The sequence below is a fragment of the Brucella sp. NBRC 12950 genome, from assembly GCF_030268145.1.
Lineage (GTDB): Bacteria > Pseudomonadota > Alphaproteobacteria > Rhizobiales > Rhizobiaceae > Brucella.
The window spans coordinates 1-47603 of the sequence record NZ_BSQC01000025.1; the positions used below are offsets into that span (position 1 = coordinate 1).

The window sequence follows — 47603 nt, forward strand, 5'->3', positions numbered from 1 at the left end:
ATAACGTTCACATCCTGTTTGGCGGTGATCGTCGTGTCTTTGCCCGATTGAACAGTGGTGCCAATCACATTGTCGGAACCATTATTGGTCGCTTTTGCCGTGTCGAGCGTTACACTTTGCCCGCTGAGATCGACATCATTGCCTGCCTTGACCTCTGCACCGCGCAGGGTCAGATCATTACCCGCTGCAAGGCTCGCATTGCCGCCGGCATCAACACCACTGCCGGATTTGACGAAAGTCTCATTGCCGATCTGCATCTCGGCTGCACTAATCGTCAGATTTTGCGAGGCCGACAGCGATACGTTGTTACCGGCCGTAAAGCTGCCACCCGTTGCAAGGATATTGGTCGCATTGAGCTTTAAGTCGGTTTTAGCCTGGATAATGCCAGAATTGCTGACATCACCGACATTCATATCAACCGTGTCGCCTGAGATGATTGCGCCTGCAACCGTCAGGTTCGCCTTATCGACATTGGCGATGTAAACTGTTGGAACCAGCACTGTGACACCGTTGACAGTCTTCTTCTCATACCAGACCATCGTCTCGGTCAGATTGGCAATGAGTTCGGGCGAGAGCTTCTCACCAATCGTCAGGCCATTGGCATTGGCAAAGTCGACACCCCGATCAAGCAGCGTCTTCATCTGCTCGATGGCATCACTTCCTGGTATAAATGAACCTTTGCCAAGCCCCTGATTGACGAGTTGGCGCAGTTGCTGATCGATCAGCTGATTCTCAAAATAGGCGTCTCCCAGAAACGGGATTTCCCGATCAGGCTTATAACCGATGCGGTTGATAAAATAGCCCGAGCCATAGAACTTGCCGACATCGAGGAATTCAGCGCGGGTCTCATAAAGGAATAGCTGTCCTGGAATAGTGCCGCCAAAGCCGCCCGAATTTGGCTTTGGTGCAGAATTACCAAGAGCTGCAATCAGATCAGCACCGACAAGCGGCGTCCCATTGGCCGACAAACCATTAAGCGCTGCATTTGGCGTATAAAGTGCGCCACCTGCAGTCATTCCATTTAATATTGTGGTCGGATCATCCGTCGCAGGCGCCGTTGAAAGCTGTGCGCCGCCAGCAATCGATCCCTCAGCGGATGTGTTGTTGACAGTGGCAAAGCCACTGACGTCCATATTGCCAAGCGCTTTGATCTTTCCGAACGCGCCGCCGACAATGCTTTGGCCGGTAACACGAGAATTGCCTTTGTCGAGATCGTTGACACCATCTCGATTGCCATTGGCGTCATAGGCTTCGCAGCCGCCTGTTGCTTCACATGTCGAGGTGACGGTGCGGTAAAGTGCTATGCCTTCATTGTTGAGCACTGATCCGGTTAGTTTTGCATCACCGCCCGCTTCAATGGAGCTGTAAGCATTGTTGAGAATTGTCGCATCGATATTGAGATTGCGGCCGGTCTGGATGAGTGCCTGGGGCGAAAGATTGCTGTCGAACTGTTGCTCCACAATCGACTGACGCATCTGCGTGCCTTCATCCCAGGTGAAGGTCCAGGCAAAGGGATCGTTGCGATTGACGATGATGACCGATTTACTCTGCAGATCAGGCGTTAGCAGAATATTGCCCTGACCATCCCCCATGTAATGGGAAAGAAGCCAGCTGCGCATTTCGCCAACGCTGTGCAGGCTATCTCCCCAGATCCAGGGTGTGTTCTCTTCGTAAGATTGCAGGCTTCGCGTCCGATAGGATGTACCGTCGGCAAAGGTAATCACGCCATAAAGCTGCGCCATCCAGGCAAGCTCGGCATAGTCTTCCCCAGGATAAAGATTAAGCGGTGCATTGGTTGCTGGATTGACAAAAATATGGCCAAGCGGCTTACCCCGGGTCTCAGGATTAAGCTCAAACTTTGCAATAGCATCGTTACTCACGACAACCGTTGACCAGGTCGGAACCGTGCTGCGCTTGTTCGTCAGATTGGCTGTGGTGATCGTTGCATCACGCTCGGCCTTGATCAGGCCGGAGATGTTGGTAATCGACTGATTGCGTCCGCCACTGGAATTTGCGGCAATGATCAAGTCTTGCCCAACCAGGATTGCACCCTGATCGTTGAGAAGATCACCGGCCACATAAAGATGGCCATCCTTGCCGGCATAAACGAGGCCGGTCGAGGTGTTGGTGAAGTTGCCTGCGATATTGAAGGTCAGATTGTTGTTGGCTGCAAGCTGACCTGGATTGGTGAGGGATGCAAGTGTCAGCGTCAGATCATTGGCCGCAAGAATGGCGGTTGCAGTGGTCGTCGTGATTGTCTGAGCGGTAATTGCAATATTGCCTGAACCGCCATCGGCGGTCACGGCACGGATCTTTGCATTTGAAGCATCGGCAATACCACTGAGGTTCAGCGTCAAACCGCCAAATGTCAGTGTGGAATTGGCAAGATTGGCCGATGCTGCATTGACGATCAATGTTCCAGCCGTCGCAAGCTTCGATCGATCATTGCTGAGATCAAGGCTCTGAAGGGTGAGTGCAATGTCACCTTTTACAACGGTATTCTTGTCGAGGCTGATTGCGCCAGAGGTCGAGTTCAGATCAGCAGACCCGAAACTCTGCAGACTGTTATAGGCAATATCCTGTTGCGCCTTTGCCTTCAGGTCTCCGCCGCTCAACAACTGATCAGCAGTGATGGAACCGCTTAACGCATTGAGCAGCAAGTTGCCTGTTCCAGGCACTCCCGTTTTAAGGATGAGCGAACCACCGGACTGTTGGGTTGCAGCAAAGTCGACACCGGAAACAAGAGTTCCAAGATTGATTGAAGCTGCATTAAGCGAAGCGTTGTTGCCCGCCAGAGACTGTCCCGAAAGCGTGAGTGTGCCACCCGCCTTGAGATCAAGATCACCATGTGCAAGCACATTGGCAGATAGATTACCCGTTGCGGAGGCTAGCACTGCACCAGACGACAGAAGTCGCTGTGCTGTGAGATTGCCTGCGGTTGCAGTCAGATTAAGTGCATGGGCATCGTTGGAAAGAATAATATTGCCGTTTGCGAGTGCTTCGAGATCAACACCGGCAACCGCTGTGCCAAGATCAATCGACGCCCCCTTGATGGTGATGTCCGAGCCTGAAACCAACTGACCGCTGATTGCAGTCGCGCCGGAGATGTTGGTTTCACCATGGCTTGTGACATTGCCGGATTTGAATGTTGCCGCATTAGCGAGGACATTGCCAGCCGACAAAATTGTTCCAACATCAATCAATCCGGCTGCAGCAGAAAGGGTAATATTGCCGGAATTGTTGAGGATAATCGCGCCGTTTAGTGCTGACTGACTGGCCGCAAAATCAACGCCCGAAAGAACTCCTCCTGCCCTGATGTTTGCGCCAGCAATATCGACATCGCCGGCACCAAGAATCTGACCTGAGACATTCGTATCGCCAGCGATCTTAGTGAGGTCATGGCTGGTGACGTTCCTTGCGGTAAGTGCGGCACCTGTAATATTGAGGTTTCCGGCAGAAAGCAGCGAAGAAACATCGATAGCGCCGGTCGCTTCAATGCGCATATCGCCCGAAGTTTTAAGTTTTACCGCGCCGTTGGCTGCATTGGTTGCAGCAAAATCAACGCCCGCGACGACATTCCCAGCTTTGACAGAACGGGCAGACGCGATGAGCGTGCCGCCTGAAAGAATATCACCAGTGGCAATGTCGGCCCCGGCGATCAATGTCATATTGTTGAAACTGACAAGGGAGGAAGCGCTGATCGAACCCGATGTTGCTGTTAGGCTCAGCGTACCGCTGCCTGCCTTGGCGATACCGCTCAGCGCTATACCACCAGATGCTGCAGTCAGACTTGCTGTACCGTCTGCAATAACCTGGCCAGCCGTAATGGCTTGCCCGGCTTGCAAGTTAGCGTTCTTTCCAGCAGCGACATTGCCAGTGGTAATGGCACCCGATGAAGTAAGCTCAACGTTTCCAAGTGAAGCAACATCGCCTGCAACAGAAAGCAGGCCATCGCCATTGCCCAGAATAATATCTTCGTCAGCTGACACTGCCTCAAGCGTGATGCCTTTGGCGGCTTTGACAACCACCTTCTTCTTCGAGGTAATCTTCCTGGCTTCTACCTGCCTGCTTTTTGATTGCACGGAAACGCCGTCACGGCCAGACGCATTGCCAAGCGATATTTTGCCATCTGCTGAAAGTGTCAGTTCACCTGCATTGGCCGCCATATCATTGCGCATGCGCACGCCAGCGCCCTTGTCGGTCACAACGATTTTGATGCGATCCGCCTGCATGGCACCAAGGGCGGAACCGTCAATGGCAAACTCGCCCGCATCGTCCGCACCACTTAAAGCAGTTGCCTCACCTGTCGCGTAGTCAAACTTCTGGCGACCTGCCGTGAGCCTTAGGTTTTTGCCATTGATCGGACCATCAATCTGAATACGGCGCGATACGATATCGAACAGGTCGACAGCGCCGTCTCCAGAAGCAAAATTGCCGCCTTTTGAACCGAAGGTGACATCACCGCCCTGAACGGTGAACCCTGATAGCTTTCCACTACCGTCGATTTCTGGTGTGCCCGTGGTCAGCGTGGCACGCGGGGTATTGATGAAGCCGCAGCCGTCGCAGGTAATTCCATTGGGATTGGCGATAATAACATCGGCTCTGCCGCCAAACACTTCTGTTGGACCAAGCAGGGAACTGCGGCTTCCGCTCGTGACCTCATTAAGGATAACGCTTGCAGGACCGCTGTTTTTTAAATTGGGGTTACCGGGCGTCACGCCACCCAGTTTCGACGTGCCCAGTTCCGAGTTCAGATTGTTGAGGATCAGGCCCGGCGTTCCAACATTGAAATCGCCGTATTTATTGTGCGACAGCCCCTGACCATTGGGTGTCACAATATCGATGAGCGGTACGCCGTTGGGTGCTGCCCCAACCCCCGGCTGATTGCTGATCGGTGCATTGAGGTCAGGCGCTACCTGCGCCTGAACCAGTATTGGCTGCAGAACAAGAAGACCACTGAGAAGTGTGGCGACAGACTGACGCGCAATTCGGACCGAAAGACGCATAATGCGCGCGCGAGCCGAGGTATTTGCGTCATCTAAAACCGATGTACGGATAGAATTGTTTTTCATCAGTCTGTTCCTCAAAATCTCTGGTGAAGTGGATCTCAGAATTCCAATGCACCAATTATTTTGGCGTCAGCCACTTCTTGGTATTCGTGGTGAAGTCAGTTGCCAGCAATTCAGCGAGTTGTTCCTGGCTTTTGGTCATTGCGGCATTAATGGCCATGGCGACCACGATACCCAATCCGTCACCCTTCACGCCGCGGTTCTGGCCCGTGATGCGTGGGTTTTGCGCGATCAGACGTCCGGTCTTGATATCTTCAAGACGAACGGTGCCCCTGATCCAGCTGTCACTGCTCAAGATCACGCGACCCTGTTCGGATGCAAGATCAGCTTGCTGAAGCGTGATCACAAGTCGCGCTGGGGTTGCTCCACCCTGGTGCCCCCTAAGGTCGCGAGAAGCAACTTTCTGGAGTGCTGAAACAACGATAGCCACCTGCTGCTCAGGTGTCTTTCGATTGATCATGGGAAGGCCAGTTCCAACGTCTGGGGTTGCTTCGACACGAACTTCAGCAACGCGTGCGCCACGCAGTGCTTCGGCCAGACGCGGATCTGTCGTCTGGCAAGCCGCCATCACCAGGCAAAAAACCGTGATTGCCAGTGTCTTGAGAGCAATAACCGGATGAGATGCAGATAGTTTCATCGACTATTTGCCTTTGACCAATGCGCTTGCACGATCAAATGCTGCGCCCAGACCCTTTAGAGAGACCGTGAATGGAATATTTTGATTATCGATGGAAACGGCCGCAAGCTTTAGAGTTGTTCCCTTTCGTGTCGCATCGAGGGTAGCTTTATCAAAGCTGATCGGAACGATACATCCAGCAGGAAGACAGGTTTTAAAAGGAAATGGCTTGCCGACCTGTCCGTCATCCAACTGAACGGTTAGGCCACGCGAAAATTCCAAGCCAAAGGGCAAAGTCAGGTTGCCTTGATAGGCATTGTCCTGCGCAACCGGGCTCAAACGAATATCGAGTATCCGCTGACCATTTTGTTGCTGTGCCTGGGTTTGCGAGATGACACATTGCGTGTTGCCTTTGGCGGCTCCACAGGAAACCGTCCAATCCTCAAAGGTTTCCGTCAATGATGACGCTCCGCCGGGCAGTGTGGAAGGTTTGTCACCGTTGCCATCCTGGGCGAAAGCATTTTGCGCCATGCCGCCAAGAAGGATCGATAGTGCCAACAATCCCAACGCAGAGGTTTTAAGCGCGTTTGATTTTTTTGACGAAGACGTGTCGTAATACGCAGTCATTTTAGCTTCCACTCTCAAAATTGCAGCGATGTGCTGACGAAAAACAAATCTTTGGAACTGGTATTGGCAGTACTCTTGATAATGCGCGAATAGCCGATATCTGCACCGATATTGCCGCCTGCCAGACGGGTGCCGACAGTCCAGCCTGAGACATCTCCGCCCTCGATGCCAAAGCGGTCCTGTGCGAAGACGTGGCCGTAATCAATCGCCGCATAAGGTCGCAATTCACCGAACCGTTTGCTCAGCAATTCGTTGTTTTTCCACGGCATCGTGCGCCAGGTGATCTCGTTGCGGGTAAACAGACCACTATTGCCAAACAGGATGCTGTCGCGGGTACCACGAACATTGGAATAGCCGCCCAATGAAATCTGTTCCGCGCCATAAAGATTATCCGGGGAATACTGCCCATTGATCATCGTTGAGAATTGCAGGTTCTGGCTTGCAAGCTGAAACGGCTTGGTGACGTTGATCGTACCGGTAAATTTGGAAAACTCCGGTTCTGCGTCACCCGCTCCCGGATCCCCTCGGCCGGTTGCCCCAAAAATGCCAAGACCCTGATTATAGCTCAAGTCAAAGACCCATAATCCACCCAACATGCGGCGCGAATGAGAAAGGCCTAAATTTGCGACCGAGTATTGCCGACTTCCAACTTCGATCAGATTGCCCATCAGGAAGTTGTTGGTTTCCTTATAGGCAAGGCCCGCATTGAGCGTCGTGATTGAATTTTGATCGCGCAAAATGACACGATCGACGCTCAAACCCAGCTGACCGGAATCGCCCGATGAGGCAATATCGCTGAAATTGCCCGGAACCAGGCTACGATATTTGTAGTAGGACCCGTTAAGCGTGAAGCTCCAATAGCCATAAGGTACACTGATCGAGCCGGAAATACTGTTGCTCTGCCCAACGCCATCATTGGGCCATGGGTAATCAGGTCCAGTGTGTTCATAGGTGAGCGACAAAAGGTCATTCAGATTGACCAGATTATCCATGCGGAATGTAACCGAAGAGCGCGAATAACCCGTCGATTTCTGGCCAAGATTGTTATTTGCAATCGAGAAATGCCACGGGAGACCGGGCTTGTTTTCGACATTGAGAATGGATGCGCCGGGTTCTTTTCCCGGTAACATCGTTGTCTTCGCATTGTTTGAGGCCAGACGATTGATCTGATCAAGACCCTGTTCAACATCGCGTATATTGACAGGCTTGTCCTTTAACCCGGGAAAGGCTGTGCCAAGTAATCCGGGATAGGCTGCGGGCTGACCATTGAGGTAAATGTCTGAAAGTGAACCTTCAGCCGCGACAAGCCGCAATTCCTTGGTCTTCGCAATATCCTGTTCGGGCACATAAACGCGTGACGTAATATAGCCTGCATCCATGTAAAGGCTGGTGATCTCTTTCAACAGAACATTAATGTCTGAAAGTCCGATGCACCTATTTTGATAAGCAGCCAATTTGGGCGCAAGGGTCTCTGCGGAAAGCAGTGTAACGCCTTCGACCTTCACAGTGTTGATCGAAAAGCACGGACCTTTAGCGGTTTGCTTTAAAGGTGCGGATTGCTCGGACCCTTGCGGGGGCACCGCACGCGGGGTCGCCTGTTCCAGCGAACGCAATCGCTGTTCCAAATCCTGCTCAGCCTGGCGGCGCATGAAGTCATCGGCAGGCGAGCCGACGTCATTTGGCACTTGCGTCATGCCAGGCCATGTGGAGGCAAAAAACACCGTGCAAAGCGAGATCCAAAGCCTGCCCAGGCGAATAGACTGTTTCATAATTTATCCGTCAGGCTTTATTTGGCTTTTGCAATTCGCTCAGAGCACTGGTGAGCCCTTTCAACGAAAACTTCAGATTGATATTTTGTCCATTCATCAATCGCAGGTGTGCTTCCCCCGCACTTCCCTTCTGCAAGGCTCCAAGCATTTTTTTATCAAGCTTTTGCTGCGCCCAGCAGCCAGCCTGATTGCAGTTGCGATAAGGAATGGTCACGACGTTCTTGCCGTCAACGGCCAGACCAAGACCGATGGGCAACACCACATTGAGTGGAACAAGAGCCGTCAGCAGCAACTCATTGTGAGACGATTTCTTTCCAGCTTCAGGCGCTGTCTGTGCAATTGCCAGCGTGAGAACATTGACGTTCTCCTCGCCCTGTTTAACCTGGGCGATCTGCGCGACCTCGCATTGTGAAACCGTCTTGCTGTCCGCAGCTTTGAGCTGCGCACAACGATAGTACCAGTCATCGAAGCGCTTTGATTGAACAATTGAGGGATCCTGCTTGGCTGCAGGCTTTTCTTGCGCCTGCGCAAAGCTGATGGTTAGTAACAATGATGCTAAAACGAGGCCCAGCGGCGTCATTTTTTCCAGAAAGTTCATCCCACACCCCCGCTCAAAAATCCCCCATCCCCGAGGAACCAATGTCCAAACCAGAGCTTTATCTCCACGGACAGACTTAATTTTTGAGCATTCCAGTAACGATCAAAGGTACATTCTGAATATTAGCAAGTACTGTTACAAAATCCTGCTTATTCAAAAATCATTCACATTTCAGAACTCACGCATTTCGATTGAGGTATCAGAAATCAGATGTCAACAATCACGCTTTATATTTAAGGCAAACCTAGACGTTAGTAGCATGCAACTCGCTCCAAATTCATCGTTTCAGCCGGAGCCAATTCATATACACCCTTAATGACTGCTCGATCATCTCCAATTTTTGCCCCGACTTTTCTTCGACACTAAAAAGTACGGGCTTAAAATCTCCACGGATACATCAATAAGAATCTCCTACGCGCGAGAGGAGGCAAGATCAATCCAATGAGGGAAATGTCACCGTTACATATCCGTGAAACGTGTCATTCTGGCGCATCGTGACAGGCGTTGAAAGTGAATTAATCCAAAGCTCAACCCAACTGGGTAATCGTGGCCGGAAATTAGCACCCGGACAAACCGCGCAATTGATGCGGTGGCCATTCGGCACCCTTTAGCGTCCTGCTACTGCGATCATCAAACGATTTTTCCAGAATACAAAATTGAACGCATCGGGACAAACAATGTTACTGGGATATTAATGGGCGAACTTCTTGAGGCACGGTCGCATCTGTTCAATAGTTGAGGCAAAACTCCATTGATTCAGATGCTGACGACATTCTATCAGCTGACCGCAGCTGTTTCTTGCAGTTCAGCAATGGGTAAGTTGAAACTCTGTGCGATTGCGAGATTGAAAGCAGATCAACCAAGAATGCAATGTGCCTCGTCCGTTGACGGTCTCGGTCTAATTCGCGTGCCTTCAATGAGGCATATTTTTGCGGACATCCATCGAAGCCAATGCATTGTAGGAACACATCGGCTTCGTTAGGATTTTCACGCTTGCCACATTTGTCACAGCGTTTCCGATAGTTACAACCATTTTTCAGATTGTGAAATTAGCTGCGAAATCAAACAACATTTCTAATCAAGCTCAGCAAGAGGTTACTGTTTGATTGCATTAAAGGGTCTCCGCTGCAGCGCCGAGTACAGCACGGACCGACGCCAATGCGATATCCTCATCGATACCCACCCCAAAGATCTTATGTCCGTTCTGCGTTCGACATTCAATGTATGCGACCGCTTGTGCATTTGCGCCCTGCCTCAAGGCATGTTCATGATAATCGACAATTTCCAAATCAATACCGCACCCGGACTGAAGTGCCGAGACTGTACTGGATATTAAGCCATTCCCTTTCCCAGTGATTGACAGCTCCTTACCTAAGTGGCGAACTCGTCCGGCAAAGGTTCGAGCTGCCCCAGTTCTTATTGGCCGGGGTTCTTTGTAGCTTAAGAGTTCAAAAGCCGGATTGTCGTTCAAATGATAAATTTCACAAAACAGCGTCCAGATCATTTCTGCGGTTATTTCTTTCCCGCTATCATCAGCGTGCGCCTGAACCCGTCGACTGAAGTCGATTTGGAGTGAGCGAGGCAATTTCAGCCCGTGGTCTTGCTCAAGTATCCATGCCACGCCTCCCTTACCGGATTGACTGTTGACACGGATTACGGCTTCGTAACTTTCACCTATATCCATTGGGTCAATGGGAAGGTAAGGCATTTCCCAAATACCATCATTGCGAGTTTCATGGGCCGCGAAACCTTTGCGGATTGCATCCTGATGCGATCCGGAAAAGGCAGTATGAACGAGTTCACCGGCATAGGGGTGTCGCGGATGAACTGGCAAGTCATTGCAGTGTTCAACTGTTCGAACGATCGAGCGCATCTCAGGAAAATAGAGCTTCGGATCGATACCTTGCGTATAAAGATTAAGAGCCAAAGTGACGAGATCGACATTGCCGGTCCGTTCGCCGTTCCCAAACAAGCAGCCCTCGACCCGGTCTGCGCCAGCAAGCAGTGCTTGCTCTGTCGCTGCAACCGCAGTGCCCCGATCATTATGCGGATGCACGCTGATTATAACGCTGTCTCGGCATGAGATATTTCTGCAGAACCACTCGATCTGGTCTGCATAGACATTCGGCATAGAAACCTCAACCGTCGCAGGAAGATTGAGGATTGCCTTGTTTTGTGGCGTTGGCTTTATCACATCCAACACACGCTCGCATATTTCCAAAGCAAAATCAGGTTCCGTAAAACAAAAAGTTTCCGGCGAATATTCAAAAGTCCACCGTGTCTCTGGCTGTTTGCAGCTTTCAGTCACCATGGCGGCAACACCACTCACGGCCAAATCGATGATCTGCTGCTTGTCCATCCCAAAGACGACACGACGGAAGAGTGGAGCTGTAGCGTTATAAAGATGAACGACGGCCTGCTTTGCCCCCTGTAGAGCTTCGAAAGTGCGTGCGATCAGGTCCGCTCTTGACTGGGTCAGAACCTGAATCGTCACGTCTTCCGGAACCAGATCACACTCGATCAGTTGCCTGACAAAATTGAACTCCGTTTGCGAGGCAGATGGAAAGGCAACTTCGATTTCCTTGAAACCGATTTCTAAGAGCATCCGATAGAAGCGCATTTTCTTCTCGCCATTCATGGGGTCGGCGAGCGCCTGATTTCCATCGCGCAAATCTGTCGAAACCCAGCGCGGCGCTTGCGTCAATCGCCGGCTGGGCCATTGGCGATCAACCAGATTAATCGGAGATAAAAACGGACGGTATTTTTGATCTGGGGTCTGCATCATCACGGTAATTTCTTTCAATATTTGGGTATTGCGGCGTCAACTTCGATAGTTCGATGGCAGGTACGACCGTTGCGTTGCCAAGGACAGCAACGGTCGCTTCTAAGTCGAGGTCGAAACACGGCTTCGACAGCACGCAGCAACTCTGATGTAAAAGAATGTTTTCCGAGCTTGAAATTTCTCGTCAGCATGAAAAAAGGCACGGTAGACTCTTCCGAATATGGTTTCATTGACAGCTAATACATGAAAGAAGGTTGGCATTCTCGCTTGTAAAGGCCTGTTAATAGCTCTAAAGGGTCAATCTATGTCGCTCTCTTATCCGCCGCCCGTTAGGCTTGCCGTCACTGCCATTGCTCAAGATGACACGGCATTTTCGAGAACATCCCATCGCCACGAAGACGCCCAGCTCATCTATGCCCGGTCCGGTATTGTCACGGTTTCCACCAAAACAGGTCATTGGGTTGTCCCGCCAAATCGCGCGGTCTGGGTGCCCGCGATGATCGAGCACGCGACACGAAGCCATGGGCCCGTCGAATTTCGGACGCTCTTTATCCGACCGGAAGCTATCGAAACGCTTCCTTCAATTTGTGGCGTCGTGGAAGTTTCGCCCTTACTGCGTGAGTTGATATTACGAATGATTGAGTTGCAAGTTAAGGCTCTTAATGCCACACCCTTCGCACAACGTGTCTGCGAGTTGTTATTGGAGGAATTAACTTTTCTTCCAACCGAGCCGCTCAATCTGCCAATGCCAACGTCTCAACGTCTAAGCAAGTTGTGCTTTGCTTTAGAAGCAGAACCAAACACTACGTTGTCTATAGAGGAAGCAGCTGCGCAATCCGGAATGAGCAGAAGAAGTTTCATGCGACATTTCGAACGAGAAACGGGCATGACCTATGGCCGTTGGCGGCAACAGCTTCGGATGCTGAAAGCCTTGCCACAGTTGGCTGCGCGGGAGCCAATTGTCAGTATTGCGCTGGATTGTGGATACCAAAGTGCGAGCGCTTTTTCAGCAACGTTCAAGCGGAGCCTAGGGCGCCTTCCCTCGGATTATTTTAATAGCCAAACGCGCTGATAAGCAAACTTTTAGCATGAAGTGAGCAACGCCATTGTACGAGAAACTGACGAAAATTGTAAAAATGTTTGCTTGCTGCGTTCTAGTTGCCACGCCTGTCGTCGCCCAATCCATGACAGACATCCCTGTGGCCTGGAGTGATGTCGACCAGACCAGAGAGCTTGAGGCGCTTCTTCAAGAAGCTTTAGAGACCCACGATGGTGCCGCGCTCTCTACTGCAAGAGCGAAGATTACGGCGGTTGATCAAATTGGCATGGATCGTATTTTGCGCATAATAGATGAAAACGAAACTGAAGAGCTAAATAGTCTAAGCCTCAAAATGAGTTCATGCCACTATGCAGGAATGTTGATCAGGCTCATGATCCTTGATTTATATGAAACTAGCCGGCCGACCGGACCGGAGAACTATTCGATCTCAGAAACGAATGCCGCGCATTTTGCAGAACATATGAACCGTTGCGAACGTCTTTCGGCGCGCTTGCTCTCACCGCGTTTGATCGGAAACACACACTGAGCAGGGAACGTCGGCCAGATTAAGCTCGAAACCGGACTGCGATTTTCAGTTGCACCGGGAAACAGACGCCAAACAACGCTCAATTCCGCGAGCTCTTAGTGAATTATGGTGCCTGTTGCTAATTTCAGTGCACGCGCGCGCCCGCAAAATCCTCCATTGAATTTAGCATCTGGAGAACAGATCGCCCTGGGGCGAATAGTGATTAAATCGTCCTCAAAATTCATGCGGGCCCTCTCCCGCGCAAACCACTTCATCTTAGATGCACGACTGCTTTCATCGCTTACGAAAGATCGGCCGCCAGGTGAGTTTCAACTCGCTTTAGCAATATGGAGCTTGTGCGAACTTCATTTGAACGATCATATAACGGTTTAGAATCATCAGGATACCGGAAAGCGCAAGCCACGCGACAGCGTGAGATGACAATAAGGGAATGTAGGCACATGAAGATTTACGGACAAATGGTTTCAGCCGCATTGGTTGCCACCGCACTTAGTAGCTTTGCTGTTAACATGGCAATGTCCAAGACTTTGGTCTATTGTTCCGAAGCCTCTCCCGAAATGTTCGATGCAGCACAGACGACATCCGGCGCAGTTTATGACGCCTCGGCCCGCAATGTTTCGAATGGCTTGATCAAGATAAAGCGTGGTTCAACCGAGTTGGAGCCTGGGCTTGCGGAGAGCTGGGAAGTATCCGCTGATGGCAGGCAATACACATTTCATCTGCGGAAGGGTGTGAAGTTTCACACCACCAGCTTTTTCACACCTAGCCGAGATTTCAATGCAGACGATGTCATCTTTACCTTTGAGCGCCAAGGCAACAAGGACAATCCATATTACAACCAGGGCACCTGGCCACAGTTTGGCGCCTATTCCTTTCCTACGCTGATCGACAAAATTGAAAAGATCGACGACTCCACCGTCAAATTCATTCTGTCGCGGCCAGAGGCCACCTTCATCCCGACATTGTCCTTAACATTCGCGGTCATTCAATCGAAAGAATATGCCGACAAACTTGTTGCGGAAAATCGTATTGAAGAATTCAGCCAGCAACCGGTGGGAACCGGACCATATCAGTTTGTTGCCTATCAGAAGGATAGCGCGATCAGATATCAGGCCAATCCGGATTATTGGGCAGGTAAGCAAAAAATCGACAATCTTATTTTCGCCATCACGCCCGACGCTGCCGTGCGTCATCAGAAGCTGAATTCTGGCGAGTGCCACGTTATTGCGGCTCCCAACCCCGCAGATATCGCCGAGATGAAAAAGGATCCAGACATTGAGATGCAGAGCAAAGAAGGTTTAAACCTGTCTTTCCTCGCATATAATACCCAGCAAAAGCCGTTTGACGACGTTCGGGTCCGAAAGGCCCTCAACATGGCAGTCAATAAGAAAGCCATTATCGAAGCGGTTTATCTGGGCTCAGCTGTTCCCTCCGTGAACCCATTGCCACCGAGCGTCTGGGGCTACAACAAAAGCGTGAAGGACGACGCTTATGATCCCGAAGCCTCTCGCAAACAGCTTGAGCAGGCAGGCGTAAAAGATCTGAAGATGAAGATCTGGGCGATGCCGGTGCAACGCCCTTATATGCCAAATGCCCGCCGAGCAGCGGAGCTCATTCAGTCCGATTTCGCAAAAGTCGGGGTTACTGCTGAAATTGTGACTTATGATTGGGGTGAATATCTCAAGCGTTCCCTCGAAAAGGATCGGGATGGCGCCGTTATGCTCGGCTGGACAGGAGGAATTGCGGATCCGGACAATTTCCTCGCCGCACTTCTGAGTTGCCAGGCTGTTGGCAGCGCTAATCGGGCCAACTGGTGCCAGGAAGATTTTGAAAAGCTCATCCAAAGTGCCAAATTGACGACTGATATAACAAAACGCACGGAACTATACGAACAGGCCCAGGTTGTGTTCAAGGAACAAGCACCTTGGCTTACGATCGCCCATCAAATCGTGGAGCAGCCAATCAGCAAGAAAGTCAAAAACTTTCGCATTGATCCCTTTGGCGGATATCTCTTCGAAGATGTCGACATTGAAGAATAGGGCTTACTGAGCCGAGTTTCAGAAATGACGTCGGACGGAGAGCATAATGGCTCACTGTCCGACACTATCCCAGGGTCGCATTCGCACAGCCTAAATCAATAGCCGAGTACCAAGCATGAATATTGTAGATCGCTTCTTAACTTACACGCGTATTAATACCACTGCTGTGCCAAATGCCGACACGCTTCCTTCAAGCGAGGGGCAAACAGTGCTCGCCCGATTTCTTGCAAGCGAAATGCGTGCACTCGGAATGGAAGTCGAAGAACGCGATCATTCGATTGTTGTTGGCACCTTGCCTGCGAACATCTTAGATAAAGATGTTCAGTTCCCGACGATTGCTTGGGTGGCACATCTCGACACTTCGGCTGAGTATGTGACCGACACAAATGCCAAAGTGGTCGAATATAATGGCGGCGATATTTTGCTTAATGCGGAAACCGGGGCCGTTATGGCGGTTTCCGAGTTTCCCGAGCTCGAAGCCTATGTTGGCGATCGTATCATTGTGACCGACGGCACCAGCCTGCTCGGGGCTGATAATAAGTCAGCCATTGCAGAAATAATGCACGCGATGCAAGTCCTTACCGCCCATCCTGAGATTGAGCATGGCATCGTCAAAGTGGTTTTTGTTCCTGATGAAGAAATCGGGTTGCGCGGCGCAAAGGCACTGGATGTTGCTTCGTTGCATGCAGATTTTGCCTATACGCTTGATTGCTGTGCTTTGGGTGAAATCGTTTATGAGAATTGGAATGCAGGTGAATTTCACATCACGCTACAAGGCCAACCCGCTCATCCGATGTCAGCCAAGGGAAAATTGCGCAACGCCATACTCTATGCGCAACAGTTTATCGCTATGCTTCCAGCGGGAGAGCGACCGGAATACACCGAGGGTACTGAAGGCTATTATTGGGTAAAATCTATCCAGGGAAGTGTTGCCGAAGCAAGTCTGGTGATCGACATAAGGGATTTCACAACTAAGGGTTTCGAAACACGTCGTTTGTTTGTTGAGCAGCTTGTGACAAGTTTCAAACAGCTTTACGGCGACGAAGCGGTTCGTTCAGACTACAAGGCGGTTTATCGTAATGTTGCAGAGGCACTGCAGGGAGAAAATCGTTATCCTGTAAGCCTTGCTCTCAACGCGATGAAAGCGATTGGTGTTGAACCAAAGCCGGTTCCTATGCGCGGCGGGTATGATGGTGCGGTTTTGTCCGAAAGAGGATTGCCGTGCCCTAATCTGTTCTGTGGTGCCCACAATTTCCATTCCATTTACGAGTTTCTGCCAGTCAGCTCGTTAGAGAAGGCTTCTGAAATGGTCGTCGAGATCCTGAGGAGCGCACGTGTGCCCCGGTCGACAGAAAAACCTTTATAGTGGATAGTCTTGATTGGATTTGGCGATATCGTCATTTGAAGTAAGATATTTGGCTATTGGGCCATTGGTATCCTGTAGGGGGTTTTAGTCGACGCTCATGGCCTATGATCTGAGGAACGATATTGTATTTTGAAATTATCATTGTCGTGCTGCTGACGCTACTTAACGGCGTCCTTGCGATGTCCGAGCTCGCTGTTGTTTCTTCACGGCCGGCAAGATTAAGAGTGCTCGCGGATAAAGGGAGCCGTGGCGCCAGCATGGCGATTGCGCTTGGCGAAAATCCAGGCCGTTTTCTTTCCACGGTCCAGATAGGGATTACGCTGGTTGGCGTCTTGTCTGGCGCATTTTCCGGCGCAACACTTGGCGCCCGACTGACCGCCTGGCTGCTTGATCGGGGCATGTCCCCTTCCCTCGCAGATGCTCTCGGCGTTGGATCGGTGGTGGTCATCATTACCTATCTCTCCTTGATCGTCGGAGAACTCGTTCCAAAGCAAATCGCGCTGCGTGAACCTGAGGCTGTGGCGAGCCGTGTCGCGCCGACAATGATCTTGCTGTCCCGGTTAGCAGCTCCTTTGGTGTGGCTATTGGATATGTCAGGCCGTCTGATTTTGAGATTGCTCGGTCAAGCTGGTAAATCAGGCGATGGGGTTACGGACGAAGAAATAAAGTCCATTCTTGCAGAAGCGCAGAGCGCAGGCGTTATTGAGACGGAAGAGTCGAAGATGATCGCGGGCGTTATGCGCCTTGCGGATCGGACCGCGAGCGGTTTAATGACGCCGCGTCTTGAGGTTGAGATGATCGACGTTCACGACGGCATCGATGTCATTCGAGATCAAGTGCAACAAAGCAGTCGTTCACGCCTTCCCGTCCGGGGCGAAAATTCTGACGAAATCCTAGGCGTTCTGCAGGCTCGTGATTTTTTCAACGCGCTTTCGGCTACAGGCAACGTGAATATTCGGGAAATCATTAAAGAAGTCCCCGTTGTTTCGGACTTCTCTGATGCTCTTGATGTTGTGGAAGCGATCCGGGGAACGCCAACACACATGGTTCTGGTTTACGATGAGTATGGACATTTCGAGGGCGTGATTACCGCTGGCGACGTAATGGAAGCAATCATTGGCGCGATGCAGGAAGATTACGTGGCAGAGCAAGCGATTGTTCGAAGAGCCGATGGCTCCTACCTGGTCTCGGGCTGGATGCCGATTGATGAATTCTCAGAGTTCATGCGTTTTCCTGTAGACGATGATGTCGAATACAATACGGTCGCCGGTTTTGTTCTGGAAGAATTGAAGCATTTGCCAGAAGTTGGCGAAACATTCAGCAAGAACGGCTGGATATTTGAAATCGTGGACCTCGACGGCAGAAGAATCGACAAATTGTTGATCACCTCCGAGGAGCAGCCGACGGAATAGCGCAAATAGTGCCTTGTTGATGGGCAAACTGCTAACGTTGAAGCCTTAGAGTGTTTCTGCGATGTCCATCGTCGATTTGCAACAATTGCCTATTCTAACGCCATAGCACTTCATATCCTGGACCGCGTCATGCGCTCTGCGCTCAAGCGTGTTCGCCGCAGTATTGATACAAATTTGTTGTGATACGCCCACCCCGTTGGTGATCCGATCCCCGCAGACGCTCCTATGCCTGATAAAGCTTGCGGGCGCCGTCACGCCATTTGTTTGAGCGACCCCTCTCGGCGCGGATCGACTTTGTCGGTTTTCTTGATCGACCCAAATCAACCAAGTCGCCGAGATTTCTTCACTTTGAGGTCACCGACGGACACTCTCGATCCGGTTCTGATTATTATTTAGGCAGCCGCCTATGCAATGAGCAGGCATATTGAACCCGACGCATGTTTTTCGGACATTGCCCCCTGATCATAGGAGCGACACGTGCCAATAAGTGTGATTGGTATCAGTTTTTCGCTCTAAGTTATTCATTTTTTCAACTTGGCACGGGACTTGCTTCTATAAATTCAGAGGCACAATCGCCGTATGTTGGCGACCAGTGCATGAACTTTTGATTTATAACGCAGGACAAGAGAGACTAGGTTATGACAAAATATAAGCTCGAATATATCTGGTTGGATGGTTACAGCACCCCGAACCTGCGTGGTAAGACCCAGATCAAGGAATATGATGCCTTCCCAACGCTCGAGCAGCTGCCGAACTGGGGCTTTGACGGCTCATCTACCCTGCAGGCTGAGGGCAAAAGCTCTGACTGCGTATTGAAGCCTGTTGCAATCTACCCGGATCCTGCGCGCAAGAACGGTGCACTCGTCATGTGCGAAGTCATGATGCCCGATGGCATCACACCGCATCCATCCAACAGCCGTGCAACCGTTCTTGAAGATGAAGATGCCTGGTTTGGTTTTGAGCAGGAATATTTCTTTTACGAAAACGGCCGCCCGCTGGGCTTTCCGGAACAGGGCTTTCCAGCACCTCAGGGCCCATACTATACGGGCGTAGGTTATAAAAACGTCGGATCGATTGCCCGCAAAATCGTCGAGGAACACCTTGATCTTTGCCTCGACGCTGGGATTAATCACGAAGGCATCAATGCTGAAGTCGCCAAGGGCCAGTGGGAATTCCAGATTTTTGGAAAGGGATCGAAAAACGCTGCAGATCAGATGTGGATTGCGCGTTACCTCCTTCTTCGTCTCTGCGAACAGTACAGCATTGATATTGAATTCCATTGCAAGCCATTGGGTGACACTGACTGGAATGGCTCTGGCATGCACTGCAATTTCTCGACCAAATTCATGCGTGAAGTTGGCGGGAAGGCCTATTTCGAAGCTCTGATGGACCAGTTTGCAGCCAATCTGCAGGCGCATATTGATGTTTACGGTCCTGACAATCACTTGCGCCTGACCGGCAAGCACGAAACGGCTCCTTGGAATAAATTCTCGTATGGTGTAGCCGATCGTGGTGCGTCGATCCGCGTGCCGCATTCATTCGTTCAGAACGGTTACAAGGGCTATCTGGAAGACCGCCGTCCGAACTCTCAGGGCTGCCCATATCAAATTGCCTCGCAGGTTCTTAAGACCATTTCCGAAGTTCCTACGAGCAACGACGAGGCTCTCGCAGCCTAAGCGCGTCGATTAAGCGATACCAAGGCCGGCCGCTGAAATGCGGTCGGCCTTTTTGCTTTCTCATGCAGCAATTCTTTCTCCGCCAAGTTGGCCTAGATAGTTGCGACACCAATGAAAAACATCGTTCGTTCGAACGGCTTCCATCATGAAGCGATAGCGTTCTATGCGTTGTTCAAGCGGCATTGAGGCAGCCCGCGCAATGGCATCTGCGATAGTCTCGACGTCGTATGGGTTGACGAGTAACGCACCCTTGCCAAGTTCACGTGCAGCACCAGCAAAACGCGAAAGTATGAGTACACCTGGATCATCCGGATCCTGGGCTGCAACATATTCCTTGGCTACAAGGTTCATCCCGTCCCTCAGTGGTGTTACGAGCGCCACTTTGGCCATACGATAAACGGCCGCTAGCAATTGATGACTAAATGCACGATTGACGTAGCGCACTGGCGTCCAATCCAATCGCCCTATTGTCCCGTTTATCTGCCCGGCGATTTCAGCCACTTCGTGCTGCAAGGCATCATATTGCGCGACTTCAGAACGGCTTTTTGGCGTTACCTGCACGAAAGTAATTCTTCCATGCCATCCCGGGTTGACTTCCAGGAACCTGCGATAGCCGCGGAGGCGTTCGGGAATGCCTTTCGTATAGTCGAGACGGTCCACACCGATAATCAGTTCTCGCCCCTCAAGGGAACGCTTGAACCGTTGAATGGTGGAACTGGTAGTTTCTGATTGTTCCGCCGGTGCAAAGGCGCCCACATCAATGCCGATGGGAAAGGCGCCAACCTGAAAGGTCCTTAGCTCGCTGGTAAACAGGCCTTGTTTCCCTTCCATTTTTGTAGCAACACCACCTCTACCAAGGCAGAGCGCAAAGTTCTCGGCATCATCTTCTGTCTGAAAACCAATGAGGTCATAGGCTGTCATTGCAGTAAGCAGAGCACTTTGTACGGGGAGCGTCAAATACACATCCGGAGAGGGCCATGGTATGTGCATGAAAAAACCTATGCGGTTTTTTATTCCCATCTGACGCAGTTCTGCCGCCAATGGTATCAGATGATAGTCGTGGATCCAGATGATATCGTCTGGCTTAATCAAAGGCCTGAGTTTTTCGGCGAAAAACCGGTTCACTCGCAGATAGCCAGCCATATCGCGGCGAGCGTAATCAGTAAGGTCGATACGATAATGACAAAGCGGCCACAGGACGCTGTTGGCTAAACCTGCGTAATATTCAGAAAGGTCCTGGTCTGACAGATCCGACAATGCATAGGTGATCGCCCCTTCTTCCCGTATGCTCAAGGGACCGGGATCCTTGTCGCCACTCGATTTTCCTGACCAGCCCATCCATATCCCGCCGCGTTCCTTGAGTGCAGCATGAACGGCAACCGCAAGGCCGCCTGCAGGCGGACGATCCGGGTCAGGGACGCGATTTGAGACGACAATCAATCTGCTCACGGGCGCCGCTCCCCAAATTCAGGATAAGGGACACAAGCACTCACTCCTAAGTCTTTGGAACTCTTCACTGACATAAACTCCCAATCCAATTCCTCATTAACTTTGGAGACGCTATAACCATCGAAGCGACGGTTTTGTTTCCATCAAACGAGGAACTGACACGGATGCTTACGCCACCCATTCTATTAACCTGATCGAACATTGCTTCATCAGTGACATCGTCGCCGAGAGCTATAGGCGTTTTCTCAACGAAAGGAGCGGCTGCCATGAGACGGCGAACCGCCATTGCCTTATCGGCACTCTTAGGCTTCAGTTCGCAGACAAATTTTCCGATTTGCAGCGCATAGGCATCACCCGCCAGGCTCACGGCGGATTGCATGATATTATCAACAAGGTTTGCCATGTCGGGTGCCTTGCGATAGTGAAGTGCAAAGGCCCCGCCTTTGTCTTCAACAATCACGCCGGCAAGATCGGCTGCCTTTGATGTTGCGTGTTGAAGGGCCTGCGAATAAGCATCGCCAGATGCGTGGGGGCGCGACACTGCGTTGTAAGACGGCACAGCGCTACCCGATGCACTGCGAAGTTCTGCACCATGGAGTCCCGCAACGCAAAAAGGATGTTGGGGAAAGAGTTGGTCAACAAACTCGATAGATCGACCGGTTACAATCGCGACCGCTCCATCTGTTTGCCGATAGAGATGTTTCAGATTCTCTTGCAGGCCACTTTCGACCAAAACACCATCCGGTGTTTGCGCGAGATCGAGCAAAGTGCCATCAAGATCGAAGAAGAAGGCAAATTCGCTTAGCGGCTTTGATTGGATCGAACGACTTAGACGATCGGGTTTGACAATTGTAAGCCCATCGAATGAAAAAATTGACGAGCCTTGCCGGGATGAAGGTTCATCTTGGTCTTTGGATTTTGACATTTCTTAAAGGATAGGGCGGAGTTTTCGTAAGGCAACTCAACCCCTTAAAATATCGCGGAGATCCCGGCTCAGCAATCTCGAGCACTGCCTCTTTTGATTATCTCGCTGGAAACTCTCTGATCATCTGGTTTTACGCGCATCTTGGTCCGAACCGCTTCGCACTTTCGGCAAGCGCTCTCATGTTTGTTCGATGCCGTATAAAAAACGCCGGCTTACGCCGGCGCTTTACTTTGGATGATTTCAGGCTCAGGCAGCCAGGTAATTTTTAAGAAAGGTCCGCGTCCGGTCCTGTTTCGGATGACGCAGGATTTCGTCAGGCGTGCCTTCTTCCACGACCACTCCACCATCCATGAAGAGGATCTTGTCGGCGACTTCTCCGGCAAACCGCATTTCATGGGTGACAATAAGCATCGTCATGTGTTCTGCAGCAAGCTGGCGCATGACGAGGTTAACTTCGTCGACCAGTTCGGGATCAAGCGCTGAGGTTGCTTCATCAAACAACATCACCTTCGGTTGCATTGCCAATGCTCTTGCGATCGCGACGCGCTGTTTCTGACCACCGGAAAGTTGCGAAGGGTATGCGTCTGCTTTATTCGCGAGGCCAACTTTCGTCAGTAGTGATAATGCGAGTTCACGCGCCTGCCCCTTGTTCACACCTTTGAGTTTGATGGGACCGAGCGTTATATTCTCCACAACCGTCAAATGAGGGAACAGATTGAAGTGCTGAAACACCATTCCCATTTGTTGACGCACCGTATTGATGTGCTTTTCAAATGCCTGACCTTTAAGTGGCTGGTTCACCTGGATCCCATCAAGCCATACTTCGCCGCCATTGAGTGTCTCAAGGTGGTTGATCGACCTTAGCAAGGTGCTCTTTCCTGAACCGCTTGGCCCGATGATCGCGACGATCTGCCCTCGGGTTACGGAAAGGTCAATACCTTTGAGGACATCGAGTGCGCCATAGGCTTTGCGGGCACCCTTCACTTCGACCATTGGCGAGAGTGTGCTCATCGCGTTACCTCCACTTTTCTTTCGATACGGCGCAGACCCGCTTCCATTACCAGATTGGCCAAATAGTAGAGGGCGGCTGCTGTGAGATAGAATTCAAACGGACTGTAGGTCTCGCTGATTGCTATTTGAGCGCTGTGTACCAGTTCTGCAATTCCAATGATTGAAACAAGCGAGGTGTCTTTGAGCAAGACAATCATGTTGTTGCCAATTGGAGGGACCGTGTTGCGTATTGCTTGCGGAATAACAACATAGCGCAAGGTCTGGGTGCGGCTAAGACCGATGGACCTTGCCCCTTCGGTTTGTCCCGGATCAACTGAGACTATTCCCGCCCGGATGACGTCGGCGTTATAGACTGCAAAATGCAGACTGAGGCCAATGATCCCCGCAAACAGCGCTGGAATATCGATGCCCACCTGCACAAGACCGTAGTAAATCAGGTAAAGCTGCAGCAGCAAAGGCGTCCCCATAAAAAGCCACATGAAGAAGCGAACGGGGTAAGAAAGCAAAGAAGGCGCATAAAGGACTGTAAGGGCGAATAAAATACCAAATGCAAAACTGAGCACACTGGAGGCTACGGCGAGAACCAGTGTCCACCACAGACCTGTAATGAGAATGTCTGCATAAGGTAAAACAATGCTGAAATCGAGTGACGGCATCAAGGTCCTCCTTCAGCGCGCAGCAAAACGTTTGTCAAGTTGATCGACAATCATGACGACAACATAGACGATGAGCATATAAAGAACGGCTGCTACGGCAAAAATCTCGAAGGGTTTATAGGTCGAGCTGATAAACCGCTGTGCGGTATATGTCAGTTCAACCACAGAGATTGTCGAAACCAAGGCTGAACCTTTGACGAGCGCGACAGCATTAACGCCGAGGGGTCGGATCATCAGCCGTGCAGCTTGTGGCAAGACGATCAGTCGCAACGTTCTTTCCCGATCAAAACCTATAGAACGAGCTGCTTCGGTCTGTCCTTTATCGACGCTTGCGATAGCGCCGCGGATGGATTCAGCCATATAGGCGCCGATGTTCAACCCCAGACCAATAACACCTGCAGCATAGGGTTCAAGTTCCAGGCCGATCTGTGGCCCGCCGAAATAAAGAACGAACAATTGAACGAGGCAAGGTGTACCGCGGAAGATGCTTACATAAGCCGAAGATAAAAACCGCAGAATGGCACTATTCGATAACCTGGCCATCACCAGAAATCCGGCGACGACGAATCCCAGAAGCAGCGAAAGTACGGAAATCTGCACTGTGACCCATGCTGCCTCCAGAAAAAAAGGCAGGACGCGTTGCATCAACGCAATATCCATGGAGATACTCCGAAAAATCATGGAAACCGGCCCGGACTACCGGGCCGGACTAAGATGCGATTAGCGGATGTCGCTGCCAATCCACTGCATCGAGATCTTTTCATAAGAACCATCAGCGAGCATGTCGTCGAGGGTCTTCTGCATTGCCGCTTTGAGTTCTGGATTATTTTTGCGGATCGCAATGCCAAGGGCTACACGTCCGCCTTCAATATCGGGTGTGTCCAGAATACGCACTTTCTGACCTGTTTCTTTAACTGCGATCATAACTGGGATGCTGTCCATGACCAAAGCGTCGAGGCGGCCGGCATCCAGATCAATCAGCATTTCCGGGAGGCCCTTATAGGTGCGCACTGTCAGATCACCCTGAGCCTTCGCCCACTTCTCATGGGCATCACCCATGGTCACCCCGACGGTTTTGCCGTTAAGGTCTTCGAGCTTCATAATTGCCGAACCGTCCTTTACGACGATGGTGCGGCCTGCATGATAATAGGGACCTACAAAATCTACTGCTTTTTCTCGTTCGGGTGTGATGGTCATTGACGCGACAACGGCATCATATTTTTTTGCCAGAAGACCAGCAATGATCCCATCAAAAGGTGTTGTGACAATCTTGGCTTTCAGACCCATCTTGTCCGCAATTGCAGTACCAATGGAAGCGTCGAAACCGACAACTTCGTTGTTCTCATTTGTAAAGCTGAACGGTGGATACTGGCCGCTCATAGCAATCCGCATTTCACCAGTTTCTTTGAGCTTTTCCAGCTCATCAGCTTGAGCAGGCATGTTTGAGAAGCTGGCGCCAATTGCAATGGTAGCAACTGCAAGGAGGCTCTTAATCGTGGAACGCATCATGTTTGGTTTCCTCTGGATTTGTCTTTTTGTTTTAGGGTTATGGTTTGCCATGAACCTTCAACGTCGAGCTTGGCACAGCGTTGATTTGCAAGCATCCTGCAATATGTCTGCCGCCCCGCCACATTGCCGGAACTAACCGGCATATTGTCGGCACCTGGCCGCGGCTTTGGTCTGCCAAATTCTTTCACTAAATTTTGAAGCTTTGGGCCTAGACGACGAAGCCTTCACTGACGAGGGGTCGTGTTCGCTTCAAGAAGCAAAGAGATACACGGCCCCCTCGTCATTCAATTTTCACTAAGAGTTATTTCAATGCAGCCTCAAAACTATCCGCCAGAACACTGAGCAAGTGGTCGGCATTCTCACGACTGAATACCATCGACGGTCGCATTTTGAGCACGTTGTCATATGGCCCTTCTGTGCCCATCAAGATACCACGCTCGCGCGCACCATCATTAATGCGCCGGGCCAGATCGGTTGCGGGTGCTTTTGTTTTGCGATCAGTGACCAGTTCAATACCAAGGAAAAGCCCTTGCCCGCGGACATCGCCGATAATATCGAAACGCTTTTGCATCTCTTTAAAACCGTTGATGAGGTAGTTGCCGACTTCGAATGCATTTTCGCGCAGCCGGTCACGTTCGATAACGTTTAGTACCGCAAGGCCCGCGGCGCACGAGACAGGATTGCCACCAAAGGTGTTGAAGTACTCCATGCCATTGTTGAAACTGTCAGCAATCTCGCGGGTTGTTACAACAGCCGACATCGGGTGTCCGTTGCCGATTGGTTTTCCCATGGTGACGATGTCCGGTACAACATCCTGGAGTTCAAATGCCCACCAATGACTCCCAACCCGGCCAAAACCAACTTGCACTTCATCGGCTATGCAAATCCCCCCGGCTGCACGTACCATGGCGTAGACTTCCTTCAAATAGCCCTCTGGCAGGAAGACCTGACCGGCGACGCTTGGAATGGACTCTGCCAAAAAGAAAGCGGGTGCGCGGCCTGCTTGGCGCATAGCATCGATCATCTCAGCTATATTGTGAGAAAATCTTTTTGCATGTTCTTCCAACGGCCAGTCTTCGGGCGCACGATAACTATCAGGGATCACCCCTTCATACACGTGTGCAGGCCGCCCTTTTCCGCCTTTGCGCTTGTATTTGTAAGGGCTTAGATCAATGAGTTCCTGCGTCGTACCGTGGTAAGCCCAATCAAGAACAATCGCTTCATTTCGTCCCGTGTGATTGCGCGCCATTCTCAATGCTAGGCTGTTGGCCTCACTGCCTGAACAGGCAAATGAAGCAACGGTTAGTCCCTCAGGAAGGGTAGCAGTCAGTCTTTGCGCATATTCAACAATGTTATCGTGCAGATAGCGAGTATTGGTGTTGAGCAATGCTGCCTGACGCGCAATGGCTTCGACCACTTCCGGGTGAGCATGGCCGATATGGCAGACATTGTTGAAGCAATCTAAATAGGATCTCCCGCGGTCATCAATAAGCCACGCGCCTTCACCCCTTACGAACTTTATCGGTTCGGAATAGGAGATTGAGAGGTTCGGGAGCAGGATTTCCTTGCGTTTCTCGATGATTTCGGAGCGGCTTCGCCCTTCTTGCGTAAATGTTTCCGGTGGGATGCCGGCCAGGTCTGCGACATCTGGAAAGAGATCGGCCCATACATCGAGATATTCAGCTTCGCCAACACCGAGAATGTCTGTCGCGCTCAGATTGACGTCGGTCGTCATTTCAAAATGAAGATGAGGGGTCCATCCACCGTTCTCGTGGATATCGCCCATATGACCCACAAGATCGCCTGCCTCAAGGCTCTGACCTGGTTGCAACCGACCGAGTGCTTCATGAGCCATGTGCCCCCAAAGTGTAACGAAGGGCGGGCAATCTTCTGGAGCATGCTTGAGTTTAACCAGACCACCATAGCCAAGCGGTTCATGTTCAATTTCAACACTTACAACCGTTGCTGCAAGGGGGGTGTATAAGGGTGTGCCGGCAGGCATGAACAAATCGACGCCAAGATGGTGAACGCGGCGCTTGCCTTCAATAAAGCGCGATTCAAAGGCTTTATCTGTGTAAACGGTCCGCTTTTCGCCCCAAGAGCCAATTCCGAGCTCGATATTGTTCTTTGAGCAGTAATCATCCCACCATTGTGTGGCTTCTGTCGCACGTTGTTCAGCTGACGCCACCGTCATGAAATGTGAAGCATCGCCGTAAGGAACGATCGCCTTGGTGAGTGTCGCTGCTGCAGGCCGGACAATCGGCGCAAATTTTTTGACATTCGCTCGAACCCAGTTGCGAATAAGGCTTGCACCGTCAATCGCGTCGAAACCGCAAGCCTTGCGCAGAATTGCTGTTGCAAAGCGCGGGTTCATCGCATCCATTTTTTCCAACAAACGCCATGCAGGTGCTTCACTTATTGCAAGATAAGGATTGTCATCGGTTTTCTCGCGGCGCGATGCAGAGAATGTCACGCTTGTAACCAAACGCATGGCAATCAGGTCAAAGAGCAGGTCAACTTCCTGCGGCTGTAACGGATAACGCTCGTGAAAACCCGCTGTAACAGCTGCTGCAGCGCCGATCGGATCTTGCGTATCGAGTGCAGCATAGGCACAAGCGATCGCCACTTCGGCGATCAGTATCGTGTGAACAGCATCACCAAAATCGATCAGGCCTGCTATTTCTTCATTATTATTATTGTCAACAAGGACGTTCCAGTCATTGGCATCGTTGTGAATGACTTGCGCACGCAACCCAGTTAGTTTTGGTTCGACGAGGTTTTCGAAGCGGGTAATGAAGCGTTCGAGCAACGCCTTCTTGTCGGCATCATCGATGAAATGCAGACGCTCACGCGCTCGTCCAGCGTGACGCAAATCCCAGTCGAGCGAGCGCAAAGCGCCAACATGGATAAAGCCTTGAAGGGCTTGGTCCAGTTCACCCAGCGCGCGTCCGAGATTGCGCATCAGTGCGAACGTTCTTTTCACTTCGGCAAGCGGCGTTCCTGGCAACCAGCCCACGAGACGCAATGCATGCTGTTCGCCACTATCCGATAGCGTCGATGCCAGCACCTCTCCGCTGAGGCTTGATTTCAAATAGGGAACGGCAAGACCGGAATTTGCTGCTGCCAGGTGATTGAGCAAGGCGGTTTGAAACTCGCTTTCAACTCTCGGTTCGCTTGCATTGACAATCTTCAATATCCAATCCGCATCCGTACCGGTTTTCAGACGAAAATTACAATCGCGCTCACTGTCGAGTTGAGAAGCAACTGCGTCCACGCCAAAAACTTCTTTTGCCAGGCGTTCGGCACCGGACGCCGAAAACTGAGGTGCAGGATGAGAAAGATCCGTCATAGCTAATATTTTCCAGGTTACATTTCTTGTCTCCAGCTTGGCATGCAAAGGATTTTCGGGCATCAAGTATCCTGTCGGCCAAACCGGCACATTGTCGGAATGAACCGGCATATGTCCGGTGAAGCGAATAGGGTTATGATGCGTGAACTTGATGCAAAAGATCGTGAGATACTGGCAATCCTGTCGAAAGAGGCGCGTATAGCGCTTAAAACGCTTGCAGGGCGTATAGGATTGTCGCGGAGTGCCACGAGCGAACGCGTTACTAATCTGGAACGAAGTGGTGTCATCAGAGGGTATCGCGCAGATATTGGCGAAATCGACGCCAATGTCATTCGGGCCGCACTGCTTATCAACCTCCGGCGGACGCCTGCTCATGAATTGCTCGATATTCTCGCCCGCCATCCGGAAGTCCGCAGAGTTTCGTCTGTGAGTGGACAGCTCGATCTTATTGTTGAGCTTGAAACGGGTTCAATCGATGGTCTCAACCGTGTGCGTGATCTGATTGCCGGTCATGACATCGTCGAAGATCTTACAACTGCCATCGTGCTTCGCCGCGATATCGATCGTGAACTCAGTTAGTCACAACCTCGCGCTCGGGCCGTCAAACAGCCATCATACTCTTGAACGCCGCATTTTTTGACGCTATATTACGTCGAAATATGCGGCTATTATTAGGAGTCTATCATATGGGGCTCGCACAATATTCAGATAATGGCATTTTCGCACCGCGAAAAATCGCCGATGCATTGCGAACGACGAGCGACGAGGTGGCACGCTCGGCCGGTTTGGGCCGCGATGCTGTGCAGCGCAAAGATCGTGTGCAATCGGACAAAACCCAAAGGCGGTTACGGGAGATGGTTGAAATTCTAAACAAAGTCGAACCGCGCTTTGGTTCCGCTTTGATGGCTTATGCTTGGTACCGCTCAGAACCGCTCGCTGGTTTTTTTGGCCAGACAGCAATGCAGCTTGTCCTCAATGGGCGAGCAAATGAGGTCCTGGACTATATCGACGCCGTTGATGCTGGAGTTCATGCCTGAGGTGTCGATTTCCTATCGGGATAAGCTTTATCGCGCGCTTAACCCTGTTTATGCGCATGACCCGCTTTCTGGTCGCGGTGCAGCACTCTTTGGCGGTCGTTTTAATCCAAAGGGCGTGAAGGCGCTCTACTGCTCACTCACCATCATGACGGCACTTCGCGAAGCAAATCAAGTTGGCAATCTGCAGCCCACAACTCTGGTTGCCTATCAAGCGAAAATCGACACATTATTCGACTGCCGCGACGACAGAGCGCTGAGAGAAATGGGCATGGATGCAGTGATGCTGGCAGATAATGGCTGGCGTGAACAAATGCGTCTTAAAGGCGAAGCCCCAACCCAAAGCTTCGCCCGCCGTCTTTTAACGGCTGGATATCACGGACTCCTTGTTCAAAGCTTCGCGAAAGGCGCAGGCATCGATGATCTCAATATCGTATTGTGGCAATGGAGTTCATCGCCCCCTTCCCAACTCACCCTAATCGATGACGAGCACCGATTGTCTCGGTAAACTGCCTTGTTCATGCGAGGAGAGTTTTAAGCGACATTCTCAATTGCAAGCACACTTCCCGGGTTCATTTTAAGATCAGGATCGATGAGATTGCGAAGCATCCGCATCATATCCATGCGAACATCGTCTGAGCGTTCTTCCAGTTCTTTCACCAATTTCCGTCCAATCCCATGTTCGGCTGAGAAAGTGCCACCAAGCTCGTCCACGACATTGTGGACGCGTTTCATCACCTGTGCAGTGACACAGGTATCTTCCTCAAAACCTGCCCATTCATCATGCGTAAAATGCACAATGAAGTGGATGTTTCCATCGCCGATATGGGAAACAATGAGAATATTTGCTTCTGGATAAATCTCATGAACAGCCGCGCTGGCGCGGTGAATGAGTTGCGGAATATGTGTTGGTCGGACAGCAATATCATGAGAAAGACTATGCCCATGAACCTTGTTTGCTTCAGATACAGAATGTCTTAAGTGCCAAATGTCCTCGGCTTGTGCTTGACTTTGCGCGATAAATGCATCGAGCACGAGACCAGCCTCAAACTGTTCCGACAACCATTCTTCGAGCGCTTGATGTAGTTGGGCTGTGGGATCAGTACTGCCAAGTTCAACGAGTAACGACCAGTCGTACCGGCTCTCCAATGGATGCCTTGATCGGGGAATATGTTCAAGAACCAGATCAATCTGATTACCAGATAGTAATTCTGCAGCCTGAATGGCTGTATCAAAACGATCCTGCAATCCGCTCAGAATTGACACGGCTGCATCCGGGTCTGGCAAAGCAATCCAGGCATGCCCCGAAGAACGCAGCATAGGTTGCATACGCAATGCGATTGCTGTGATGATGCCCAATGTTCCTTCAGCGCCAATGAAGAGGTTTTTCAGATCATAACCGGTGTTGTTTTTTCGAAGGGCTTTCAAATCGCTAAGGACCCGGCCGTCTGGCAGCACCACCTCGATACCACAAATCAGATCACGAATTGGGCCGTACCGAAGCGCGCTTGTCCCACCTGCATTGGTTGAGGCAAGCCCGCCCAATTGGGCACTGCCTTCGCTCCCAAGATGCAGGGGTATACGACGATCGACAGCAGCGGTCGCGTCATGCGCTGCAGACAGGGTCAGCCCCGCGTCAGCGATGAAGATATTCGAGGCCTTGTCGACTTCTCTTACTCTATCGAGCCGACGCAGGCCTATGACGATGGTACGTTGCGGCCTTTTTGAAACGGCACCCTGACACAAGCCGGTGTTCCCGCCCTGCGGGACAATTTTACTTTTATGCAAGTCAGCCAAGCGCATGAGTTCGGAAACCTGCTGGGTATTAGCGGGCAAAACAACCGCCAGTGCGTCGCCTTTCTCGTAGCCACGCCAGTCCGTTAAATACGGCTCTTTGTCGTGGTTCTCCGTCAAAACATACTGTTCACCGATTGCCTGGCGAAGGTCGTTTAAGAAAGCATGTTCGGAGCTCAGCTTTGACAGCATGTGTTTACCTGCGACTTATTCAAGAATGTATGGTGAAGTTTGGAGCTAACCGATCCACTCGGCGCTACGCAGCATTTTGATATTTTCCGCTCCCGTAAAAGCCAAAAACAATCGTAGCTCTTCTCTCAACTGCCCGATCATTTGGACCACACCGGTTAGGCCCTGCGCTGCAAGCCCATAAAGAGGAGCGCGCCCAAGGAAAACACCGTCAGCCCCCGAGGCGAGAAGCTTTGCGGCGTCTGAACCAGACCTTACGCCACTGTCAGCGAACAAGGTTTTTCTTTCGCCAACGGCTTCTCTAATTCTCGGCAAAACGTCCAGCGGCCGAACAGCACTATCGAGATTCCTTCCGCCATGGGCGGATACAATCACGCCATCGCAACCCAGCTTGAAGACCTCTACGGCATCTTCGGCATTGAGTATTCCTTTGACGAGAAGTTTATGCGGCCACCGCGTGCGAAGCTCTTTGAGAAATTCCTGATCAAGGATTGTATCGAGCGCAAATCGTGGGTCGCGAATGGAACTCGTTATCGCCTTGCCGACATCGCCCGGATAATGTGCATAGGATGGGAATCCATTTTGCATCAGATAGCGCCCCATCACACCCAACGTCCAGCGCGGATGAAGCATCAGGTCAACGGCAAGCGTTGCTGAGGGCTGTAAAGGGACACCAAAGCCGTTGCGTCGGTTATGTACCTTTTTTGGCGAAGCAGGAGTATCGACCGTCAGGACCAATGTCTCAACACCGCACACACGCGCACGTTCCAAGAGCTTCCATGTTTCATTTCGGTCGTGCCAAACGTAGAGCTGAAACCACAAATCGCTTCCTGGGGCGCTTGCCGAAATCTGTTCTATACTTGTCGATGACTGCGTAGCAACGACAAAAGGCAGGCCGGATTGAGCAGCCGCCCGCGCCATGAGAACTTCTCCGTCGTGGCGGACCATGCCCGCGAGCGCCGTGGGTGCTATCACAAAAGGACAATTGCGAATGCCGCTTAAATATTCAGCCGACAGATCAGGAGATGAGACGGGACGCAAAACCCGAGGAATGACCCGACGCTCAGCGAACCCGCTATGGAGAGCAGTGATCGCTGTTTCTGCTTCAGTTCCTCGATCAATATAATCGAACAGTGCCCGAGGAAGAAAACTTTTTGCTTTCATTCGAGCTTCTGCAAAATCAAGAAATTGCGCCCCGCCAGCCATGATCTATGCGATCCCTTCGGCGCGCAGGCCCTCGATGGCAGCAACAATGAGCTGCTCAGTTTCCTGGCTCGGCCCTTTCAACGGCAAGGACACAGGCCCCACCGGTTGCCCCAGACGCGCCATCATCGATTTCAAAGGCCCTGGATTGACCTCGTTGAAAAGCGCTTTGAATGTTGGAAGGAGCTTTCGATGAAGGGCTATGCCTTCAGCGATATTTCCGGCAGACAATGTATCGTGAATGCGTGTCCAGTATTCGGGCAACATCGGCGCGCTGGCGAGGATACCGCCAGTTCCGCCATACATGATGTGTGTGACGTACATCATGTCGTCTCCCGACAACAGTGCGATCTTATCGCCGATCGCCGCGGAAAGCCGCTGGAAATAATATGCATCAGTGTTGCAAATTTTTGCGCCTATGATGGTTCCGTCTTCACCCAGTGTCTTCAATGTATCAACTTTTGACACAAAGCCTGTTCGAGCCGGGACGTCATAGTAGACAAGTGGCAAATCGACGGTTTTACGGTAAGCGCGAAAATAGTCGATGACACCGTCTTGGCTTGGAATAACGTAAAATGGCGTGACGAGGAGCAATGCGTCCGCTCCCGCCTCTTTAAATGCCAGTCCATGTTCGAGCGCCTCAGCCCAACCTGGAGAGACGACACCGGCGACCACGCCAACACGTCCGTTAACCAGGCGCACCGTTTCACGAACGACATCAAGTCTTGTTTTCGATGAAAGTGCTGTAAACTCACCTGTTCCGCCCACGGGAGCAATTCCTTTGGCACCTCCGGCTAGATTGGCCTCAATCAACGCCTCAAGTTTTGCCACATCTAGCTCGCCCTTTTCGGTCAAAGGCGTTGGTATTGCGGGAAACATTCCCCGCAAATCAGAATGGTTCATCATTGATTATCCGCTTTTTGTCTTGAGGGGTTAATGCTCAACTTTAGAAAGAAAGCTTTTGAGCCTGTCGGTCTTTGGTTGATGCAGGACTTCGTCAGGCGCGCCAGTTTCCACGACGTGTCCGGCTTCCATGAAAATGACTTTTGACGCCACGTTGCGGGCGAAGCTCATTTCATGGGTCACCACAATCATTGTTGTGCCATCTGCTGCGAGCCCCTGCATTACATCAAGAACCTCGCCGACCAGTTCGGGATCAAGAGCTGAAGTTGGCTCATCGAAAAGCATGACTTCCGGCTCAAGCGCCAATGCACGGGCTATCGCCACACGCTGTGCTTGGCCTCCAGAAATCTGTTGCGGCAGGAGATCAACCTTGTCCGCTAATCCGACGCGATGCAGTAGCCTCATCGCCAGATCGCGGGACTGCTCTTTGGTCTTCAACTTGTTAAGCAAAGGACCCGACATAACGTTTTGTAGAACCGTCATGTGGGGGAAAAGATGAAAGCCTTGAAAGACCATTCCGGTCTTCCGGCGAAAGTCGGCTTTAACGCGCTCGGGAAATTTGCTTTTCGGGTGGAAGTCAAGACGATTACCTGCAACTTCGATCTCGCCTTGCGTGGGTTGTTCAAGCAAGTCGAGACAACGCAGCAAGGTTGACTTTCCGCAGCCCGAGGGGCCAATGAGAACAGCCACATCCCCGCGGTCGACCGAAAGGTCGATGCCTTTCAAAACTTCGTGGGTGCCAAATGTCTTTCGCAAGTTCTTAACACTGATCATCTCAACCACCTTCAATGTTTGATTTCAAAGCGGTTCGCAATCAGCGTCACCGGCGTAAGGATTGCGAGATATAGCAGTGCAGCGAAGGTGTAGACTTCAAGGGGGCGATAGGTTTCCATCGTCAGACTTCCTGCGGCGTACATGAGATCTGGAACAGCAACCACCGAGAGAAGGGATGTGTTCTTGAGCTGCAATATCGTCTGACTTACAATCGGCGGGATCATCCGGCGCGTTGCCTGAGGCAAGATGATATGGCGCATTTTCGTGGCGTATGAAAAACCCAGAACCGTTGACGCTTCCCATTGTCCACGATCAATAGAGATGACGCCTGCCCTGAAAATTTCTGCAGAAAATGCGCCCATGTAAAGGGTGAGCCCTAAACCCGCTGCAAACCAGTCAGGCAGCGTGTAGCCAGTGAGCATCGGCAGCGCGTAGAAAAACCATACGATTTGCACAAGCAGCGGCGTGCACCGAAACAGATGGATGTAGGCATTGATGATCCAGGTCAAAACGGGAATACGGGATACCAGAGCGAGCCCCAGGACTACACCAATCATAAGGCCGGCCAGCGATGTAACAAATGCATAAGCGACAGTTACGCCGATTGCATTAAGCCATAATTGTCCGTCCGAAATGGCGGACCAGTCAAATTGATACATCCGAATGCACTCCCTTTTTTGCAGCAACCGTGAATTCGGAATACGGCGCTTTTTTTCGCAGCTAGCTCGATTCGCTGATGGTGCAAAGTAGATTTGCACACAAAGTATCATTATGCGCGAATATCAATTATATTTAATCGCATTGTGATTGTTTGGATATATATTGTACTATTTTCAGATGTTTTTTAATGAGATCGGTCTCAAAAATGATTTTTCGCTTGTTGTTGGATATCGGTTCGAGACAATGTCGCCACGGTGAAATTAAAGCCCTCCAAAGAAGGGTCCTTCAAAGGGAATAAATGAGATGATTAAAGCGATGACAGCCGCGCTCATGGTCTGCGCAGGTATCACAGTTTCAGCGCCGGCAATGGCTGAATCGGTATGGGACAAGATCGAGCGGACCGGAGAGGTAGTATGCGGCGGGGTGCGCAATTACCCTCCGACTTCGTTCCACGTTGGCGGAGAATTGGAGTATGCAGGCTACGGCCCGCGAGTATGCCGGCAGATGGCTGCGGATCTCGGTAAGGCGATGGGCAAGGATCTCAAGCTGAAGTGGCGTGAAGTAACCTGGCAGAGCATTGTGCTCGATCTGCAGTCAGGACGCCTTGATATCTTCCCTGGAATGACTGCAACCGAGGAACGTAAAAAGGCTTTGGCTATGGCTGGGCCTGTTTGGCAAATGTCGGATTGCGTCATCGGAGCAAAAGGCAAAGAACCACTCAAAACATGGTCCGAGTATGATTCACCAAACGTGACATTTGCAATGGTCACGGGTGCCGCCCAGACGAACTTCATCAAGCAGGACATGCCCAAAGCGAAGATCATGAGCCTGAAAGAAATGAGCGAAGCCATCATGGCGGTTCAATCTGGGCGCGCTGATTACATGTTGCAGGAACTGCCTATCTGCATCAAGACCTTCGAGAGTGCGAAGGCTGTTTTCTCGAGCTACACGGTTCCAGAACCCGTACACGGCATTCCGGTTTCTGCAGCTACTCGTAAAGACGAGGATGGTCGGGTACAAGCCTTCCTTCAGAAGTGGGCTGACGAAAACCGTACAAAGCAAACCATTGTCCCCCTCCTTCTTGAAGGCTTCAAGGATGCGGGCATGGACACGACTGCACTGCCTGAAGGTATTCGCTTCTAGAAGAGCCGCATAGGTGCCGTGATATGGCACCCATGCTTTTTTGCGCAGCTGTCTTGGGCAAAACCGCATAGAATTCTTTTATCTATATGCGAACAAATTATTATTGACTACGCGAGAGGTATTGATAGTGCGATATCAAAGGCGGAGGGTAGGTTTATAATGACACTGAACGCAGATGAACAAGATGATCCAATGTTGGTCCGCTCTGTTGAAAAAGCTTTCCGCGTTCTTGAGACCTTCGATCCTTCGCATTCGCGCCAGACGCTGACCCAGCTCGCCCAAAGAGCCGGAATTGATCGTTCGGCTGCGCAACGCTTTGCGCACACGCTGCTCCATCTTGGATATCTTCAGAAAGTGCCCGGCAGCAAGACTTACGAATTGGCTGCCAAGTCATTGAATATGGGTTATCGTTACACGCGATCGAGCCTGCTGGTGCAAAGGGCTCATCCATATCTGCTGCATCTTAATCGGAGCACGGGGGAAACGATCTCTCTTACCTTGCTTGACGACACCGACATTATTTATCTCGCCCGTTATCTTTCTTCTAATACACTTGATAACGACGTCATTGTGGGCAGTCGGCTTCCTGCATATTGTTCTGCCGCAGGGCTCGTGTTTCTGGCGGGATTAGATGATACAAGGATTAATGACATCCTTGAGCGAAGTGACCTCCGCGCCTTCACTCCTAAAACGGTCTTTGATCCAGAACAGATTTGGCGGCGGATCTACGAGACACGGCAGCGCGGCTTTGCCATTGCTGAAGAGCAGGTCTACGCCAATGATATCGCATTGGCTGCACCCATTTATCTTCCTGATGGTCATACAACCGCTGCGGCGGTCCTTGCAGCTTCGAACTTGCGCTACAATGAAGATACACTGCTGAGGCAATTTGTTCCGATGATGATTTCTGCAACACGCTCTGTCACGCAAAATCTCACATAGGTTCATCGCGCCACTTTACGTCGAGGCAATTTCAACCCGATTTTTGCCATTCGACTTGGCTTTGTAAAGTGCCATGTCAGCCCTACGAAGAATACTTTCGAACGTCTGCGTCGTTGTTTTTGCTGTTGCAACGCCGATTGAAACGGTGACGTTCACAGCAACGCCATCAAGATAAAAGACATCTGTTTCAATATTCCTTCTTATCGTTTCGCTCGCTGTGATGGCGATTTGGCTGTTGGCATGGCCAAAAATGATAACAAATTCCTCGCCTCCCGAGCGCGCGACAAAATCTCCTTTTTCCATGGAGGCTTGCAATCTAGTCGCGACGTGTCTGAGAACGAGATCCCCTGTTTGATGGCCATGATTGTCATTAATCAGCTTGAAGTCATCTATATCGAGAACAGCGACGGCGTGCTCAACGTCTCTCCCTCTCGAGGCCTGAAATGTCTCCAAGCCGACCTCATTCAAAGTTCGGCGATTGGGAAGGCCAGTCAGATAGTCTTTCGAAGCAGCGCGTTCCCAGCGTCTGCGGATCTGGTCTGTACACATCAGGATAAAAGCGGTCGTCCCGATAATAGGGAGAACTGCAAGAAATACGGGTGTGATGGTGTTCATCCAATTGGTATTATCGGCAATATTCAGTCCCGCGTCCGGGGTCATACCCACATAAAACAGGGCTCTTGCTGCTGTGCAAAGCAAAGCTGCTACAAAGAGCCAAAGAAGCATCAGCCGGCTACGAGCACCATCACGATAGCTCCGATTAGAAAGTATTCTTATGCTTGCCACCATGAGGAAAATCCAAACAATGGAAACGACGATAATGCGTGCCAGCGTGTTGGGGACAACAAAAATAAAATAACTAAAGAAGGCCATTCCCAACGATGTCACGATCCATGGGAACGGATCTGGTCTGAGATTATGAAACTGCCTGACAGCTTTGTAATACAGACACAGCCCGCCAAAAAGGCATGCATTTGCAAGGGTCACGGAGATGCTACGCGGCATCCATTTTTCGGCTGCAAACGTGGCGCAACCCAGTGCAACAAGAAGTGTAGCCCACATCCAACTGGTAGCAGCCGGCCGAAGTGATATTGGAAAATCGCGGTTGATCGCACTCAGCATTCCGCCATTAGCCAGAATTATCAGTGTGACGGTTAAGAAAACCGATTTGGCGTCCACTAAGCTGCATCCCCCATGCATTCGCCCTCGGTTAAGCCCGACATTTTCCAGCTTGCTTCGATCGAGCTGCGAAGGCCGTCCGTGGCACCTGGCAAAACTTTTGCGTGCCCCCTAACTCAATAATCGAATGGAACTTATCCTATTCCTCGACATTTCAAACCGGAATGTTCAATCTAATTCAAAATATGTGAGCGCTGATATTCAGGGCTTGTTCATAAAATTTTTGCTAACGTTTTTGTGATGTCGCCGAATTTTGCTCAAATTCAACAAATAATCATGACGTCAAGACACGCCCGATCGGTCAAATATGGATGGATTTGAGGCTTGTGAAACTGCTGCCTTCGTAAGGAGAGGGATATGACTATTCGCTCGCGACTTCTCGCAACTGTAGTTTTGCCGGCGTTCTCGGCCTCAATGATGATGCAACCCGTTCATGCTGAAACACGGGACGCACCATTCGTCGTTGCTCAGGATAGTGGCGAGCAACCGTCTGATGACGAGGCGTTGCGTCAGCGACAGGCTGAAGAAATGCAACAAGCAGCCGAAGAAGCCCGTAAACAGGCAGAAGAGCAGCAACGCGCTGCAGAGGAAGAAAATCGTCGCAACGCTGAAGAGCAGCAGCGAGCAGCGCAGGAAGAAGCAGATCGACAGGCTGCAGAGCAACAAAGGGCTGCGGAACAGGCGCAACGTGACGCCGCAGAGGCACAGCGCGCAGTGGATGAGCAAAACGCGCTCGAAGAAGAAGCCCGTCGCAAACAGGCTGAAGATGCTGCGCGTCAGGCTGAGGAAGATCAAAAGGCAGCTGAGGAGCAAGCCAAACGCGAAGCTGAGCAGCAACAAAAGGCAGCCGATGAGCAAGAACAGCGTCAGGCTGATGAGCTCAAGCAGGCAGAGGACAAAGCCCGTCGCGAAGCGGCTGAACAACAGACAACGACGGAGCAGCAGCAGACGATTGAAAATGAAGCCAAGCGGCAGGCAGGGGAAGAAGCAGACAAGGTGCCGCTGCAAAAGCAGCCTGAGCAGCCTGAGCAGCCGGAGCAACCGCTTGAGCAATCCTCACCTGAAGAAAAGCCGGATCTTAATCCTCAGCCGACGGAACCCGCCGACGCACAGCCGGTAGTGGAGCCTGCTGCGCCCGTGGATGCCGAGCCTAAGGCGGCCAATCCTGAGACGAATTCTGATCAGCCGCCCGCGTCGAGTGAGCAACCGTCCTTGCAACCACAGCAGCCTAATACTGAACAAGAAGCCGAGCAGCCTGTCACTGATCCGTTAACAGAACCCAAAGCAGAAATCGTGGATGAGCGGACCAAGGAACAACAACAGGAAATTGCCAAGGATCCTTCGAGCACCGATGACACGGTCGTACTTCCAGTTGAAAATGGTGCCGCTGTTCTCGATAGTGACAAGGACGCGGATAATTTTGGAGGCAATCAGTCTCGCGAGGAGCGCCGCAAGTCCCGTGAACAGCAGCGTGCCACGGAGGAGAAAATTTTACCTCCACCGGTCGACGACGCATCGGCGCAGGTTGATTTTTCGGATGAGTTGAAAAAGGCGCTACCGCAAAAAATTGAAGCGAACCTTAAAGAGGATGGCACGCGCATAAAAGAAGCACCGGCATTCGCTGTTCCCGAGACGACAAACATTATCAACAATACCATCATCAACAACACGACTGTCAATAACACTACCGTCAACAACAACGTCACGAATGTTAAAGTGGTTGAACAAATTGACAATCGTGTCATTCTTGATGCAGGTGATCGTATATTTGTTCGCGGGGATGATCGTCCTCGTCTCCGCCGCGATGCGCAAGAAACCTATTATGACGAGCTTCCTCGCGGTCGCTTGCGCGAAACGATCGTTCGACCAGGTGGTTATGAAATCGTCACCGTCTACGACCGCTACGGGGATATCGTGCAGCGTTCGCGTATCGATCGCGATGGAAATGAGTATCTGATGATCTATGCGCCGGAGTATGATGAAACCCCACGGGCCGCGATTTTCGACGTCGGATATGATTTGCCGCCGATGCGACTGACCATTCCCGTGCAAGATTACATCATCGATGTGGCCGATGATCCAGAACGTGATTTCTACGACTTTTTGGCCTTGCCGCCGGTAGAGCGCGTGGAGCGTGTTTATACAATCGATGAAGTTCGCCATTCCGCGCGCCTCCGTGACAAGGTCCGTCGCATCGACCTGGATACCATCCATTTTGCAACTGGCAGCGCCGAGGTTTCACTGTCTCAGGCCAAGACCTTGCGAAAGGTTGCGACGGCTATGCAGAAGGTTCTGGCAAAGGACCCAGGCGAAACCTTTTTCATTGAAGGACATACCGACGCTGTCGGTTCCGACCGGTCAAATTTGGTGTTGTCGGATCGCCGGGCAGAGTCAGTGGCAAGTCTTCTCACGGAGGTTTACGATATTCCTGCAGAGAATCTAGTGACGCAGGGGTACGGAGAGCGTTTCTTGAAAATTCGAACTCAAGCCGCCGAACAAGAAAACAGGCGGGTGACAATACGACGTGTAACGCCACTGGTACGCCCAGTCGCACAGCGTTAATGCTCGTGTAAAGGGCCAGGCCTCAGGTCTGGTCCTTTCAACGCCCACCAGGACAGAAATAAGATTTACCTTGGAACGCATTTCATACAGGCTTCAATTTCGACCTGTAATGCTCGCACGAGATTTTTTTGGTCAGTTAAACAAGTGCGGCGCCACTCGGCGGGTAACAGTAAGAAATCTTGACAAGTCCTATTGATCAACAAGACATCTCGCTTTATTCGAGACTACCTGGCTGAATATTGAAAGGCGCTGTCGAAGAACGCGCGAAAAATTTGTGAGAAAGATGGGAACGGCAACTTCTATTACTCATCCAACCGCAGCGGTCGATCAGGATAAATATCGCCTCGAATGCGACTTTGCGCTTGAACCTGCGTTTCGAAACCTCGTGAATGAGGCTGAAAAGGCCGGATGGGACCGGCTGCAAATCGCGCTTTCTATCATCAATCTCTGCGAAGACATCATCTATGGTCCTGAGGCCGCAGAATGAGATCGTTTTGATCACCAGTCAATTTGCCTAATAAGAGACGAGCATTCGCGGCTTAAAATGCCTGTGCGGCACTTCAAATGACAAAAGCGGATTAGGAGACCGAGTTTTTTACACTTTGGTCAAGCAGATGGTTAACTCTATGCGGAGCCCCGCATAATAAGGTGACTGCCAAGGCGACGAACCTCGGCCTCAACTGCAGCACCGCTCTCTTGGGCGTTGATCCGCGAAAACAGCATATCAAGACCAAGCTGAGCAATTGTTCGATAATCTTGGGCAACAGTGGTTAGCGGTGGACACGTGAAACGGCTCAACGGGTGATCGTCGTGGCCAGCAACGCGCAAATCACATCCTTCTTCGCGCCCGACATGGCGTCTGCGTTCGAATGCTGCAGAAATGACCCCGAAAGCCAATCGATCATTTGCGCAGAGCACTGCACGACTCGGAAAACCGCCGCGATCAAGAATTTTCCCTGCCTCCTGATATCCAAGCTCTTCGAAGTTCCAGCTTTTGGCAACCATTGGCAGCACGATCGGATCAGCTCCAAGGCGCTCCATTGTTGCAACATAGGCGGCGCGTCGGTCGAGCGCATTTTGGTTGACCGCCGGCATCTCCAAGAAACATGGATTTTCCCCGGTACGAAGCAAATATTCGGTGATATTTCCGATACTTTGGAGGTTGTCGGTCCCGACGAACGGTTGATCCTCTCCAATACGATTGTCCAGAAAGACGACCGGCATCGCACTGGATAGGCTAGCCAAAAGCTTTGCGTCTGTCTCAAATCCAAGCGGAGCCATCATAACGCCAGCAATCTTTAAAGACATCAAGCTACGCATTGCACGTGCTTCAAGCTTCCGATCGCCATGCGATGAGAGCACAATTGTCCAATAACCTTCCGCAAGACAGCGCGTTTCAATCTGCCGGATGATCTCAGCATAAAATGGATCTGAAATGTGCGGGACAATTACGCCGATATTTTTTGGCCTTTTCCGGTTAAGGCTCACAGCAAAAATGTTTGGCTGATAATTATAATCTTTGAGAGCCTTCTCAATTCGCGCCCGCGTGGAAGGCTTTACACTTTGTGGATTATCGAAGAATTTTGATACAGTCGGCCGCGACAGTCCACTCGCCGCCGCAAACTCCTCCATAGTCCTGATCTTGTGATCGCCCATTTTCAGTCTTCCAGATTCAGTCAGCACTATACACTGTGGGTTCACGTTTCTTTCTATGCGTAAATTTTTTTTAGTATCCATGCAACCGATATATGGATGTTGCATGATTACACGTTGTTTTTCCCAGTTATTTCCGCATCATTCACACATTCTTTTGGCATTTGAATCGATATATTTTTTACACGTGATAATTTTTAATATTGACTCGTTGAATAAGCTCTAGCATGTCTAGAGGCGGCGCCGTTCCGCGCCAAGAAGGAGCCTGCCCTTCAGGGAGGTTAAAGACGACACTGTTCAGTCTTGAGCCAGCAGGAGTGTTTGTGTCCCAGATCAGAAGGACGGTCCGGTGAATGCCGGTTCTACTCGGAGGAAATCATGTTTCGTAAGTCACTTGGACGTATGCTTTTTTCTGGCGTAGCTCTCGCTATGCTGACAAATTTTGCCGCAGCCGAAGGCATTGGTGCATCGCTACTCACTCAGCAGCATCCTTTCTACATTTCGCTGGCAGATGCGATGAAGAAAGAAGCTGAGACTCAGAATGTGCCCTTGGAAGTGTCGATCGCCAATCAGGACCTCAGTAAACAGCTCGCGGATGTTGAAGATTTCATCACCAAAGACGTGGACGTGATTATCATCTCGCCCGTAGATAGCAAGGGTGTCCGCTCTGCCATCAACAAAGCTGAAAAAGCCGGCATTAAGGTAATTACAGTCGACGTACCTGCGAATAATGTCGATGTCACATCATTTGTTGGTACAGATAATTTTGCTGGCGGTGAGAAGGCTGGCGAACTTATGGCTAAGTCAATTGGTGAAAAAGGAAATGTGGCTGTGATCGAGTATCCAACCGTTCAATCGGTTGTGGATCGAGTTGAAGGCTTCAAAAAGACAATCGCCAAATACCCCGATATCAAGATTGTGTCGGTTCAGCCGGGCATCACACGCTCTGAAGCGTTATCAGCGGCTCAGAACATTATCCAAGCTAACCCAGATATCGTAGGAATTTTTGGGTTCGGCGACGATGCAGCCCTTGCTGCAGCCTCCGCTGTTAAAGCTGCCAAGCTCGAAAGCCAAGTTAAGGTGATTGGCTTTGATGGCATGGAAGAAGCGCGCAATGCGGTGAAAAGCGATCCTGTGATGGTCGGTGTGATAGCCCAGTACCCGGATGAAATGGGCAAAGTTGCAGTCCAGACCGCGGTTAAAGTCATCAAGGGCGAAACGGTACCTGCGCAACAACCAATCGTTCCAGGCGTCGTCACAAAAGATGGTGAATCCAAGTAATACCGCGTGAAATGACGATACTCCTCCCAGTCGTCATTTCTTCTTAGCGCGGCGACGCGATCTTCACCACGGGTCCGCGTCGCCGCTGCTATGGCATTGCCAGCGGCCGATGCATGACGATTTCTGAAGTCATGCTGCGTGCTTATTTAATAGGAAAGTCGAGGTAGATCGTGCCAGCGACCAAATCCGCAAAAGCCAGCGATACAGATATCGTCCTTGAAATTGCCGATGTGGCTAAATCCTTTGGCTCCGTCATTGCGCTTAAGCGGATGAACCTAGTCGTTCGTCGTGGCCGCGTACACACGTTGCTCGGTGAAAATGGCGCGGGCAAATCGACGCTGATGAAAATCCTTGCTGGCGTGTTCCAGCCGACATCAGGGTCAATTAAATTGCGGGGTACAAACTACGCTCCAAAAAACCCGCGTGACGCACGAGCCTCCGGTATTTCAATTGTTTTTCAAGAGCTAAGCCTTTCTCGCAATCTCACAGTTGCAGAGAATATCTTTGCCAATAATGAACCAAGCCGGTTCGGGTTTATCCGTGAAAACGCACTGAACAACGATGCGAGCAAACTAATAACAGAGTTGGGCCTTCCCGTTGATCCACGCAGTAAAGTCGGCGATCTTTCGATTGCTCAACGTCAGCTCGTCGAGATCGCTAAAGGTCTAAGCCAGCCGGCTGACGTTGTCATTCTGGATGAACCAACCTCGTCATTATCTGATAGCGAGGCGGAGATCCTGTTTTCGATTATTGAGCGCCTAAAGGCGCGTGGCACAGCGGTTATTTACATCTCCCACCGCATGGAAGAAATCATGCGGCTTTCTGACGACATCACGGTTGTTCGAGACGGAGAATTTGTGACCACGATAGAAAAGCAGCAGACATCGATTGACAAGCTGATCGCTCTGATGGTTGGGCGCGCGATGAACGACATCTATCCGCCACGCGTGGCGTTGCGCCCGCCAATCGATGTTCCGGCTATTCTCGCGACCAAAAATCTGACTGTTCCTGGAAAATTCCACGACGTCAACATCGACGTAAAGCCGGGTGAAGTTCTTGGACTGTTCGGTCTCGTTGGTTCGGGCCGATCCGATGTTATGAAAGCTTTGTTTGGGATGTATCAGCCGACGGGAGAAATCGCTCTTGACGGAAAGACGATCACCTTGACTTCGCCCACTCAGGCCATCCGAAGTGGAATTGCTTTTGTTACCGAGAACCGCAAGGAAGAAGGCCTCGTCCTGCCTCACACTGTAGAGCGAAACATCAACATGGTGGCACTCGGCCAGCTTGCGGGACCATTTGGGCTAATGCGCTCATCGGCCGAGCGAGCAAGCGCAAAAGCCGAAGTTTTAAGGCTTGCCATCAAAACGGCCTCAATTGATACAATCGCTAGATCTCTCAGCGGCGGAAACCAGCAAAAAATTGTCTTAGCAAAATGGCTTCAGATGCAACCGCGCGTATTGATCCTTGATGAGCCTACCCGCGGCGTTGATGTCGGCGCTAAATATGAAATTTACAGAATTATTCGTGAACTCGCCGCGAAAGGTGCGGCTATTCTTATGGTTTCATCGGAATTGCCCGAAGTGTTGGGATTGAGCGATCGGGTTGTCGTGATGCACAACAAGAGTGTCGCCGCTGTATTGGACGCCGAAAACCTAGCTCCGGAAACTGTCATGAGCTACGCAGCAGGAATGCATAAATGAACCAGACAAACAACATTCAGACAAAAGCTGCAGACGCCGAAATCCGTCGTTCGCTCTTTGCCTCCCCACTCATCCGCCAATACGGCGGCATCGTGATATCGCTCGTCGTTCTGTGCATTGTTTTCGCAGTTCTCAACCCGCGGTTTCTCGCTTTCAACAATTTCATGAACATCATGCAGCAGGTTGCGGTCATTGCAGTTGCTGCATATGGGATGACTTATGTCATTTTGCTCGGTGAAATCGATCTATCGATCGGCTCCATTATCGCTGTTTCAGGAATGGTTGCCGCTCAGGCATTCGCTATGGGTTTTGGTTTTGCCCCAACAGTAATTTTTACATTGGCAGCCGGCGCAATTATGGGCGGGCTAAACGGCTTGCTCTCTGCAAAATTAATGCTTCCCTCTTTCATCGTCACCGTAGCGACCATGGGAATTTATCGAGGTACCGTCAGTCTACCCACGAATGGCGCCCCTGAAATCATTGACAATGATGCGTGGCTCGCCATCGGATCTGAGAGCTGGCTTGGCCTTCCTATCATCATCTGGATCGTCGCTGTCCTTTTTCTCATTAACTACATAGTTTTGTCCAAAACTGTCTTTGGAAGGCGCATCTATCTAGCAGGTGGCAACAAAGAAGCAGCAATTTATTCAGGAATCCGGGTCGATCGTATCAAGATCATCGTCTTCATGCTCTCCGGCGTTATGGCAGCAATCAGCGGGATATTGCTGTCCTCACGGCTTTCTTCAGCACAGACCAATGCTGGCATGGGCTACGAACTTGATGCAATTGCCGCAGTTGTTTTAGGCGGCACCTCGCTTGCAGGCGGCGTTGGAACTATGGTTGGCACTATACTGGGAGCACTGATCATCGGTGTGATCAACAACGGAATGAATATGCTCTCCGTGCCATACTTCTACCAGCTCATCGTCAAAGGCGTCGTTATTCTCGTAGCCGTCTGGCTTGATGTTCGCTCGAAATCCGTCAGAACCTAAACAACAGTAGACAGAATGAAAAAGATCATCACAATTGGCGAAATCGTCGTCGAGATCATGGCGGTTGAAATCGGGAATGGTTTCAAATCTGCAATTCCCCTCATTGGTCCTTTTGCATCGGGCGCCCCGGCTATTTTCATTGATCAAGTGGCGAAGATGGGACAGCCCTGTGGCATTGTTAGCGCTGTGGGCAATGACGATTTCGGCGCGCTGAACATTGAGCGACTTAAGTCCGACGGGGTCGACGTGTCTGCAATCAGCATACATCCAACGGCCGCAACGGGCAGTGCATTCGTGCGCTATCGGCAGGACGGAAATCGCGACTTCATTTTCAATATCAAACACAGTGCTTGCGGGACGATCGCCTTGACACAGGAGGCGAACACCCTCGTCAACAATGCCGATCATCTGCATATCATGGGGTCAGCACTATTCTCCCAAGGAATTGTTTCAGCCATCCATGAGGCGACAATACGCATCAAGGCTAAGGGCGGTACAGTTTCCTTCGATCCCAATATCCGCAAGGAAATGCTTGAACTGCCAGGAATGCGAGAAGCGCTCTTTCACGCACTCGAAAATACCGATCTTTTCATGCCAAGTGGACCAGAGATATTTCTCTTCACCGAGGCAGTAGATGAAAAAGCTGCGGTCGCAGAACTGTTGGGTCGTGGTATCGGTTCAATTGTAATCAAACGTGGCGCAGAGGGCGCAAGTTTCTTTGATTGCTCAGGTGAAGTCATCGTTCCCGCCTTTAACGTCGAAGAAGTCGATCCAACCGGTGCAGGAGACAGTTTTGGTGCAGCATTTGTGACGTGTTGGCTTCGCGGCATGCCGCCTAAAGAGGCTCTGGAGATTGCCAATGCAACGGGTGCATGTGCCGTTCAGGTAAAAGGCCCAATGGAAGGCACAACGTCGATGATCGAAATTGCTGCTTTCTTGGACAAAAATGGAGTCTCGTTATGAGCAGCACTCAGACCTTGAGCAAACTTCCAGCGCGCTATGCGAGCGGGGCGCGGGGCGGCATAACCTCGATCTGCTCGGCACATCCTCTGGTTATCGAAGCAGCCCTTCTTGAAGGCATTGCAACCAACACCGACGTTCTGATCGAAGCCACCTGCAATCAGGTCAATCAGGATGGCGGCTATACCGGCA

General features: G+C 51.0%; 38 protein-coding genes. 18 read left to right on the plus strand and 20 right to left on the minus strand.

The genetic code is table 11. The features are described 5' to 3' along the window. From QSJ70_RS26240 to leuA, 6 genes are all read right to left on the minus strand, one after another. Window positions 1-5072: two-partner secretion domain-containing protein (locus QSJ70_RS26240; RefSeq protein ID WP_285541026.1), on the minus strand; the 5072-nt coding region annotated here is incomplete at its 3' end. Between the two features lie 55 nt (window positions 5073-5127). Then, window positions 5128-5706, minus strand: coding sequence for a hypothetical protein (locus QSJ70_RS26245; RefSeq protein ID WP_285541028.1), 579 nt, complete (start codon window positions 5704-5706; stop codon window positions 5128-5130). A gap of 3 nt (window positions 5707-5709) precedes the next feature. Then, a complete protein-coding gene (locus tag QSJ70_RS26250; RefSeq protein WP_285541030.1) occupies window positions 5710-6312 on the minus strand; it encodes an invasion associated locus B family protein in 603 nt (200 codons plus the stop codon). Window positions 6313-6326: 14 nt separating this feature from the next. Further along, on the minus strand, window positions 6327-8081 hold the full coding sequence (locus tag QSJ70_RS26255; protein ID WP_285541032.1) for a ShlB/FhaC/HecB family hemolysin secretion/activation protein: 1755 nt from the start codon (window positions 8079-8081) through the stop codon (window positions 6327-6329). A 10-nt stretch (window positions 8082-8091) separates the two neighbouring features. Further along, window positions 8092-8679 (minus strand): invasion associated locus B family protein, encoded by a 588-nt coding sequence (locus QSJ70_RS26260; protein ID WP_285541033.1) that lies wholly within the window; start codon window positions 8677-8679, stop codon window positions 8092-8094. A gap of 1111 nt (window positions 8680-9790) precedes the next feature. Then, window positions 9791-11464: a 2-isopropylmalate synthase gene (gene leuA / locus QSJ70_RS26265; protein WP_285541034.1), complete on the minus strand. Its 1674-nt coding sequence runs from the start codon at window positions 11462-11464 to the stop codon at window positions 9791-9793. Window positions 11465-11765: 301 nt separating this feature from the next. Between leuA and QSJ70_RS26270 the strand changes: the two genes are divergently transcribed. From QSJ70_RS26270 to QSJ70_RS26295, 6 genes are all read left to right on the plus strand, one after another. Beyond that, window positions 11766-12533, plus strand: coding sequence for an AraC family transcriptional regulator (locus QSJ70_RS26270; RefSeq protein ID WP_215780832.1), 768 nt, complete (start codon window positions 11766-11768; stop codon window positions 12531-12533). A gap of 34 nt (window positions 12534-12567) precedes the next feature. After that, window positions 12568-13047: a hypothetical protein gene (locus QSJ70_RS26275; protein WP_285541035.1), complete on the plus strand. Its 480-nt coding sequence runs from the start codon at window positions 12568-12570 to the stop codon at window positions 13045-13047. Between the two features lie 440 nt (window positions 13048-13487). Next, window positions 13488-15086 (plus strand): ABC transporter substrate-binding protein, encoded by a 1599-nt coding sequence (locus QSJ70_RS26280; protein ID WP_285541037.1) that lies wholly within the window; start codon window positions 13488-13490, stop codon window positions 15084-15086. Between the two features lie 115 nt (window positions 15087-15201). Continuing rightward, the gene (gene pepT, locus QSJ70_RS26285; protein WP_285541038.1) at window positions 15202-16452 is read left to right on the plus strand and encodes a peptidase T; all 1251 of its coding nucleotides are present in this window, start codon (window positions 15202-15204) and stop codon (window positions 16450-16452) included. A gap of 122 nt (window positions 16453-16574) precedes the next feature. Further along, a complete protein-coding gene (locus tag QSJ70_RS26290; protein WP_215780839.1) occupies window positions 16575-17864 on the plus strand; it encodes a hemolysin family protein in 1290 nt (429 codons plus the stop codon). Between the two features lie 638 nt (window positions 17865-18502). Further along, window positions 18503-19540 carry a glutamine synthetase beta-grasp domain-containing protein gene (locus QSJ70_RS26295; protein ID WP_285541042.1) on the plus strand — a complete coding sequence of 346 codons (1038 nt, stop codon included), beginning with the start codon at window positions 18503-18505 and terminating at the stop codon, window positions 19538-19540. A 60-nt stretch (window positions 19541-19600) separates the two neighbouring features. On the opposite strand, the gene otsA is transcribed toward QSJ70_RS26295, so the two are convergent. From otsA to QSJ70_RS26330, 7 genes are all read right to left on the minus strand, one after another. Continuing rightward, entirely contained in the window at window positions 19601-20989 is a 1389-nt protein-coding gene (gene otsA / locus QSJ70_RS26300; RefSeq protein WP_215780843.1) for an alpha,alpha-trehalose-phosphate synthase (UDP-forming), read from the minus strand. 64 nt (window positions 20990-21053) lie between these two features. Then, entirely contained in the window at window positions 21054-21914 is an 861-nt protein-coding gene (gene otsB / locus QSJ70_RS26305) for a trehalose-phosphatase (RefSeq protein WP_285541046.1), read from the minus strand. A 246-nt stretch (window positions 21915-22160) separates the two neighbouring features. Next, a complete protein-coding gene (locus QSJ70_RS26310) occupies window positions 22161-22925 on the minus strand; it encodes an amino acid ABC transporter ATP-binding protein (RefSeq protein WP_276572353.1) in 765 nt (254 codons plus the stop codon). Beyond that, window positions 22922-23581, minus strand: coding sequence for an amino acid ABC transporter permease (locus QSJ70_RS26315; RefSeq protein WP_215780854.1), 660 nt, complete (start codon window positions 23579-23581; stop codon window positions 22922-22924). The genes QSJ70_RS26310 and QSJ70_RS26315 overlap by 4 nt, the downstream gene beginning before the upstream one ends. Window positions 23582-23593: 12 nt before the next feature. Further along, on the minus strand, window positions 23594-24241 hold the full coding sequence (locus tag QSJ70_RS26320; RefSeq protein ID WP_215780856.1) for an amino acid ABC transporter permease: 648 nt from the start codon (window positions 24239-24241) through the stop codon (window positions 23594-23596). A gap of 60 nt (window positions 24242-24301) precedes the next feature. Then, complete coding sequence (locus tag QSJ70_RS26325; protein WP_285541079.1) at window positions 24302-25087, minus strand: ABC transporter substrate-binding protein; 786 nt, start codon at window positions 25085-25087, stop codon at window positions 24302-24304. 304 nt (window positions 25088-25391) lie between these two features. Continuing rightward, window positions 25392-28439, minus strand: a complete 3048-nt coding sequence (locus QSJ70_RS26330; protein ID WP_285541050.1) for an aminotransferase class III-fold pyridoxal phosphate-dependent enzyme — start codon at window positions 28437-28439, stop codon at window positions 25392-25394. A 138-nt stretch (window positions 28440-28577) separates the two neighbouring features. On the opposite strand from QSJ70_RS26330, the gene QSJ70_RS26335 reads away from it, so the two are divergent. The 3 genes from QSJ70_RS26335 (at window position 28578) to QSJ70_RS26345 (ending at window position 29981) form a co-directional block, all read left to right on the plus strand. Further along, entirely contained in the window at window positions 28578-29018 is a 441-nt protein-coding gene (locus QSJ70_RS26335) for an Lrp/AsnC family transcriptional regulator (protein WP_215781754.1), read from the plus strand. Between the two features lie 107 nt (window positions 29019-29125). Next, entirely contained in the window at window positions 29126-29476 is a 351-nt protein-coding gene (locus QSJ70_RS26340; RefSeq protein WP_215780859.1) for an antitoxin Xre/MbcA/ParS toxin-binding domain-containing protein, read from the plus strand. Window positions 29477-29483: 7 nt separating this feature from the next. Beyond that, complete coding sequence (locus QSJ70_RS26345) at window positions 29484-29981, plus strand: RES family NAD+ phosphorylase (RefSeq protein ID WP_285541081.1); 498 nt, start codon at window positions 29484-29486, stop codon at window positions 29979-29981. 26 nt (window positions 29982-30007) lie between these two features. On the opposite strand, the gene QSJ70_RS26350 is transcribed toward QSJ70_RS26345, so the two are convergent. Genes QSJ70_RS26350 through QSJ70_RS26370 form a run of 5 tightly spaced genes read right to left on the minus strand, consistent with a single transcriptional unit; the run spans window position 30008 to window position 34995 of the window. After that, window positions 30008-31459, minus strand: coding sequence for an FAD-binding oxidoreductase (locus tag QSJ70_RS26350; RefSeq protein ID WP_285541053.1), 1452 nt, complete (start codon window positions 31457-31459; stop codon window positions 30008-30010). A 45-nt stretch (window positions 31460-31504) separates the two neighbouring features. Next, complete coding sequence (locus tag QSJ70_RS26355; protein ID WP_285541054.1) at window positions 31505-32620, minus strand: alpha-hydroxy acid oxidase; 1116 nt, start codon at window positions 32618-32620, stop codon at window positions 31505-31507. Window positions 32621-32665: 45 nt separating this feature from the next. After that, entirely contained in the window at window positions 32666-33565 is a 900-nt protein-coding gene (locus QSJ70_RS26360) for a dihydrodipicolinate synthase family protein (protein ID WP_285541056.1), read from the minus strand. A gap of 27 nt (window positions 33566-33592) precedes the next feature. Next, the gene (locus QSJ70_RS26365; protein WP_215780865.1) at window positions 33593-34336 is read right to left on the minus strand and encodes an amino acid ABC transporter ATP-binding protein; all 744 of its coding nucleotides are present in this window, start codon (window positions 34334-34336) and stop codon (window positions 33593-33595) included. An 11-nt stretch (window positions 34337-34347) separates the two neighbouring features. After that, window positions 34348-34995 (minus strand): amino acid ABC transporter permease, encoded by a 648-nt coding sequence (locus QSJ70_RS26370; protein ID WP_215780867.1) that lies wholly within the window; start codon window positions 34993-34995, stop codon window positions 34348-34350. A 304-nt stretch (window positions 34996-35299) separates the two neighbouring features. Between QSJ70_RS26370 and QSJ70_RS26375 the strand changes: the two genes are divergently transcribed. Further along, window positions 35300-36139, plus strand: a complete 840-nt coding sequence (locus tag QSJ70_RS26375; RefSeq protein ID WP_285541060.1) for a transporter substrate-binding domain-containing protein — start codon at window positions 35300-35302, stop codon at window positions 36137-36139. 18 nt (window positions 36140-36157) lie between these two features. Then, window positions 36158-37081: an IclR family transcriptional regulator gene (locus tag QSJ70_RS26380; protein ID WP_285541062.1), complete on the plus strand. Its 924-nt coding sequence runs from the start codon at window positions 36158-36160 to the stop codon at window positions 37079-37081. Between the two features lie 15 nt (window positions 37082-37096). Here QSJ70_RS26380 and QSJ70_RS26385 read toward each other — a convergent pair whose 3' ends face one another. Further along, window positions 37097-38260, minus strand: a complete 1164-nt coding sequence (locus tag QSJ70_RS26385) for a GGDEF domain-containing protein (RefSeq protein ID WP_285541064.1) — start codon at window positions 38258-38260, stop codon at window positions 37097-37099. Window positions 38261-38617: 357 nt separating this feature from the next. On the opposite strand from QSJ70_RS26385, the gene QSJ70_RS26390 reads away from it, so the two are divergent. Next, on the plus strand, window positions 38618-40822 hold the full coding sequence (locus QSJ70_RS26390) for an OmpA family protein (protein ID WP_285541066.1): 2205 nt from the start codon (window positions 38618-38620) through the stop codon (window positions 40820-40822). Window positions 40823-41105: 283 nt separating this feature from the next. Then, window positions 41106-41309, plus strand: a complete 204-nt coding sequence (locus QSJ70_RS26395; protein WP_285541068.1) for a hypothetical protein — start codon at window positions 41106-41108, stop codon at window positions 41307-41309. 137 nt (window positions 41310-41446) lie between these two features. Here the strand turns inward: QSJ70_RS26395 and QSJ70_RS26400 are convergent, their stop codons facing one another. Beyond that, on the minus strand, window positions 41447-42478 hold the full coding sequence (locus tag QSJ70_RS26400) for a LacI family DNA-binding transcriptional regulator (RefSeq protein ID WP_215780877.1): 1032 nt from the start codon (window positions 42476-42478) through the stop codon (window positions 41447-41449). A 375-nt stretch (window positions 42479-42853) separates the two neighbouring features. Here QSJ70_RS26400 and QSJ70_RS26405 point away from each other — a divergent pair, with 375 nt between their 5' ends. The 5 genes from QSJ70_RS26405 to QSJ70_RS26425 all read left to right on the plus strand — a co-directional run. Continuing rightward, window positions 42854-43756 (plus strand): substrate-binding domain-containing protein, encoded by a 903-nt coding sequence (locus tag QSJ70_RS26405; protein ID WP_215780879.1) that lies wholly within the window; start codon window positions 42854-42856, stop codon window positions 43754-43756. Between the two features lie 170 nt (window positions 43757-43926). Then, window positions 43927-45459: a sugar ABC transporter ATP-binding protein gene (locus QSJ70_RS26410; RefSeq protein WP_285541071.1), complete on the plus strand. Its 1533-nt coding sequence runs from the start codon at window positions 43927-43929 to the stop codon at window positions 45457-45459. Next, window positions 45456-46451: an ABC transporter permease gene (locus QSJ70_RS26415; protein WP_285541073.1), complete on the plus strand. Its 996-nt coding sequence runs from the start codon at window positions 45456-45458 to the stop codon at window positions 46449-46451. The genes QSJ70_RS26410 and QSJ70_RS26415 overlap by 4 nt, the downstream gene beginning before the upstream one ends. A 15-nt stretch (window positions 46452-46466) precedes the next feature. After that, window positions 46467-47414 carry a tagatose kinase gene (locus QSJ70_RS26420; protein ID WP_285541075.1) on the plus strand — a complete coding sequence of 316 codons (948 nt, stop codon included), beginning with the start codon at window positions 46467-46469 and terminating at the stop codon, window positions 47412-47414. Further along, window positions 47411-47603: class II D-tagatose-bisphosphate aldolase non-catalytic subunit (locus tag QSJ70_RS26425; protein WP_285541077.1), on the plus strand; the 193-nt coding region annotated here is incomplete at its 3' end. The genes QSJ70_RS26420 and QSJ70_RS26425, both read left to right, overlap by 4 nt.

Coding starts and splice junctions, on each gene's coding strand:
- QSJ70_RS26390 (WP_285541066.1), top strand. CDS start 38,618: ATGACTATTCGCTCGCGACTTCTCGCAACTGTAGTTTTGCCGGCGTTC.
- leuA (WP_285541034.1), bottom strand. CDS start 11,464: ATGATGCAGACCCCAGATCAAAAATACCGTCCGTTTTTATCTCCGATT.
- QSJ70_RS26365 (WP_215780865.1), bottom strand. CDS start 34,336: ATGATCAGTGTTAAGAACTTGCGAAAGACATTTGGCACCCACGAAGTT.
- QSJ70_RS26340 (WP_215780859.1), top strand. CDS start 29,126: ATGGGGCTCGCACAATATTCAGATAATGGCATTTTCGCACCGCGAAAA.
- QSJ70_RS26350 (WP_285541053.1), bottom strand. CDS start 31,459: ATGCTGTCAAAGCTGAGCTCCGAACATGCTTTCTTAAACGACCTTCGC.
- QSJ70_RS26255 (WP_285541032.1), bottom strand. CDS start 8,081: ATGAAACAGTCTATTCGCCTGGGCAGGCTTTGGATCTCGCTTTGCACG.
- QSJ70_RS26295 (WP_285541042.1), top strand. CDS start 18,503: ATGACAAAATATAAGCTCGAATATATCTGGTTGGATGGTTACAGCACC.
- QSJ70_RS26405 (WP_215780879.1), top strand. CDS start 42,854: ATGTTTCGTAAGTCACTTGGACGTATGCTTTTTTCTGGCGTAGCTCTC.
- QSJ70_RS26355 (WP_285541054.1), bottom strand. CDS start 32,620: ATGAAAGCAAAAAGTTTTCTTCCTCGGGCACTGTTCGATTATATTGAT.
- QSJ70_RS26370 (WP_215780867.1), bottom strand. CDS start 34,995: ATGTATCAATTTGACTGGTCCGCCATTTCGGACGGACAATTATGGCTT.
- QSJ70_RS26335 (WP_215781754.1), top strand. CDS start 28,578: ATGCGTGAACTTGATGCAAAAGATCGTGAGATACTGGCAATCCTGTCG.
- QSJ70_RS26270 (WP_215780832.1), top strand. CDS start 11,766: ATGTCGCTCTCTTATCCGCCGCCCGTTAGGCTTGCCGTCACTGCCATT.
- QSJ70_RS26400 (WP_215780877.1), bottom strand. CDS start 42,478: ATGGGCGATCACAAGATCAGGACTATGGAGGAGTTTGCGGCGGCGAGT.
- QSJ70_RS26330 (WP_285541050.1), bottom strand. CDS start 28,439: ATGACGGATCTTTCTCATCCTGCACCTCAGTTTTCGGCGTCCGGTGCC.
- QSJ70_RS26250 (WP_285541030.1), bottom strand. CDS start 6,312: ATGACTGCGTATTACGACACGTCTTCGTCAAAAAAATCAAACGCGCTT.
- QSJ70_RS26420 (WP_285541075.1), top strand. CDS start 46,467: ATGAAAAAGATCATCACAATTGGCGAAATCGTCGTCGAGATCATGGCG.
- QSJ70_RS26395 (WP_285541068.1), top strand. CDS start 41,106: ATGGGAACGGCAACTTCTATTACTCATCCAACCGCAGCGGTCGATCAG.
- QSJ70_RS26245 (WP_285541028.1), bottom strand. CDS start 5,706: ATGAAACTATCTGCATCTCATCCGGTTATTGCTCTCAAGACACTGGCA.
- QSJ70_RS26260 (WP_285541033.1), bottom strand. CDS start 8,679: ATGAACTTTCTGGAAAAAATGACGCCGCTGGGCCTCGTTTTAGCATCA.
- QSJ70_RS26360 (WP_285541056.1), bottom strand. CDS start 33,565: ATGATGAACCATTCTGATTTGCGGGGAATGTTTCCCGCAATACCAACG.
- QSJ70_RS26315 (WP_215780854.1), bottom strand. CDS start 23,581: ATGCCGTCACTCGATTTCAGCATTGTTTTACCTTATGCAGACATTCTC.
- QSJ70_RS26310 (WP_276572353.1), bottom strand. CDS start 22,925: ATGAGCACACTCTCGCCAATGGTCGAAGTGAAGGGTGCCCGCAAAGCC.
- QSJ70_RS26375 (WP_285541060.1), top strand. CDS start 35,300: ATGATTAAAGCGATGACAGCCGCGCTCATGGTCTGCGCAGGTATCACA.
- pepT (WP_285541038.1), top strand. CDS start 15,202: ATGAATATTGTAGATCGCTTCTTAACTTACACGCGTATTAATACCACT.
- QSJ70_RS26325 (WP_285541079.1), bottom strand. CDS start 25,087: ATGCGTTCCACGATTAAGAGCCTCCTTGCAGTTGCTACCATTGCAATT.
- QSJ70_RS26320 (WP_215780856.1), bottom strand. CDS start 24,241: ATGGATATTGCGTTGATGCAACGCGTCCTGCCTTTTTTTCTGGAGGCA.
- QSJ70_RS26280 (WP_285541037.1), top strand. CDS start 13,488: ATGAAGATTTACGGACAAATGGTTTCAGCCGCATTGGTTGCCACCGCA.
- otsB (WP_285541046.1), bottom strand. CDS start 21,914: ATGTCAAAATCCAAAGACCAAGATGAACCTTCATCCCGGCAAGGCTCG.
- QSJ70_RS26415 (WP_285541073.1), top strand. CDS start 45,456: ATGAACCAGACAAACAACATTCAGACAAAAGCTGCAGACGCCGAAATC.